The following is a 57,671-nucleotide window of genomic DNA, read 5'->3' as shown; positions in this document are numbered from 1 at the left end:
TGGGGCGGTCCGTTGGTAAAATATCCCAATATCGCCAGGTATGGCGCGAAAAATTGAGAAATTTGGCGCTTTCCGCAGGCGTATCATCGCCCCACCTGATTTCCGGGAGCATTGCCATGCCCGTCGATACCGCCCGCCTCGACACATTGACCGCGCTCAGCCGCAAGGCGCTGTGGCTGTCGTCCTGGACCATTCACCACGCCAACCACATCCGCCCCAACGCGGATGGCCTCAAGGTCGGCGGCCACCAGGCCTCCTCCGCCTCGCTCGCGACCATCATGTCGGCGCTGTATTTCCACGTGCTGCGGCCCGAGGATCGCGTTGCGGTGAAGCCGCACGCGAGCCCGGTGTTTCACGCCATCCAGTATCTGTTCGGCCGCCAAAGCCGTGAGAAGCTGGAGAATTTTCGCGGCTTCAAGGGAGCGCAGTCCTATCCTTCGCGCACCAAGGACGTCGACGACGTCGATTTCTCCACCGGCTCGGTCGGCCTCGGCGTCGCGCAGACGCTGTTCTCATCGCTGGTGCAGGATTACGTCAAGGCGCATGGCTGGGCTGGGGATCGCCGCGAGGGCCGGATGATCGCGCTCGTCGGCGATGCCGAGATGGACGAAGGCAACATCTGGGAGGCGCTCGCCGAAGGCTGGAAGCACGGCCTGCGCAACACCTGGTGGGTGGTCGACTATAACCGCCAGTCGCTCGACGCCGTCGTACGCGAAGGTCTGTGGGAAAAATTCGAGACCATGTTCCGCAATTTCGGCTGGGACGTCGTCATCGTGAAATACGGCCGCCTGATGCGCGAAGCCTTCGCAGAACCCGGCGGTGAGGCGTTGAAGCGCTGGATCGACAATTGCCCGAACGCGCTCTACGCCGCGCTGTGCTTCCAGGGCGGTGCGGCCTTCAGGAAGCACCTGCACGACGAGATTGGCGATCAGGGGCCAATCACTGAACTGATCGACAAGCGCAGCGACGAGGAGCTGCTGGCGCTGATGTCGAACCTCGGCGGCCACGACATGGCGAGCATGCTGGAAGCCTTCGAATCCATCGATCACGATCGCCCGGTCTGCTTCATCGCCTACACCATCAAAGGCGTCGGCCTGCCGTTCCAGGGCCACAAGGACAACCACGCCGGCCTGATGACGGTCGCGCAGATGGAGAAATATCGCGACAGCCAGAACATCCGTCCCGGTCACGAATGGGACAAGTATGAGGGGCTCGCGCAATCCGCCGCCGAGCTCGACGCCTTCCTGGCGCGCGTTCCGTTCAACAAGGACGGCCGCCGGCTGACCGCGCCCGTCGTCGCGGTGCCCGCGCAGCTTGCCTTCAAGCCGTCGCCGCAGATGTCGACCCAGCAGGGCTTTGGCCTCGTGCTGAACGAGATCGCGCGCGGCGACAGCGAGCTGGCAAAGCGCATCGTCACGACCTCGCCCGATGTCACCGTCTCGACCAATCTCGGTCCCTGGGTGAACCGTCGCGGCCTGTTCGCGCGTGCCGAGAAGGTGGATTTATTCCGCAGCGAGAAAATTCCGTCCACCTTCAACTGGGATTTTTCGCCGGAGGGACAGCACCTCGAGCTCGGCATCGCCGAGATGAACCTGTTCATCATGCTCTCGGCACTCGGCCTGTCGCACCAGATCAACGGCGAGCGGCTGCTGCCGGTCGGCACGCTCTACGATCCCTTCATCGAGCGCGGCCTCGATGCGTTGAACTACGCCTGCTACCAGGATGCGCGCTTCATGGTGGCGGCAACACCCTCGGGCATCACGCTCGCGCCCGAAGGCGGCGCGCACCAGTCCATCGCGACGCCCCTGATCGGCATGGCGCAGGACGGGCTCGCCTCGTTCGAGCCGGCCTTCGTCGACGAACTCGCCGTGATCATGGGCTGGGGCTTTGAGCACATGCAGCGCGATCCGGGCGAGGGCGGCTCGGTCTATTTGCGCCTCTCCACGCGCAGCATCGAGCAGGCGCAGCGGATCATGACACCTGAGCTGCAGCAGGGCATCACCGACGGCGCCTACTGGCTGCGCAAGCCGGGGCCGAATGCCGAACTCGTGATCGCCTATACCGGCGCGGTCGCACCGGAAGCGATCGAGGCCACCGGCTTCATCGGCGAGAGCCGCCGCGACATCGGCCTGCTCGCGATCACCTCTGCGGATCGCCTTCATGCAGGCTGGACTGCCGCGCGAAAATTGCGGCGTGATCGTCGCGGTGTGCAGCATCTCAGCCATATCGAAAAGCTGCTCGCGCCGCTGCCGCGCGACTGCGGCATCGTGACGGTGATCGACGGTCATCCGTCCGCGCTCGGCTGGCTCGGCAGCGTCCGCGGCCACCGCGTCGAGGCGCTCGGCGTCGAGCAGTTCGGCCAGACCGGCAGCATCGCCGATCTTTACCGCCACTACGGCATCGACGCCAATGCGATCATCGATGCGGCGGAAGGTCTCACCGCCGGCGCGCCGGTGCTGCATCGGAAGATGGCGGTGTAGTCGGGGTAACTACGTCGTCATTCCGGGCTCGCAGCTTTGCCGCGCCCCGGAATGACGGAGGCCACCTTGCCACGTTCCCGCCATCGGCTCATATAAACTCCGTCCGCCGCAACGCTGGCCCCGCATATGGCGGGTTCAATTGCCGGCGCTTTCGTGCAAGGATGCCTGCCGAAACGCCCCCACCATGCCCCCAAAAAGAGGTTAACGATGGTCAATCGCATGCAATTCTACATCGACGGCGCCTGGGTCGATCCCGCCGTCAAGAAGTCCACCGCCGTGGTCAATCCCGCGACGGAAGAGGCGATGTACGAGGTTGCGCTGGGCTCCAAGGCCGACGTGGACAAGGCGGTTGCCGCCGCCAAGCGCGCCTTCGCCACCTTCTCCCAGACCAGCCGCGAGGAGCGCGTCGCGCTGCTCACCAAGGTCATCGAGGTCTACAAGGGCCGCCTCAAGGAGATCGGCGCCGCCGTCTCCGACGAGATGGGTGCACCGCTGCCGATGGCGGAGAAGCTGCAGGCCGGCGCCGGTCTCGGCCATCTCATGACCACGCTCGACGTGCTCAAGAACTATCATTTCGAGGAGCCGGTCGGCACCGCCATGGTGCTGCGCGAGCCGATCGGCGTGGTCGGCATGATCACGCCCTGGAACTGGCCGCTCAACCAGATCGCCTGCAAGGTCGCGCCCGCGCTCGCCGCCGGCTGCACCATGATCCTGAAGCCCAGCGAGTTCACCCCGACCTCGGCGCTGATCTTCGCGGAGATCCTCCATGAAGCCGGCGTGCCGAAGGGCGTGTTCAACCTCGTCAACGGCCTTGGCCCCGAGGTCGGCGCCGCCATGAGCGAGCATCCCGACATCGACATGATCTCCTTCACCGGCTCGACCCGCGCCGGCATCGATGTCGCCAAGCGCGCGGCACCGACCGTGAAGCGCGTCAGCCAGGAGCTCGGCGGCAAGTCGCCGAACGTCATCCTCGAAGGCGCCGACCTCACCAAGGCGGTGACCGGCGGCGTGATGCACATGTTCAACAACTCCGGCCAGTCCTGTAACGCGCCCTCGCGCATGATCGTGCCGGCCTCGAAGATGAAGGAAGTCGCCGCGATCGCGAAGGCCGTCGCCGACAAGACCAAGGCGGGCGATCCGCGCGCTGAAGGCACCACCATCGGTCCCGTGGTCAATCGCGGCCAGTGGGACAAGATCCAGGGCCTGATCAAGAAGGGCATCGACGAGGGCGCAACGCTCGTCGCCGGCGGCCCGGGCCTGCCCGAGGGCGTCAACAAGGGCTTCTATGTCCGTCCCACCATCTTCGCCGACGTCACGCCCGACATGACGATCGCCCGCGAAGAAATCTTCGGACCGGTGCTGACCATCATCGGCGCCAAGGACGAGTCTGAGGCCGTGCAGATCGCTAACGACACGCCCTACGGTCTTGCGGGCTACGTCACGGGCCCAACGGTCGAGGACGCCAAGCGCGTCGGCCGCCAGATCCGCGCCGGCAACGTCAACCTGCAGGGCGTGCCCAACGATCGCACCGCGCCGTTCGGCGGCTACAAGCAGTCGGGCAACGGCCGCGAGTGGGGCAAGTACGGCCTGGAGGATTTCCTCGAGGTGAAGGCGGTTGCCGGCTTCAACGCGGCGTAAGTTTTAGCGCCTAAACAGAATGACGCCGGAACGGGAAACCGCTCCGGCGTTTTTGTTTGGTTGAAGTGCGTCGGCAATGAGAGGTGCCGTAGGGTGGGCAAAGGAGCGAAGCGACGTGCCCACGATTTCTCGCGACGACTAAGATTGGTGGGCACGCTTCGCTTTGCCCACCCTACGGGACGGTCGCTTGTGGCGCGACTATCCCCCCAACGCGCCTTGCGTGTTCACATACAGCGCGTAGATCGACTGGCTCGCCGCCATGAACAGGCGGTTGCGCTTGACGCCGCCGAAGCAGAGATTGGCGCAGCGCTCGGGCAGCGCGATGCGGCCGATCATGACGCCATCGGGCGCGAACACCACGACGCCGTCGAGCTCGGGATCGCCCATGCCCCAGCCGCACCAGAGATTGCCGTCGATGTCGACGCGGAAACCGTCCGGCGTGCCGGGGCCGGCATCGACGAAGACGCGCTTGTTCGAAAGCTTGTCACCGGAAGGCGAGACGTCATAGGCGAGAATCTTGCGGGTCGGCACGCCGCGGGATTCGATGAGGTAGAGGATCTTCTCGTCCGGCGAGAAGGCGAGCCCGTTCGGCCCGAGCACACCCTCGGCGACGACGGTGGCTTTGCGGGTCTCCGGGTCGAGCCTGTAGACGTTCATGTCGATCTCGGGCTCGGCCTTGTAGCCCTCGTAATTGCCGAGCAGGCCGAAGGTCGGATCGGTGAACCAGATCGAGCCGTCCGATTTGACGACGACATCGTTCGGCGAGTTCAACCGCTTGCCGTTGAATTGATCCATCAGCACGGTGATGCTGCCGTCATATTCGGTGCGCACCACGCGCCGTCCGCCATGCTCGCAGGTGACGAGCCGGCCCTGCCGGTCGCGCGTGTTGCCGTTGGCGAAATTCGATGGCTTGCGGAACACGGAAACCGCGCCGGTCTCCTCCTCCCATTTGATGATGCGCTGGTTCGGGATGTCGCTGCAGAGCAGATAGCGCCCGTCGCCGAACCACACCGGTCCCTCCGCCCAGCGCAGGCCGGTCGCGAGCCGCTCCACCGCCGACAGTTTCAGCCAGTATTTTTCGAAGCGGGGGTCGAGCGCCTTGATCGCCGGGTCGGGATAATAGCTCGCCGGCCGCCAGCCTGACCGCTCCTGGGTGTGGGACGATGCCTCATTCATGTCGGTTCTCTCGTTTCGTTCCCTCTGGACAATGCTGCTATCATTAGAGACACGTGACGGCAAATCGGTCACCAACGGCGAGGGACACATGCCGCGTATTTTGATGACGGGAGCTTCGGGCGGAATCGGCACGAGCCTGCGAAAACTGCTGCCGCCGATCTATCCGGATCTCCTGCTCTCCGACATCAAGCCGCCCGCGGATCTCGGCGCGAACGAGAAATTCAAGGCGGCGGACCTCGCCGATCTCGCGCAGTGTGAGGCGATCTGCGAGGGCGTCGACGGCATCATCCATTTCGGCGGCTATTCGGTCGAGGGCACCTGGGACCAGATCCTGCAGGCCAACATCATCGGCGGCTACAATCTGTTCGAGGCGGCCTATCGCAAGGGGGTCAAGCGCGTGGTGTTCGCTTCCTCGAACCACGCCGTCGGCTTCTATCCGCGCCACCACAAGATCGGCACCGACGTGACCCCGCGCCCCGACGGGCGCTACGGCGTCAGCAAGGTGTTCGGCGAGGCGGTCGGCGCGCTCTACGCCGACAAGCACGGGCTGAAGGTGACGTGCCTGCGCATCGGCAACTTCGGCGACATGCCGCTCGACCAGCGCCGGCTCTCGATCTGGCTCAAGCCCGATGACCTCGTACAGCTCTGCCGCATCGGGCTCGAGCATCCCGACATCCATTTCGAAGTCTTCTACGGCGCCTCCCTCAACGAGCGTGCCTGGTGGGACAACCACCGCGCCTACGAATTCGGCTATCGCCCCACGGGCCGTGCCGAAGATTTCCGCGAGCACGCGATGGCCGAGCAGGCCAAGCTGAAGCCGGATCCGGTCGGCGATTATTTCCAGGGCGGCACGTTCTGCAGCATGGAATTCGATGCCGATCCGGGCCGCATCATCGATTGGAAGAAGCGGTAGGCCCTAGGCTCCACCCGCAAATCCCACGAATGTCGTCGCCTCATCGACCGACTTGCGCTCGGAGACGACGGCGTTGGCCGGAAAACTGTCGTCCGGCCAGCCTAACGCGATGCTCTTCATGATCACCTGATCATCCGCTATTGCGGCATGCTCGCGCACGACGGGGGATTGCATGATGCCCTGGCTGTTGATCACGGCGCCAAGCCCCCGCGACCAGGCCGCGTTGACGAGCGCGGTCGCCACGGCGCCGCAGTCGAAGGCCGTGTCGTCACTCGAAGCCAACGCACGATCATACGTAATGATCACGCATACGGGCGCGTCGAACTGACGAAAGCCGCGCAGGACCCAATCCTGCCGCTTCTGCTTGTCGTCTCGCGCAATTCCCATTGCGCTGAACAACTGCTTGGCGACGCCAATCTGCCGTTCGCGATGGACGCCTTCGAATGCCTGCCCGGTTCGAAATTCGCGCGAGTGCGGCACGCCCGCCAGATTGCGCTCGGTATTGCCCTGACGGATACGATCCAGCGGCGCGCCGGTGATGACGTAGAAATTCCACGGCTGGGTATTCATCGACGACGGCGCGCGCATGGCCAGCGCCAGGATTTCCTTGATCAATTCCTGCGGGACGGGGTCGGGCTTGTAGCCGCGAATGCTCCGCCGGCCGAGAATGACATCATCAAATTCCATTTTACGGCATCCTGAAATTGGCTCGATGCCGCGTTCTCCCTCACGGTTTTGATCATGTCCATAGCCTTTTGAAGTGCGGGCGGCCTGCCGGCCTTTGGCGGCAGCGCGTAGGATGGGGAGAGCGAAGCGAGACCGCGAGCTTTGGCCACGCAGTTGGACCGAACGAAAAGCAGCAGGGCGATGGGGTTCGCAAGAGCGCTCCCCATCCTACGGGCTGTCTCCGCCGGTCATTGCGAGCGTAGCGAAGCAATCCAGAATCCATCTGCGGAACGACTCTGCATTGCTTCGCTGCGCTTGCAATGACGTGCTGATGCAGCTTCCTACCTCGTAGAGGGGCGACTCGCGCTATTCCGTTGATCCAGGTCAACACTGCCCCGGACATCGTCTGTCTCTCGACATTTGCGATCGCAATTCGGGAGCCACGACAATGAGAATCAAATTGTCAGTCGTCGCGATGCTCGCGACGTTCGTATCAGGGCCCGCGCATGCCGCAGCGCTGACCGATGCCGAGGCGACGTTCCTCGACCAGCTCGTCGTCGCGTCCGTGGTGCTGGAGCAGCGATGCGACGGCTACGAGGTCGATGGCAGCGGCGGCGTTCAGCTCGGCGCCCGGCTTCTCGGCAGCCCCGAGGCGGCGATGGCCATGATCGACGCCTATGCCGCCGCCATCAACGCCCGCGATGGCGAAAGCTACGATCCCCGCAAATTCCGCCTGGAGGTCTCGGACGCGGCCGGCAGGACATTCAGGCGCGTTCGCACGGACTTGATCAGAAACCCGAAAAGGGCCTGCGCCGATTATGGCGAGGCGAGCGTGGATGCCGGGCTGTTGCGGCGGTACTGAACGGATCTTTGACGTCGTTCTAACGACAGCTCGATCCGTCTACGCGTTGGTACCACCAATCCTTCCCAGATAATCCTTCTTGCTGAACTGCATGTGGTCGACGCACAGCTGCGCCAGCGCCCAGCTGTCGCGGCCCTTCAAAAGCTCGATCATCATCTCGTGCTGGCGCCGTGACTGCGCGAGGCCCTCGCGGTCGGCGAGGTTTTTTGCGCGCATCGGCAGGGTGAGGTTCATGTAGTCCTGGAGCGAGCCCACCAGATAGGGATTGCCGCAGGCGGAGAACAGCGCGAGGTGGAAGGCGTCGTTGGCTTCGTGGATGCCGCGCAGATCGCGGATGTCGGCCTTCGCGCAATATTGCCGTTGCAACGCGGAGAGTTCGTCGATCAGGGCTTGCGGCGCCGGCAAGGGGATCATCAGCGCCGCCTGCCGGGTCAGCATCTCCCGGACTTCATAGATCTGCCGGACCTCTTCGGCGGAGTAGAACCGCACCGTGGCGCCGACGTTCTTCTCGCGGCGGACGATGCCGCGGCGCTCCGCATCCACCAGCGCCTGGCGCACGAAATGGCGGGAGGTGCCGTAGCGCGACATCAGCGCGTCCTCGGTGAGGCGTGCGCCCGGCGCGAGGCGGCCGAAGATGATGTCTTCCTCCAGCCGCGCGACGATGTCGGCCGGATCGTCGTCCCGGACCGGCATGCTGTCTGCGGTGCGAATGTCGGACATTCCCTCGGCCTCCCGGCGTCTGGCCTTGTGGAGCAGGGAAGGGACGGATTGTCAATAATTTGCGCGGGAAGGGAGCGGTTTGGCTGGAAAATGCGACAATATGGACCAATCTTATTGACAATCAGGGGGCGGGCTGTACCACAATGGCAACTGAAGGAGTGGCATGATGACGAGTGGTTTGCGCAAGGGTCTGACGAGCTATGGCGATGCCGGCTTCTCGCTGTTCCTGCGCAAGGCGTTCATCAAGGCCATGGGCTATTCCGACGATGCGCTTGAGCGCCCGATCGTCGGCATCACCAACACCTATAGCGATTACAATCCCTGCCACGGCAACGTCCCGCAGATCATCGAGGCCGCCAAGCGCGGCGTGATGCTGTCGGGCGCGATGCCGTTCGTGTTCCCGACCATCTCGATCGCCGAGAGCTTTGCGCACCCGACCTCGATGTATCTGCGCAACCTGATGGCGATGGACACCGAGGAGATGATCCGGGCCCAGCCGATGGATTCGGTCATCGTGATCGGCGGCTGCGACAAGACTCTTCCGGCTCAGGTGATGGCCGCGATCAGTGCCGATCTGCCGACCGTGGTCATACCCGTCGGTCCCATGGTGGTCGGCCATCACAAGGGCGAGGTGCTGGGCGCCTGCACCGATTGCCGCCGGCTCTGGGGCAAGTACCGCGCCGGCGAGATGGACGATGCCGAGATCGAGGCGGTGAACGGCCGTCTGGCGCCATCCGTCGGCACCTGCATGGTCATGGGCACGGCCTCGACCATGGCCTGCATGATCGAAGCCATGGGCCTGTCGCTGCCGATGAGTGCGACGATCCCGGCGCCGCATGCCGAGCGTTTCCGGCTTGCGGAGGCCAGCGGCAAGGTCGCCGCCGAGATGGCCAAGACCAAGGGCCCGAGGCCGAGCGAGCTGCTGACGCCGGCGTCCTTCAAGAACGCGCAAGTGGTGTTGCAGGCGATCGGCGGCTCGACCAACGGCCTGATCCACCTGACCGCGATGGCGCATCGCTCGCCGCACCGGCTCGATCTCGAAAAGTTCGACCAGATCGGCCGTGAGGTGCCGGTGCTGGTCGATCTCAAGCCGTCCGGCGAGCATTACATGGAGCATTTCCATCACGCCGGCGGCGTGCCGAAGCTGCTGGCGCAGCTCGGAGATCTCGTCGATCTCGACGCAAGGACGATCTCAGGCCAGACGCTGCGCGACGTCGTCGCCAATGCGGAGGACGTGCCTGGCCAGGACGCGATCCGTTCGCGCGACAATCCCATCAAGAAGGAAGGCGGCCTTGCCGTCCTGCACGGCAATCTGGCGCCGCGCGGCGCCGTCATCAAGCAGTCGGCCGCGAGCCCGAAGCTGCTGAAGCACACGGGGCGCGCGGTGGTGTTCGAGTCCGTCGAGGACATGACCCTGCGGGTCGATGATCCCGATCTCGACGTCTCCGCCGACGACGTGCTGGTGCTGCGCAATGCCGGCCCGAAGGGTGCACCCGGCATGCCGGAGGCAGGCTATCTGCCGATCCCCAAGAAGCTCGCGCGCGGCGGTACCAAGGACATGGTGCGCATTTCGGACGCGCGCATGAGCGGCACCGCGTTCGGCACCATCGTTTTGCACATCACGCCGGAATCCGCCGTCGGCGGGCCGCTGTCACTGGTGAAGAATGGCGACATGATCAGCCTGGACGTGGCCAAGCGCAGCATCGAGCTTTTGGTCGATGCGGCCGAGCTGGAGCGCCGCCGCGCCGCGTTGAAGCCGGCCGCGGCGCCCGAGGAAGCACGGCGCGGCTATGCCTGGCTGTTCAACGAGACCATCATGCAGGCCGACGAGGGCTGCGATTTCGATTTCATGCAGAGGACTGGGAAGAAGACCGAGTGAGGCTGATTTAACGACAAGCGCCCAGACCGCTTAAACGGCGGGCGACAAAACAGGGGGAAACGATGATTGCGCGATCCATGTGTGGGTTGGCGGCGGTGGCCGCTATGCTTTTCGTGACCGGAGCCGGGGCGCAGGAGGTGAAGCATTATCGCTTCGCCTATGACCAGCCGCGCAACACCGGCTATTCCATCGCGGGTGACCTGTTTGCCGAGAAGCTCAAGGAATTGAGCAAGGGCACCATGATCATCGACCAGTATCCCGGCGCACAGCTCGGGCAGGAGCCGCAGGTGCTCCAGCTCGTGAAGGCCGGCGACGTCGAGTTCTCGATCATCTCCTCCGCCAACACGGCGACGATCTCGCCGCAGGCCGGTGTGATGTCGTTGCATTATCTGTTCCGCGACGAGAGCCACGTGGTGAAGGGGCTGGCCGATCCCCGCGTGTTCGAGGCGCTCAAGACCATGATCGACGAGACCACGCAGGGCCTGCACGTGATCGCGACGGGCTCGCAGGGCGTGCGCCACATGTATGCGAAGCGGGAAATCCACAACGTCGGCGACATCAAGGGCGCGAAGGTCCGCGTGCAGGCGACCGCGACCGAGGACACCATGTTCCCGGCCTACGGTGCCCAGACCGTGCACATGCCGTTCGGCAGCGTCTACACTTCCTTGCAGACCGGCGTCGTCGACGTCGCCGAGAACAGCATCAACGTCTATCTCGTCAACAAGCACTACGAGGTGGCGCCGGTCCTCAACATCACCGAGCACGAAGCCAACAACGCGCTGGTGTTCATCTCGGACAAGCTCTGGCAGAGCCTCTCCGCCGAGCAGAAGGGATGGGTGCAGACCGCCGCCAACGAGATCAGCACCAAGGAGCCGCAGAAGGCCTTCGATCTCGAGCGCACGGCCGCCGAGAAGCTGAAGAAGATGGGGGTGAAGATCGTCGACAACGTCGACAAGAAGAGTTTCACGGCGGTCGCCGATCCCTATCTCGACAAGCTCGCCAAGGAGCTCGGCCCGCACGCCGAGAAGATCAAGGATTTGATCCGGTCGATCAATTAGGGCGCTTGCGGCCACCCTTCGAGACGCCCGCCTTGCGGCGGGCACTCAGGATGAGGCCTCGTTTCACAGCGCGATTTTAGACCCTCATGGTGAGGAGCCCGCCAAGGCGGGCGTCTCGAACCATGCACGCCGAGCACGATCGGCAGCTTCCCAGCTGTCACATCCGATAGCTCCGGGACGACGAGGACGTAAATGGCCATCGCCGACAAACTGCTGGTGCAACGACAACGCCATCTCAAATGGCGCTGGCTCGACTGGCTCGAGCTTGCGCTCATGATCCTGTGCGGCGTGCTGTGCTTCGGCTTCTCGCTGTCGGTCACCGCCGACATCGTCACCCGCACCATCGGCCATCCCTGGCTGTGGCTTCAGGAAGTGACCTCGACGCTCTTCATCTACGCGATCTTCGTCGGTACGGCGGCTGCGACGCGGCGCAACGATCACCTCTATCTCACTGCGATCTCCGAGGCGATGCACGGCACCTCGCGGATGGTCGTCGAAGTCATCATCCGCATCGTCGTGCTCGGCGTCGCCTTCTGCCTGATCTGGTACGGCTACCAGAATTATCTGCGCGGCTTCGGCAGCTTCCGCCTTCCGTCGGGCACGCCGATTGCCTCGCTCTACGCAATCATTCCCTTGTCGGGCGCGCTGATCGGCTTGTTCACCATCGAGCAGCTCGTCAACGGTCTGCGCAACGGCTTTGACCATCCCGAGCCTCCCGAGGAAGATGGCGCGCCCGTCGTTTCCGACGCACAGATGAGGGCGCAGCCGTGAGCGCACCCATTGTCCTGGCGTTGATGACGATCTGCTTCCTGTCGTTCGGCTATCTTGGCGTACCCGTGCCGTTTTCGCTGATGGCCGGCGTCTTCATTGGTGCGCTGCTGTCGGACGTCTCGCTTGCCGCGATCATCCAGAAGATCTTCGACGGCGTCGATTCCGAGGCGCTGCTGGCGATCCCGTTCTTCCTGCTGGTCGGCGAGCTCATGAGCTCGGCCAATGTGGTGGTGCGAATAGCCAATCTCTCGGTGTCGCTGGTCGGGCATATCAGGGGCGGGCTGTCGCAGGTCGTCGTCGTCTTCAGCATGTTCTTCTCGGAAATGTCGGGCTCCACCACCGCCGACGTTGCCGTGATGAGCCGGGCGCTCGGCGGCCCGATGAAGCGCGAGGGCTACGAACCCGCCTTCATCGCCGCCATCATCGCCTCGGCCTCGACCATCGCCGCGCTGGTGCCGCCGAGCATCACCGCCGTGGTCTATGGCGCCGTCGGCAACGTCTCGATCGCCGGCCTGTTCATGGCAGGCGTGGTGCCGGGCCTGATGATCGGTTTCGGCCTGATGATCTATTGCTATTTCTTCGGCCCCTCAGGCCTGCGCAAGCCGCGGGCGCCGCTGCGGCAGGTGGTGTTCGCGGCTGGCGATGCCGCCTTGCCGCTGATGATCCCCGTCATCCTGCTCGGGGGCATCCTCACCGGCTGGTTCACGCCGACGGAAGCCGGCGTCGTCGCCGTGGTCTGGATCGTCCTCGTCGTGATCCCCGCGCTCAATCGCGGGCATATCAGGAAGATCCCTTACGATTTCTGCCTCGCCGGACTGATCTTCTCGCTGCCGCTGATCACGATCGGCGCGGCCAACGCATTCGGCTGGATGCTGGCTTATCTGCGCGGCGCCAGCTACATCGCCGAAGTGATCACCTCGATCGCGGGTCATGATCCGCACCTGATCATGCTGCTGATGGTGCTGCTGTTCACAGTGGTCGGTGACTTCATCGAGCCGGTGCCGACCATCATCATCTTTATGCCGCTGGTGAACACGCTCACCGAGGCCGGGGACATCAACGCGGTGCACATGGGCGTCGTATTGATCGCAACGCTCGCCTTCGGCTTGATCACGCCGCCCTACGGGCTTGTGCTGCTGATGGCGTCGAAATTCGTCGGCATCAGCTTTGCCAAGGCGCTGCGCGCAGCATTGCCGATCTATCTCGTCTTCCTAGGCACCATCGCGTTTGCGATCTATTTCCCGAGCGTGGTGCTGTGGCTGCCGCGGCACGTGCTGCCGGAATCGGTCGGATGCTTCAAGTCGCCGGCGGGGACTGGCTATATCTGTCCGCAGTAGCGACCTGCTCGATCCGCCATCGCGCCTGCTCGTGCACGTAGCGGAACGGGGTGGCGTGGCTGTTCTTGAAATAGCTGCCGGACAGCGCGTTCGCCATCGCCTGCATCACCGCGTCGTGGCAGACGAACAACAGGTCGTCGTCGGGATGACGCTCGAGCCACGCCGCGACGCAAGCCAGCGACCGTCCGGCCATGGCATCCCAGCTTTCGCCGTCGCCCGTCAGGATCGACACGAGGCCCGTCGCGGACGTGACGCCGTGCTTGATCATGACGTCACGGACAGGGAGGCCCTCGAGGCTGCCGAAATCGAATTCGATGATGCGGTCGTCGATCTCCAGCGGTGCCGAGATCGCCGCCGCGATGATCTCGGCGGTTCGGGCCGCGCGCACGAGGGGGCTTGCCACGATGCGGCTGATGCCGGTGCCGCGGAGCATGTCCGCCGCCTCGTGCGCTTGCCTCAGGCCGTCCTCGTTCAACGGATTGTCGGTTCGGCCCTGAAAAAGCCCCTCGCGATTCCAGTCCGTGGCGCCGTGACGAAGGCCGAAGAAGCTGCGCGCGGGAATCACTTCGACTTGCTCGTGAATTTCTTAACGGCGGTGCGGAATTCCTCCGTGTTCATCGCCATGATGATCTTGTGCTCCTCGGCATCGAGCTGCTGCTTCACCGGCGTGGTGGCGGCCTGGTAGACCAGCGATTTGGTGCCTGATATCGCCGCAGGCGGATTCTGCGACAGCCGCTCGGCGAGCTGCCGCGTCGCCGCCTTCAGCTCGGTGGCAGGAACGGTCTTGGCGACAAGGCCCCATTCACAGGCCTGCTGCGCGGTAAAATTGTCCTCGGCGAGAAAAATCTGCAGCGCGCGGCGCGATCCGACGGTGCCGACCGTCGAGCCGCCGTCCGGCGATACCCCGATCTTGGCATAGGCCGGCGTGAACTTGGCATCGTCGGCGGCGATGCAGAGATCGGTGACGAAGGCGAGACCCATGCCGGCGCCGGCGGCCGAGCCGTGCACGCTCGACAGCGAGATTTTGGGCATGCGCCTGACGATCTCGATGAAGGCATGATAGTGCTTCAACAGCTCTCCGACGACAGGCGTCACCGTGCCGGCCTCGGCGGCCGCCCCGATCGTCTGCAGATCACCGCCGGCCGAGAAGGCGCGTCCTTCGCCCTCGATCACCAGGACCTTGATGGCGTCGTCGCCTTCGATATACGCCGCGAGCTGCTCGAGCTTTTGCGCGATCGCAAGGTTGATCGAGTTGAAGGCGGCGGGGCGGTTGAGCGTGATGGTCGCGATCGGGCCGTCGATCCGGAGCAGGGCGGGATCGTCGGGCTGGGAGGCGGGTGCTGGCATCCTGGATATCCCCGGCATGAGGTGGTTAGTCGCGACTAAATCGCAGAAGGCGGGGGGAGACAATCCCCGCGGTGCACCCTTGCACTGGACGGAACGATAGGCTCAAATAGGCGTGCCTTTTCCAAGGGACGGACACGAGCGCCGGCTCCTCCTAAGGCCCGCAAACCAAAATCAGCGAGAGAGGAGACGACATGGGTCACGCTCGTGTCTTCCGGAAATGGGCTGTCCGATGACCGGCCCGGTGATCATCGTCGGTGCCGGCCATGGCGGCTATCAGGTCGCGGCCTCGCTGCGTCAGGCCGGCTTTGCCGGCCGCGTCTGCCTGATCAATGACGAGGCGCATCTGCCCTATCAGCGGCCGCCGCTGTCCAAGGCTTACATCAAGGGCTCGGCCGGGCCCGAGAGCCTGATGTTCCGCCCGGAAAAATTCTACCAGGACCAGAAGATCGAGCTGATCGCGGGCCGCGCGGTGTCGATCGCCCGCTCGGAGCGCAAGCTGCACCTTGCCTCGGGCGAGACGCTCGATTACGGCCATCTCGTGCTGGCCACCGGCGCGCGCAACCGGCTGCTCGATCTGCCCAATGCCAATCTGGCGGACGTGAAATATCTGCGCATTCTCGACGAGAGCGAGGCGCTGCGTGCGATCATGCCGTCCAAAACGCGGGCGGTGATCATCGGCGCCGGCTTCATCGGCCTCGAGTTCGCCGCCACCGCGCGGATCAAGGGCCTCGACGTCGACGTGCTCGAGCTTGCCCCGCGCGTGATGGCGCGCGCGGTGACCGCGGAGGTTTCGGAGTATTTCCAGGCCCGGCATCGCGAGGCCGGCATCCGCATCCACCTCGGTGTGCAGGCCACCTCGATCGAGGCCGAAGGCGGCAAGGTCACCGGCGTTTCCTTGAGCGACGGACGGCATCTGCCCGCCGACCTCGTCGTGGTCGGCGTCGGCGTGCTGCCGAACATCGAGCTCGCGGCCGAGGCGGGGCTGCCGGTTGCCGCCGGCATCATCGTCGACGAATATCTCGCGACGGCTGACCCCAACATCTCGGCCATCGGCGATTGCGCGCTGTTTGCGAGCCCGCGCTTCGGCGGATCGCTGCGGCTGGAATCGGTGCAGAACGCCACCGACCACGCCCGCTGCCTCGCGGCGCGGCTGACTGGCGACAAGAAGCCTTATGACGGCCATCCCTGGTTCTGGAGCGATCAGGGCGACGACAAGCTCCAGATCGCGGGGCTGACCACCGGCTACGACCGCGTCGTGCTGCGCGGTGATCCCGCCAGGAAGGCGTTTTCGGCGTTCTGCTACAAGGGCGACCAACTGCTCGGCATCGAATCGATCAACCGTGCGGGGGACCACATGTTCGGCCGTCGCTTGCAGGGCATGAACCGCTCGATCACGCCGGAGCAGGCCGCCGACGAAAGCTTCGACCTGAAGAGCGCCCTGGCGTGATCAACTGGCGCCGAGAACAGCCGCGACCTCCGTGGCCGTCGGCATCGACGGTCCGGCGCCCATCCGCTGTACGCTGATCGAGGCCGCCGCATTGGCGAAGGTGAGGGCGGTGCGTAGAGCCGCGCCGCTGGCGAGCTGCGCTGCCAGCGCGCCGACGAAGCAGTCGCCGGCGCCTGTGGTGTCAACGGCCTTCACCGCGCGGCCCGGCACGGCAAATTCCTCGTGTCCCGCCAGCGCGAGCACGCCGCGCTTGCCGAGTGTCACGCAGATGGTCTGGCTCGTGTGCGCCTGAAGTTTTCGTGCGACGTCGATGATTCTTGCGGCCTCGTCGCTGTCCGAAAGCTCGGTATCGGCGAAGAAGCCGAGCTCGGTCTCGTTCAGCACGAGGATGTCGACCAGCGCCAGCAACTCGCTCGACATCGTCCGTGCAGGCGCCGGGTTGAGCACCGTCGTGGCGCCAGCATCACGCGCCCGCGCAAAGAACGCGGCAATGGTCGGCAGCGGGATTTCGAACTGGCTGACGGCGACGTCGCCCCTCGTCAGCGGCACATCCGCGACATCGTCCGCGCTGACCTGCGCATTGCTGCCGGGAACGACGACGATGGTGTTGTCGGAGGCGGCGACCGTGATGATCGCCGTGCCGGTGTGGGTGTCGGCGTCGCGGACGGAGCCGAGATCGATGCCTTGCGCGCCCAGGAACGTGCGCAGCTCCGCGCCGAACGCATCCTTGCCCAGCCGCCCGACCAGCGTGGTCTGCGCGCCGAGCCGTGACGCCGCCACCGCCTGGTTCGCCCCCTTGCCGCCCGGGAAATACAGCACCTGCCGGCCGGCGACGGTCTCGCCGACCTTCGGATGGCGATCGGCGGTCGCCACCACATCCATGTTGATGCTGCCAGCGATGAAGACGCGCCCCATGATGTGACCTTGCGAAATCCTAGACCCTGACCTCGAACTCGTGCCTGACTTTGGCGATGTCCACAAGGGTCGGCAGGCCGGCCTCGTTGCCGAGGCGCTGGATCTTGAAGGTCGAGGCGGCGCGCGCGAAATCGAAATGCTCGCGCCAGCTTTTGCCGGGATGGGCGAGATAGGAATAGACATAGGCGCCGTGGAATACGTCGCCGGCACCATTGGTGTCGATCACGCGCTCGCGCGGGATCGGCATCGCCGGCATCACCTGCACCGTCCCGGTCTCGTCGTACCAGAGCAATCCCTTCTCGCCCATGGTGACGCCGCCGATCTTGCAGCCGCGGCTCTTGAGATAGTCGAGCATCTTCTCCGGCGTCAGGTCCATCTGCTCGCACAGCCGCTCGGCGACGATGGCGACGTCGATGAATTCCAGGAGCTCATGCGTGTTGGTGCGCAGTCCGCCGCCGTCGAGCGAGGTCAAAATGCCGGCCTCGCGGCAGACCTTGGCGTAGTGGATCGCGGCGTCCGGTTGATGGCCGTCGACATGCAGCGCGCGGCAGCCGCCGAGATTGAGCATCGGGAATGGATGAATGTGTTCGTCGTCGCGGCAGCGGACGATGGCGCGCTTGCCGTCCTTGGGCATGATGAAGGAGAGTGAGGACTGGTTCACCTTCCGCCCGTGCAGCGAGATCGCGTATTTCGCGCACATGTCCTGGAACATGCGCCCCAGCCAGTCATTGGCCGCGGTCGCGATCAGATCGGGCACGATGCCGAGCTTGGCGCAGCAGAATGCCGCCGTCACCGCGTTGCCGCCGAAGGAGACCGCGTAGTCCGAGGCCACGTGCTTCTCGTCGCCGGTCGGCATGTGGTCGGTGATGAAGACGACGTCGATATAGGTCTGTCCGATGAAGAGAGCCTGCATTGCTTGTCCGTCATGCGCTTTGTTGTCCCGGCCGACGCGCGTACTTTAGCACCGGTTCCGCCGAGGGATCGCTGAAATTATTCGCAAAACTGCCGCCCGAAGCGCTTGAGGTCAGCATGCGGCCGGAATACGACCATCACCGGGCGATGCCAAGCCCGGACAAACGCCGTGTTTCGGCTGACAGGGTTCCAGGCCGATCAAAAGGGGGAGAGATGATCACGGGCCTCGATCACGTCGTCGTCCTGGTCAGGGACATCGATGCGGCCAAGGCGGCCTATCAGACGCTGCTTGCCCGCGCGCCAGCCTGGCAGAATTCCGGCGAGGGCGCCGATCGCGTGCTGTTCACGCTGGACAACATGACGATCGAGCTGATGGCGCCGAGCGGCTTCACCGCGACGGCGGACCGGATGCGTGCGCTGCTCGATGACCAGGAGGGCATGCTCGCCAGCCTGTGCTTTCGCGTCGCAGACATGAGCAGGATGCACCGGCGGCTGGAGCGGGTGGCCTTGAAGCCTGACCCCGTCACCGAGGTGGAAAGCAGCGACGCCGAAGCGGGAGCCGTGCTGCACTGGAAACGCACGCGCGCCGCCACGGAACTCACACGCGGCGTGCGCATGTTCTTCCTCGAGCTTGCCGACGAGCGCCCCAAATCGGTGGCGACTGACATGGCGCCGATCGACGGCCTCGACCATGTCGTGATCACCACCGAGGATTCGGAACGTGCCGCCGCGCTCTACGGCGCGCGGCTCGGCCTCGACCTGGCGCTCGATCGCTCGCATCAGGATTGGGGCCAGCTGATGTTCTTCCGTTGCGGCGACCTCATCGTCGAGGTGGTGCGTCGGCCCGTCGCCGGCGGTGATCCCCAACATGACCGGCTCTGGGGCCTGAGCTGGCGCGTCGGTGACATCGACGCCACCCGCGTCCGCCTGATCGCGGCCGGCCTCGACGTCACCGATGTCCGCAACGGCCGCAAGCCGGGCACGCGGATCATGACGGTGCGGAGCGGCGCCTGCGGGATTCAGACGGTGCTCTTGGAGCGCTCGCCGAAGCCGGTAAAGTAGGGGCGGTCGCTGCGCTCGAAGACTCCCGTAGGGTGGGCAAAGCGAAGCGTGCCCACGTCTTTGCCCAATGGATGCGAAGACGTGGGCACGGCGCAAGTGCGCCTTTGCCCACCCTACGAGACTGGCTTTTCGGCGCCGCCCTCTTAACCCCGTCATTGCGAGCGCAGCGAAGCAATCCAGAATCCCGCCGCGGCGGCAGTCTGGATTGCTTCGTCGCTTCGCTCCTCGCAATGACGGAAGCGGCATGCTACACGCCATACCTTGACCACCGCAGCGAGCATCCGGTTTGGCGAAGGCAAAGCGAACTCTGAAATGGCAGCGTGATCCCGAGGGGATGCGGCTGCGCATTCTGGAAGCCGCCAAGCAGGAGTTTTCCGCCCATGGCCTTGCCGGTGCGCGTGTCGACCGCATCGCGGCCAAGGCCGGCGCCAACAAGCGCATGCTGTACTACCATGTCGGCAACAAGGACGAGCTCTATCTGGCGGTGCTGGAAGGCGCCTACGACAAGATCCGCAGCGAGGAGCGTGGGCTCGATCTCGAGCATCTCGATCCGCCCGAGGCGATCCGTCGCCTGATCGAGTTCACCTGGAATTATTTCCTGCGCAATCCGGAATTCCTGTCGCTGCTGCAGACCGAGAATCTCGCGCGCGCAAAGCACCTGAAGAAGTCGACCAGGGTCAAGTCGATGCACTCGCCCTTCGTCGAGATGATCGGCACCGTGGTGCGGCGCGGCGTCGACAGCGGCGATTTCCAGGTCGCGGTCGATCCGGTGCAGCTCTACATCTCGATCGCAGGGCTCTGCTTCTTCTACCTCTCGAACTCGGCCACGCTGAGCGTGATCTTCGGTCGCGACCTGCTGGACAAGAAAGCCAAGGACGAACGGCTCGCCCACATGGTCGGCCTCGTGCTGGCCGCGCTGACGGGCAAGTCCGTCGCGCTGTTCGAGATCGCGAAGGCGCCAAAGTCGCGCGCCGCGGTGGTGCAGACGGTTTAGCCGCGCGTCGGTGGACGGATCGTCCGCCGTTTCCTCCAATCTCCGCCGTCATTGCCCGCGAAGGCGGGCAATCCAGTATTCCAGAGACGCTGGTGGGGACGGAAAGGCAGCGGCGTACTGGATTCCCGGCCTTCGCGGGGAATGACACCTACAGTGGGGCGCGACCTTCCTCCCCATCGTCGTCGTCCTGGCATAGGCTAGGACGACGCCGATTGTTGGGAACCACCGCCGCAAAACGTCACAGGGAAAGCTCTGGACAGTATTTATCCAACGGGTTAATTTCTCACCACAACGAAGAAGACTGTCGGGAGTGAAATTTGGCCGAGCCGAAGCCGCAACACGCTGTCTCCAGGATGCTGAATGCGGCCTGGGTTCGGCCGTTCTTGTTCCTGGTCTTCATCGTCGTCGCCTGGGATTTGTCGATCCGGTTGTTCAGGATTCCCGCCTATCAGATCCCGTCGCCGGGCGATGTTCTCGCCGTGCTGCGCACCGAATGGCCGGAGCTGCTGCGCCAGTCCTGGCCGACCACCTATGCGACCGTGTGCGGCTTCCTGCTGTCGGCGCTGTTCGGCATTCCCGTCGCGATGCTGATCGCGGGTTCCAGGACGGTGGAGAGCTACGTCTATCCGCTGCTTGTATTCTCTCAGTCCGTGCCGAAGATCGCGATCGCGCCGCTGTTCGTGGTGTGGTTCGGCTTCGGCATCATTCCGAAAGTGATCTCGGCCTTCCTGCTCGGGTTTTTCCCGGTCGTGGTCTCGGCGGTGCAGGGCTTCAAGTCCGTCGATCCTGACATGGTCGATCTCGCCCGCGCCATGCAGGGCAGCCGCTTCCAGGTGTTCCGCGCGGTGAACCTGCCGCATGCGCTGCCGGCGATCTTCTCCGGCCTCAAAGTGTCCGTGACGCTCGCCGTGGTCGGCGCCGTCGTCGGCGAATTCGTCGGCTCCAATTCCGGCATTGGGTATGTGATGCAGCGTTCGATCGGCACCTTCGACCTGCCGACGATGTTCGCAGCGCTCGTGATCCTGGCGTTGCTCGGCGTGGTGCTGTTCTGGATCGTGGACCGGATCGAGAAGCTGGTCATTCCCTGGCACGTCAGCCAGCGCGAGGACGTGATTTTCGCTTCGTAACAACAATCACGGCAACGATTGGCCACCAACGGCCGACGCAACAAGGGCAAGGGAGAGTGACGATGAAGAGGTTGATTGGGGCTGTCTCGGCGGCGCTGATGCTGTTCGCGGCGATGCCGGCGCAGGCCGCCGACAAGGTCGTGCTGATGCTCAACTGGTACGTCTATGGCGAGCACGCGCCGTTCTATTACGGCAAGGCCAAGGGCATCTATGCCGCCGAGGGCATCGAGCTCGAGATCCAGGAAGGTCGCGGCTCGGCTGCGACCACGCAGGCCGTCGCCGCCAAGACCGCCGACTTCGGCTATGTCGACGTTCCCACCATGATGCGCGCCGCCATCAAGGGCGCGCCCGTGGTTGCGACCGGCGTGCTGCTGCAGACGTCGCCGATGTCCGCCATGGGCTTCGTCGACAAGAACATCAGGAAGCCCGAGGACATCAAGGGCAAGACGGTCGCGATCACGCCGGCTGATTCCATGACCCAGATCTGGCCGCTGTTCCTGAAGAAGACCGGCCTGAAGGAAAGCGATTTCCAGACCGTCGCAGGTGACGGCCAGACCAAGCTCAACGCCGTCATCAACGGCCAGGCCGACCTGTTGCTCGGCTACGTCATGGACCAGTCCATGAAGATCAAGGACGCCACCGGGAAGGACGTTTATCCGATCAAGTTCGCCGACTACGGCATCAACATGGTCTCCTCCGGCATCATCGCCAATGCCGACTATGTGAAGGCCAATGCCGACCTCGTCCGCCGCTTCATGTCGGCGACGACCAAGGCGGTGGAAGCTGCCGAGAAGGAGCCGAAGGCCGCCGCGCAATCGATCCTCGATGCCAATCCCAAGGGCGGCAAGATCGACACGCTGACGCAGGGCTTTGAGCTGACCATCCCGCTCTACCGGACCGCAGAGACCAAGACAAAGCGGCCGTTCCAGGTCACCGACCAGAACATGGCCGAGACGGTCAATCTACTGGTCGAATATGGCGGGCTCGACGCCAAGGCCAAGGAGAACCCGAAGGCGTTCTACACCAACGACTATCTGCCGAAGAGCGGCTCGTGAGCGATCATTCTCCGCTGTCGTCCCTGCGAACGCAGGGACCCATAGCCACCGGCCTCGATGGTTACGGAAGGTCTCCACCCGCGTGCCCGGACGCGCCCGCACGGCGTATGGGTCCCTGCGTTCGCAGGGACGACGGGTGGAGAGAATTGCGATGAACTCAGCGACCAAACCCGTCGATGTGCAGCCGGCCGCGCATCTGAGACTGGTGAGCGACCGGGCTGCCGGCGATGCGTCGGGCATCAAGCTATCGGGCGTGTCGAAGACCTACCGGACGCGCGACGGCGATGTGCCGTCGCTGCGGCCGCTCGACTTTCACATCAACGACGGCGAGTTCTTCGTCGTGGTCGGGCCTTCCGGCTGCGGCAAGTCCACGCTGCTCAAGCTGATTTCGGGGCTGTTGCCGCCGACCACTGGCGAAATCCTGGTCGAAGGCGAGAAGGTGACGACGCCGCACGGCAATGTCGGCATCGTCTTCCAGAACGCGTTGCTGCTGCCTTGGCGCAACATCATCAGCAACGTGATGCTGCCGATCGACATGAAGAAATTGCCGCGGCAGCAATATCTCGATCGCGCCAAATCGTTGCTGAAGATGGTCGGCCTCGAAGGATTCGAGAAAAAGCTGCCCTGGCAGCTTTCCGGGGGCATGCAGCAGCGGGCTTCGATCTGCCGCGCGCTGGTGCATGACCCAAAGATCATGCTGATGGACGAGCCGTTCGGCGCGCTCGACGCACTGACGCGCGAGCGGATGAACGTCGAATTGATGCGGATCCAGCGCGAGACCAAAAAGACGGTGCTGCTGATCACGCACTCCATTCCGGAAGCGGTGTTCCTGGCGGATCGCGTGCTCGTCATGACCGAGCGTCCCGGCGCGGTCGCCGCGATCTACGACGTACTGTTGCCGCGCCCGCGCTCGCTCGACGTGATGGCCGACCCCGTGTTCACGGAGCTCGTGCAGCGCATCCGCAAGCATTTCTTTTCGCAAGGCGCGCTGGACTAGGACGATGGAGTTCTTTGAGCGAACCACACGAACGGTGCGCTCCCTCCCCCGCCTGTGGGGGAGGGTTGGGGAGAGGGTGTCTCCGCTGGCAAGACTCCCCCAGAGGAAGAAGCCCTCACCCGCCGCGCTTCGCGCGACGACCTCTCCCGCAAGCGGGAGAGGTGACCCTCCGTACTGCCCGATTTGTGGGGCAAGCTGACCATGCCTGTGCGCCTGAAGCTGCGAGACATCGCCTTCTTCGAACGTCCCGTGCAATTCGCACGGCCGTTCCGCTTTGGCGCGATCACCATCAACGCGACGCCGCAGCTGTTCGTGCGGGTCGACATCGAGGTCGAGGGCAGGGGAAGCGCGGTCGGCGCCAGCGCCGAGCTGCTGGTGCCGAAATGGTTCGACAAGCGGCCGGAGCTGTCGCCGGCGCAGACGGTTGACGGCCTGCGCCGCTCGCTTGAGATCGCGCGCGGACTTTATCTGGCGCGTACCGGCTATCAGACCGCGTTCGATCTGCATGCCTCCTGCATCGGCGCCCAGATCGCGACTTGCGCGAAGAAGAACATTCCGGCGTTGGCCGCCGCTTATGGTCCGGCGGAGATCGACAAGGCGATCCTCGATGCGCTGCTCCGCGGTGTCGAGACGAACTTCTTTGATGGCATGGCCGGCAACATCGCCGGCATCGACGCACGGCTCACGCCCGACCTGAATGACGGTGATGTCGCGCGATGTCTCGCTCTTGCCATTCAGTATCGGTCTGAACGCGTTGCCGTTCGCCACACTGTCGGCCTCGACGACAAGGTCGAAGGCTATGGCGGCGTAGCCGATCCGAAGGAAAATTCCGGCGCGCGCTATTTCAAGCTGAAGCTCGGCGGCGATCCCGAGGCGGATGCCGCCCGGCTGACCCGTATCGGCCGGGAGCTGGTGGCGCTGCCTTACGGCTACAAGGTCACGCTCGACGGCAATGAACAATATGCGGACGTGACGGCGCTTGAGTCGCTGGTCAATCGGCTGGAGCGCGACAGCGCCCTGGAGCCAATCTTCGGCAAGCTGCTCTATATCGAGCAGCCGATGCCGCGCGATGTCACGCGTCAATCGCCGCTCAGCGAAGCCTTGCGTTGGCGCGACTTCATCATCGACGAGGCGGATGATTCATATGACGCCTGGCCGACCGCCTACAAACTCGGTTACCGCGGCGTCTCGTCGAAGTCCTGCAAAGGCATCTACAAGTCGATCGTCAACTTCACCCGCATCGCCAAGCTGAACGACGAGGGCGCGGAATGTTTCGTGGCGGGCGAAGACCTGACCTGTCAGCCCGGGCTTGCTCTTCAACAGGATCTGGCGCTCGGCGCGCTGCTTTGCCTCGACCACGCCGAGCGCAACGGCCATCACTATGTCGACGGCTTCGGCGACACGCCGGCCGCGGAAGCTGCGGCCTTTGCCGCCGCGCATCCTGATCTCTACGCCGATGCCGGACAGGGCATCCGGCTCTCCATTCACAACGGCGATCTCCTGACGGGATCGCTCAACACCGTGGGTTTTGCGACGTCGGTCCATCCGGACTGGTCGGCGCTTTGCCCGCTCGAACAGACAAGATCACTTCAGGAGTAATTGGCATGACCACCCAACGCCTCGGCCTCATCATGAACGGCGTCACCGGCCGCATGGGGCTCAACCAGCATCTGATCCGCTCGATCGTCGCGATCCGCGACCAGGGCGGCGTGCGCCTGAAGAACGGCGACCGCATCATGCCCGATCCGATCCTGGTCGGCCGCAGCGCCGAGAAGGTCGAGGCGCTCGCCAAGCGGTACAATATCACGCGCTGGACCACCGATCTCGACGCGGCGCTCGCCGACAAGAACGACACCATGTTCTTCGACGCCGCGACCACGCAGGCGCGGCCGGGTCTGCTGACCCAGGCGATCAATGCCGGCAAGCATGTCTATTGCGAGAAGCCGATCGCGACCAATTTCGAGGAAGCGCTCGAGGTCGTGAAGCTCGCCAACTCCAAGGGCGTCAAGCACGGCACGGTGCAGGACAAGCTGTTCCTGCCCGGCCTGAAGAAGATCGCCTTCCTGCGCGATTCCGGTTTCTTCGGCCGCATCCTCTCGGTGCGCGGCGAGTTCGGTTATTGGGTGTTCGAAGGCGGCTGGCAGGAGGCGCAGCGGCCGTCCTGGAACTACCGCGACGAGGACGGCGGCGGCATCATTCTCGACATGGTCTGCCACTGGCGCTACGTGCTCGACAACCTCTTCGGCAACGTTAGAAGCGTGGTCTGCATCGGCAACACCGACATTCCCGAGCGCTTCGACGAGCAGGGCAAGAAGTACAAGGCGACCGCGGACGATTCCGCCTACGCCACCTTCCAGCTCGAGGGCGGCGTCATCGCCCACATCAACATGTCCTGGGTCACGCGTGTCTACCGCGACGATCTCGTCACCTTCCAGGTCGACGGCACGCTCGGTTCGGCTGTTGCAGGCCTCACCGACTGCATGATCCAGGCCCGGCAGGCGACCCCGCGGCCGGTGTGGAATCCCGACGAGAAGCGGCTGCACGATTTCTACGGCGACTGGCAGAAGCTGCCCGACAACGTCAGCTACGACAACGGCTTCAAGGAGCAGTGGGAGATGTTCATCCGCCACGTCTACGAGGATGCGCCCTACAAGTTCACCCTGCTCGAAGGCGCCAAGGGCGTGCAGCTCGCCGAATGCGCCCTGAAGAGCTGGAAGGAGCGGCGCTGGATCGACGTCGCGCCGATCAAGGTGTGAGTTGATTGGATAAGTCTCGATGTCTATTGAGCCGTCATTGCGAGCGAAGCGAAGCAATCCAGATTGCCTCCGCGGCAGCAGCCTGGATTGCTTCGTCGCTTCGCTCCTCGCAATGACGGGGAGAGGTCTGAAATCATGAACAAGCCGGTCCCGCCGATGTCATCCCTGTCGCTCAAGCTGCCGAAGGCCGATCGCTCGATCGAAACCTATCGCCTCGCGGCCTCGCGCACGTTCCCCGCAAAGCTCGAGGGGCCGCTGAACCGCATCGCTTTCTCGGCCGTGCATACGGTGGCCGATCCCTTCGCCGACAATGACCCCTGGCTTTCAGTGGCCGTCGACTGGGACAAGACCATCGCCTTTCGCGAGCATGTCTGGGACCTCGGCCTCGGCGTTGCCGAAGCCATGGACACCGCACAGCGTGGCATGGGGCTGGACTGGCCGACCTCGCTGGAGCTGATCACGCGCTCTGTCGGCGCCGCCAAGCGGCGCAATGCGCTGGTGTTCTCCGGTGCGGGCACCGATCATCTGGCGGTCGAGGACGCCAGGACCGTCGACGATGTCATCCGTGCCTATGAGGAGCAGATCTCGGCAGTCGAGAAGGTCGGCGGCCGCATCATCCTGATGGCGTCGCGCGCCCTGGCCAAGCTCGGCCGTAACGCCGACGATTACGCCAGGGTCTATGACCGCGTGCTGTCGCAGGTTCGCGAGCCCGTGATCATCCATTGGCTCGGCGACATGTTCGATCCCGCGCTATCGGGCTATTGGGGTACCAAGGACCTCGACAAGGCCATGGACACGGCCGTCGCCATCATCAACGGCAACGCCGCCAAGGTGGACGGCGTCAAGGTCTCGCTGCTCGACAAGCAGCGCGAGATCGACATGCGCCGCCGCTTGGACAAGCGCATCAAGATGTACACCGGCGACGACTTCAACTATGCGGAGCTGATCGCCGGCGACGAACAGGGCTTTTCGCACGCGCTGCTCGGCATTTTTGACGCGATCGCGCCGGCAGCGTCCTACGCGCTGTCGCGGCTGGCGGCTGGCGACGAAGCCGGCTTCCACGACGTGCTGGGGCCGACGGTGCCGCTGTCGCGCCACATCTTCAAGGCGCCGACGCGCTTCTACAAGACCGGCGTCGTGTTCATGGCCTATCTCAACGGCCATCAGGATCATTTCACCATGGTCGGCGGACAGGAGAGCACGCGCTCCACGCTGCATCTTGCCGAGCTGTTCCGTCTCGCCGACAAGGCTGGCCTGCTCGCCAACCCCGAACTCGCGACGCGGCGGATGAAGACCGTGCTGGCCTCGCATGGGATCGAATCCTGATGCGCGATTTCTCGTCCGACCACCGCTGGCTCTCGCTGAACACGGCGACCGTCCGCAAGCAGGGCAACCTCGTCGAGATCATCGAGGCCTGTGCGAGGCACGGGATCCGCGCCATCGATCCCTGGCGTGACCAGGTCGCCGCCGTCGGTCTCGACCGCGCCGCGCGCGCGGCGCGCGAGGCCGGCCTCGAACTCTCGGGCTATTGCCGCGGCGGCATGTTCACCTCCGACGGTGCGCGTCGGGGCGAGGTGCGCGATGACAATCGCCGTTGCGTCGACGAGGCCAAGGCACTGGGCGCGCCCTGCATCGTTCTGGTCGTCGGCGGTCTGCCGCAATATTCGCGGCCGGGCAGCGAGGCCTCGAAGGATCTCGTGGCGGCGCGCGGGCAGGTCGAAGAAGCGCTGGCCGAGATGCTCGACTACGCCAAACAGGCGAACCTGCCGCTGGCGATCGAGCCTTTGCATCCGGCCTATGCAGCCGACCGGGCCTGCGTGAACACGACGAAGCAGGCGCTCGATATCTGTGACCGGCTCGACCCCGGCCGCACTGGCATGCTTGGCGTCGCGCTCGACGTCTATCACATCTGGTGGGACCCGGAGCTGATGGGCCAGATTGTCCGCGCCGGCAAGGATCGCCTGCTCGCGTTTCATGTCTGCGACTGGCTGGTGCCGACCAAGGATATTCTCAACGACCGCGGCATGATGGGCGATGGCGTCATCGACATCAAATCAGTGCGTCAGGCCGTCGAAGCGCAGGGCTTTGCCGGCTATTCCGAGATCGAGATCTTCTCCAACGAGTGGTGGGGCCAGCCGATGGATGAAGTGCTGCGCACCTGCATCGCGCGACACAAAGCGGTGGTTTAGGTATTTGAATACCGTGTGCCAGCGCTGGTGATTACCGAGATGCATCAATGCGTTGGCTACTGTGCATGGGGTTGTTTTCGCAGTTTTTGATGTCGCGCCTCAGCCGATGGCGCAGGGCACGCTCAAGAACCCGCGGAATCGCACCCGTCCGCCCCGCACCGGCTTTCCGCTCACGGCGTAATTCGGGAAGCGCGCCAGGAAGCGCGAGATCGCAATCGCGCCTTCCAGCCGCGCCAGCGCCATGCCGGCGCATTGATGCGCGCCGGTGGCAAACGCGAGATGCCGGTTCGGCGTACGCGCGATGTCGAAGCTTTCAGGGTCGGGGAACTGCGCGGGATCGCGATTGGCAGCGCCAATGCAAAGCGTCACCGACGTGCCGGCCTTGAGCATGACGCCGCCGAGCTCGACCTTCTCGGTGGTCATGCGGTTGCCGAGCTGGTTCGAGCTCTCGTAGCGCAGCATCTCCTCGACAGCGGTCTTGATCATGTCGGGGTTGTCGATCAGCCGCTGCTTCTGGTCGGGATGGCGGTCGAGCGCCACGAGGCCATTGCCGATCAGATTCGTTGTGGTCTCATGGCCGGCATTGAGCAGGAAGATGCAATTGTGCAGCAGCTCCTTCTCGGTCAGTCGCTCGCCGTTCTCCTCGCCCTGGATCAGGCGCGTCAGCACGTCGCGCTCGGGATTGCCGGGCTTGCCGCGCCGGCGCGCCACCAGGGTTTCAAGATAGGTCAGGAAGCCTTGCACCGCCTTGTTGCCGCGGGCAGCCGCCTCGGGCGACACCACGGGTTCGAGCGCGCCAAGGATCGCCAGCGACCAGTCGCGCAGCGGTCCGCGTTCGTCATGGGGCACGTCGAGCAGGTTGCCGATCACCTCGATGGGGATGGACGCTGCGAAATCCTCGATCAGCTCGCAATGGCCCTTGGCTGCGATGGCGTCGAGCAGGCCGTCGACCAGCTTGACGATGTTGCCCTCCATGCCTGCGATCGCCCGCGGCGACAGCGCGCCCATGATCAGGCGGCGGACGCGGGTGTGCGACGGCGGATCGTTGAAGACGAGGCTGGTGGTGTGGTGCTCGTAGAGCGGCGTATCGCCGTATTTCGGCGCGAACTCGCGCTTCTTGTCGGAGCTGAACGATTTCGTGTTCTTGTAGGTGGTGACGAGGTCGTCATAGCGGGTCAGGAACACGGTGCCGCTGCGCAGGCGCTTGACCGGCTCGTTCTCCCGCAGTGCACGATAGGTCGGATAGGGGTCGTTGTAGAATTCCGGCGTCAGCTTCTCGAGGTCGAAGCTTGCCGCCAGCTCCTTCGCGTTTGCGCTCATCCCGTTATACTCGCCGGTTAAAGCCGTTATGCCGTTTTTGTTGTTCTGATCGGCGCATGCCTGCGTCTACAGTCTGGCGATCTAGAATCTTGGCACCTTGCTAGCCGACTGGACAGGAAAATGCACGCCCACGCTGAGGCTGCCGACACGGTGCCGAATTGGCCCGACGATATTTTCGCGACCTTGCAACGCTTCGACGTCCGGCAGGTGCCTTACGTGCCCGATGCGGGGCATTCGAAGCTGATCCAGCGCGTGCTGGCATCGTCCACGATGCGCGGCATTCCGCTGACGACGGAGGAGGAGGGCGTGGCGCTTCTCGCCGGCGCCTGGGCGGGAGGACAGCGCGGCGCGCTGCTGATGCAGTCGAGCGGCGTCGGCAATTGCATCAACATGCTGTCGCTGATTCCGATCCTGCGCTTTCCGTTCCTGACGCTGGTGACCATGCGCGGCGAGTGGGGCGAGTTCAATCCGTGGCAGGTGCCGATGGGATCGACCACGCAGGGCGTGTTCGAGCTGTCGGGTGTCCAGGTGCTGCGCGCCTCGAACGCGGCCGAGGTGCCGGCCGTGCTCGAAGCTGCCGCGTCGCAGGCCTACAATGCGCTCACCCCCACCGCCGTTCTGCTGTCGCAGCGCCTGATCGGCGCCAAGGTCTTCACCAAATGAGCAAAGCCAATCTCCTCGACCGCCGCCAGGTGGTCTCCACGCTGCTGGCGAACCGCAAGGACGTCGTCGCGATCGGCGGCCTCGGCGCCTCCACCAACGACATGTGCGCAGCCGGCGACCACGCCCGCAACTTCTATCTCTGGGGCGGCATGGGCGGCGCCGCGATGATCGGGCTCGGCCTCGCACTGGCGCAGCCGAAAACTCCGGTGCTGGTTATCACCGGCGACGGCGAAATGCTGATGGGCCTGGGCAGCCTTGCCACCATCGGCCTGCAGAAGCCGGCCAACCTCTCGATCGCGGTGCTCGACAACGAGGCCTATGGCGAGACCGGCGGCCAGACCAGCCACACTTCCGCGGCCGCCGACCTCGTCGGCGTCGCCAGGGCCTGCGGCATCAAGGATGCCTGCGCGATCTCGACCATGGCCGAGGTCGAGGCCTTCGCCAAAGCCGTCCATGACGTCTCGGCCGGGCCGCGCTTTGCCAATGTGAAGATCGACAGCGCCAGCCTGGAGCGGATTCTGCCGACCCGGGACGGGACCTACATCCTCAACCGAATCCGGGGCGACCTCGGCTTTCAGCCGATCTAGCGGCGGGCGAGTCCGTCCCTGTGGCGCTCAGGTCCTGCACGCGGCCCGCGCAAGCGGGGCCAATTTTCCCCTGAATTTGCAACGCACTTAGGTTGCGTTGCAACATATTGCTTGACTTTTACGTGGGTGAGTGCTTACTCACTAGCATGAGCTCATTGCGTATGACGAGCGACCTGAGGCGTCAATTGATCCTCGGTGCCGCGAAGCGTTGCTTTGCCCGACATGGCTATACCGGCACCACGACAAAGAGCGTGGCGGCTGCGGCTGCCATTTCCGAGGCGCTGCTGTTCAAGCATTTCCCGTCCAAGGCGGCGCTCTACGCCGAAATCCTCAGCGACGAATGCGAGGCGGATCCGGCACTGACCGAACTGCTCGAACGCGAGCCGTCGACGGCCACCCTGGTCGAAATCATTCGCGGCATGGTCGAGCATTTTCTCGAGATGGCCGACGGTCCCGATCAGGAAGAGGCGCAGCGGCTGCGGCTGATGGCCACCAGCCATTTGGATGATGGCGAATTCGCTCGTTTGCTGTATGCCAAGATCGAGACGCTGATCGGCGCGATCTTCGTCGCCTCGCTCGAACGTGCCGTTGCCAGCGGTGACGCGCGGCCCTGCAGCGGCGAGCCGCTCAACCTGTTCTGGTTTGCGCATCACACGGTGATGACCGCAGCGCTGACCAGGCTGCCGTCTACACCTTGCCTCGTCTACGGCAAGGCTGAAGACCTCGAGCGGCAGCTGTGTGAGTTTCTCCTGAGGGGTATCGGACTTAACGACGCCGCAATTGCTTCGCATCTGGGCCACAATCAGGCCGCGGATGCCGGCATGACGGCGATTGCAGAGAGTGCATGACATGAACATCGTAACCGAACACAAGATTTCGGGCGAACCTATCGACAACAAGGCTCCCAAGCGTCCGGTCCGGCCGGTGCTCTGGTTCATCATCGTCGGCACGCTGCTGGCCCTGCTCGTCGGCGGCCTCGTCTGGTTCAATTACTTCCGCGGCCAGATGATCAAGCAGTTCTTCGCCAACAACAAGCCGCCGCCGACCGCCGTCAGCGCCGCGGAGGCGAAGTCCGAGGTGGTGCCGAACCTGCTGACCGCGGTCGGCGGCCTCGTCGCCGTGCATCAGGTCGACGTCAGCGCCGACGTCAACGGCCGCGTCACCGAGATCAAGTTCGAGCCGGGCACGCGTGTCGAGGCCGGAACGCCGCTGGTGCAGCTGTTCGACGCGCCGGAGCAGGGCGACCTTGCCAACTACAAGGCCCAGGCCACCGTCGCGCAGCTGTCGCTCGATCGCGCCAAGCAGCTGGCCTCGCGCCAGTTCGGTCCGCAGGCGACCGTCGATACCGCGCAGGCCGCCTACGACCAGGCGCAGGCCGGCATCGCCAAGACCGAGGCTCTGATCTCGCAGAAGCTGGTGCGCGCACCGTTCTCCGGCGATCTCGGCGTCCGCAAGGTCGAGGTCGGCCAATATCTGACGGCAGGGACGGCGATCGTGTCGCTGACCGACCTGTCGGAGCTGTGGGCCAACTTCACCGTGACCGAAAAGGATTCCGGCAACCTCAAGGTCGGCCAGACCGTTCGGCTGAAGGTCGACGCCTATCCAGGCCGCACCTTCGAGGGCAAGATCACCACGATCGAGCCGCAGATCGCAACCGACACCCGTAACATCCGGGTGCAGGCGACGATCGCCAACCCGGAGAAGATCCTCAAGCCCGGCATGTTCGTGACCACCACGGTGGTCCTGCCGGACAAGCCGGCCGTGATCACCGTTCCGGAGACGGCGGTCGACTACACGCTGTACGGCGACTCCGTGTTCGTGATCACCGAGAAGAAGGGTGACGACGGCAAGACCAGCCTCTCCGCGGTGCGCACCTTCGTGCAGACCGGCAGCCGTGTCGAAGGCCGTGTCGAGATCGTCAAGGGTCTCAAGGCGGGCGACAAGGTCGTCGCCGTCGGTCAGCTCAAGCTGCAATCGGGTGCGGCGGTGTCGATCTCGACCGACCCCGCTCCGCAGATCCCGGCGCAGCCGCCGCGTTACTGATCCAATACATCCAAGTGATCCGGCCCGGCCGGATCACTTTACTTGAGACAAAGAAATCGAGATCGCCGCGATGCGCTTTACCGATATTTTCATCAAACGCCCGGTCCTGTCGGTCGTGGTCAGCCTGCTGATCCTGCTGATCGGCCTGCGCGCGGCGATGGTGCTGCCGATCCGGCAATATCCGAAGCTGTCGAACACGGTCATCAACATCACGACCGTCTATCCCGGCGCGTCCGCCGACCTGATCCAGGGCTTCATCACCACGCCGATCGAGCAGGCGGTCGCTTCTGCCGAAGGCGTCGACTACATGACCTCGTCCTCGGTGCTGGGCACCTCGACGATCCAGGTCTACATCAAGCTGAACTTCGATCCGAACCAGGCGCTCACCGAGGTGCTGGCCAAGACGAACTCGGTCAAATACCTGATCCCGAAGGAATCGAACGACCCGATCGTCACCAAGACCACGGGCCAGACCACGGCCGTGATGTATCTCGGATTCTCCTCCGAGGAACTGTCGGGCTCGGCGATCTCGGACTATCTGACGCGCGTGGTGCAGCCGGTGCTGTCGACCGTCGACGGCGTTGCCTCGGCCGATATCCTCGGTGGCCAGACCTTTGCGATGCGGCTGTGGCTCGATCCCCTGAAGATGGCCGGCCGCAACGTGTCGCCGGCCGATGTCGCGGCCGCGATCACGGCCAACAACTTCCAGTCCGCGGCGGGCCAGACCAAGGGCTATCTGATCGTTTCCAACATCTCGACCAACACCAGCCTCACCGACGTCAACCAGTTCAGGAAGATGATCGTGAAGGCCAAGGACGGCGGCTTCGTCCGGATGGAGGACATCGCCACCGTCGAGCTTGCCGCGCAGAGCACCGATGCGAGCGTCGCTTTTAACGGCGAGCGTGCGATCTTCATCGGCGTGAACGCGACGCCGCAAGGCAATCCGCTGACGCTGGTCAAGGGCGTGCGCGCGCTGTTCCCCGAGCTCGAGCGCAACCTGCCGCCCTCGATGAAGATGAAGGTCGCCTACGATTCGACCAAGTTCATCCAGTCCTCGATCGACGAGGTGGAGAAGACGCTGGGCGAAGCCGTGATCATCGTGATCGTGGTGATCTTCCTGTTCCTGGCCTCGCTGCGCTCGGTCATCATCCCGGTCGTCACCATCCCGCTGTCGATGATCGGCGTCTGCACGCTGATGCTGGCGCTGGGGTTCAGCTTCAACCTGCTGACCCTGCTCGCGATGGTGCTCGCGATCGGCCTAGTGGTCGACGACGCCATCGTGGTGGTGGAGAACATCCACCGCCATCTGGAGGAAGGGAAAACGCCGGTCCAGGCGTCGCTGGAAGGCGCGCGTGAAATCGTCGGCCCCGTCGTGTCGATGACCATCACGCTCGCGGCGGTGTACGCTCCGATCGGTTTCCTCGGGGGCCTCACCGGCTCGCTGTTCCGCGAGTTCGCCTTCACGCTCGCGGGCTCGGTGATCGTGTCGGGCGTAATCGCGCTGACGCTGTCGCCGATGATGTGCTCGGTACTCCTCAAGAACACCGAGGAGGGCCGTTTCGCCAAGCTCGTGAACCGGGTGTTCGGCGCGCTGACGCGCTGGTATGGCCGCAGGCTCGACCGCTCGCTCGACTACAAGGCGATCACCGGCCTGTTCGCGATCACGATCCTCGGCCTTGTCGGCTTCCTCTACATGCACACGTCGAAGGAGCTGGCGCCCGAGGAAGACCAGGGCATCGTGTTTGCGGTGACCAAGGCGCCGAAATACGCCAACATCGACTATGTCGATTTCTACGGCGACAAGCTCGACAAGGAATTCCAGAAATTCCCCGAGACCGATTTCCGCTTCGTGCTGAACGGCATCAACGGCCCGCAGGGCGGCATCGCGGGTTTGCTGCTCAAGCCTTGGGAGGAACGCAAGCGCTCGTCGATCGCCTTGAAGCCGCTGGTGCAGGCCGAGCTCTCGAAGATCGAAGGCGTGCAGGCCTTTGCGTTCAACCTGCCGCCGCTGCCGGGCGGTCCGGGCGGTCTGCCGGTGCAGATGGTCATCAACTCGACCGCGGGCTACCAGACCGTCTATGAGCAGATGGAGAAGCTGAAGGATGCTGCGCGGAAGAGCGGCATGTTCATCGTCTCCGACAGCGACCTCGCCTACAACCAGCCGAACGTTCAGGTTACGATCGACCGTAGCAAGGCGCAGGATCTCGGCGTCAACATGCAGAACCTCGGCTCTACGCTCGCGGTGCTGCTCGGCGGCAACTACATCAACCGCTTCAATCTCGAAGGCCGGTCCTATCAGGTGATCCCGCAGGTGCCGCGCGGCCAGCGGCTCTCGCCGGAATCGCTCGGCGGCTATTATGTGACGACCAACACCGGCCAGCAGCTCCCGCTGTCGACCGTGGTTTCGATCAAGACCAAGACCGATCCGAACTCGCTCACCCACTATAATCAGCTCAATTCGGCCACGTTCTCGGCCGTGCCGATGCCGGGTGTGACAGTGGGCGCAGCGGTCGACTTCCTCGAAGGTGAAGCCAAGAAACTGCCCGCGGGTTTCAGCCACGATTACCTGGCCGACTCCCGGCAATATGTGCAGGAAGGCAACCAGCTTGCGATCACCTTCGGCTTCGCGCTGATCATCATCTTCCTGGTGCTGGCGGCACAGTTCGAGAGCCTGCGTGACCCGTTCGTGATCATGATCTCGGTGCCGATGGCGATCGTCGGCGCGCTGATCCCGCTGTTCTTCGGCGCGGCGACCATGAACATCTACACCCAGGTCGGTCTGCTCACCCTGGTCGGCCTGATCACCAAGCACGGCATCCTGATGGTGGAGTTCGCCAACGAGCTCCAGGTCAAGGAGCGGCTCGACCGCCGTTCGGCCATCGAGATGTCGGCCCGCATCCGCCTGCGGCCGATCCTGATGACCACGGCCGCGATGGTGACCGGCCTGATCCCGCTGTTGACCGCGACCGGCGCAGGCGCGGCCAGCCGGTTCTCGATCGGCCTCGTGGTCGTGGCCGGCATGTCGATCGGCACGCTGTTCACGCTGTTCGTGCTGCCGGCCGTCTACGTGGTGCTGGCGACCGATCACCGCGCGGCCGCCGATTCCGAGCGGAACAAGCAGGTCAACGAACTCGATCTCGGCGCCAAGGCCCTGCGGCCGACCTGAGCCGGCGCGCAAGCGAACCAGAGGGGCGGCAGCGGTGGGTCCGTTGTCGCCCCTTTTTCGTTGTGCCGCCGCACGGCAAATCTCCGCCGCGCCCAACGGAGGGCGTCCCGCGCTGGCGAGAGACAAGGCCGGGTCTTCTTGCTAGGTTCCGCGGGATGAGCCTTTCCCTCCATCCCGACACCCCGCAAGCGAGCACGCTGCCGAGCCCGGCTCCGGCCGGCGCGCCCGCCGCTTCGGCGGCGGGACGGGGGATCAGGGTCCGGCTCTTCACCAAATATGTTGCGCTGTTCGTCGCCGTCGTTGCTGTTGCGCTACTCGCCAATGGCCTGTTCGAGGTCTTTTTCTATTATCGCGAGCACAAGGCGTCGTTGATCCGGGTTCAGCACGAACAGGCCGAGGCGGCTGCGGCCAAGATCGGCCAGTTCGTCAAGGAGATCGAGAGCCAACTCGGCTGGACCACCCAACTGCCGTGGTCGGCAGGCTCGATCGAGCAGCGCCGGTTCGATGCGCTGCGGCTGCTCCGCCAGGTGCCTGCCATCACCGAGCTTGCCCAGGTGGATTCCACCGGCAAGGAGCGGTTGCGGGTCTCGCGGCTCGCCATGGACGCTCTCGAGAGCGGGATCGATCTGTCCAGCGATCCGAAGTTTACCGAAGCCGTCGCGCGCAAGGTCTATTACGGCCCGGTGTATTTCCGCCGGGAGTCCGAGCCCTACATGACGCTGGCGCTCGCCGGCGCGCGCAAGGATGCCGGTGTCAGCATCGCCGAGGTCAATCTCAAGCTGATCTGGGATGTGGTTTCACAGATCAAGGTCGGCCAGCACGGGCATGCCTATGTGGTCGGCCCGGAGGGGCGGCTGATCGCGCATCCCGACATCAGCCTCGTGCTGCGCAACACGGACATGTCCGGCCTCGCCCAGGTGCGCGCCGCGCAGGCTGCCGGCGGCACGATGCCGGATGCCCTTGAGGAAGCGCGCAACATCCAGGGCCAGAAGGTCCTGACCGCATCGGCACCGATCGAGCCGCTGCACTGGACCATGTTCGTCGAGTTGCCGGTCGAGGAGGCCTATGCATCGCTCTACGCTTCGCTGCAGCGGCTCGCGATCGTGCTGCTGGCGGCGTCGATCTTCGCGGTGCTCGCGGGGATATTCCTGGCGCGCCGCATGGTCGGGCCGATCCAGGCGCTGCGCAGCGGCGCCGAAAGGATCGGCGGTGGCGATTTCTCGCAGCGCATCTCGATCCGGACTGGCGACGAGCTCGAAGGGCTGGCCGACCAGTTCAACGAGATGGGCGCGCGACTGCAGGAATCCTATACGGACTTGGAGCAGAAGGTTGAGCGGCGGACAACAGAACTGCGCGAGTCTCTCGAACAGCAAACTGCGACCGCGGAAGTATTGAGCGTCATCAGCAGTTCGCCAGGTGACCTGGCTCCCGTGTTCGACGCGATGCTGGACAAAGCCATGCAGCTTTGTGATGCGGATTTTGGTGTACTTAATACCTTTGACGGGCATTTCCATACTGCGGCCACCCGAGGGCTCTCTCCCGCTTACGAACAGTATCGGCGATCGCAACCGCTGCGTTATGGGCCGGCCACGGCGCCGGCGCGGCTGTTGGAAGGCGCCGACTTTGTAGAGATCACCGATCTTCTCCACTCCGAACCCTACCGCAACGGCGAACCAAATCGGCGCGCATTGGTCGACCTTGGCGGCGCTCGATGCCTGCTCGCTGTCCCATTGAAGAAGGATGACCGCGTCGTCGGAAACGTCATGATCTTTCGACAGGAGGATCGATCATTTTCGCAGAAGCAGGTGAAGCTGCTTCAGCAGTTTGCATCACAAGCCGTGATTGCCATTGAGAATGCGCGGTTGTTGGCCGAATTGCGCAAACGCACTGAAGAATTGTCACACTCTCTCGAAGAGCTGCGCACCGCGCAGGACCGCCTGGTGCAGACCGAAAAGCTCGCTTCTCTCGGCCAGCTCACCGCCGGCATCGCTCACGAGATCAAAAATCCGCTCAATTTCATCAACAATTTCTCCGCTCTCTCGACCGAGCTGATTGACGAGCTCAACGAGGTGCTCGAAGCGGCAAAGCTCGAGGGCAAGACCCGGGAAGAAGTCGACGAGCTGACCGGCATGCTCAGGGGCAACCTCGAAAAGGTCGTGCAGCACGGCAAGCGCGCCGATTCCATCGTCCGGAACATGCTGCTGCATTCGCGCCAGGGCTCCGGCGAGCATCGGGCCGCTGAGATCAATGCGGTTGTGGAGGAAAGTCTCAATCTGGCCTATCACGGCGCGCGCGCCGAACGGCCGTCCTTCAACGTCACCCTCGAACGCGCGCTCGATCCTGCCGCCGGCATGGTCGACATCTATCCGCAGGAAATCACGCGCGTCTTGCTCAACCTGATCTCGAACGGTCTTTACGCTACCGCCAAGCGCAAGGAGGGTGCAGGCGAGGCCTTCGAGCCTACCATGCACGTGACCACCAAAGACCGCGGGACCATGGTCGAGATCCGGATCCGCGACAACGGCACCGGAATTCCGCCGGAAGTGAAAGAGAAGATGTTCAATCCCTTCTTCACCACCAAGCCGGCCGGCGAAGGCACAGGTCTCGGCCTGTCCATGAGCCATGATATCGTCGTGAAGCAGCACGGCGGCACCATCGACGTCGACACCGAGCCCGGTGTATTCACCGAATTCATCATCACCCTGCCGCGCACGATGTCGGCAGCGGGCACTTCCGGAGGCAAGTCGTGAACGTTTACATCCTGGTCGTCGACGACGAACCCGACGTCGAGGCGCTGTTCCGGCAGCAGTTCCGGCGCGAGCTGCGCGCCGGCCGCTTCCAGATGGAGTTCGCTGCGTCCGCGCCCGATGCGCTCAAGCGCGCCGCGGAGGTTCGCGATCCCTCGCTGATCCTGATCTTGTCCGACATCAACATGCCCGGCATGAGCGGGCTGGACATGCTGCCGAAGGTCCGCGCCGCGCATCCGGACGTTCCCGTCATCATGATCACGGCCTATGGCGACGCCGAGACGCGGCGGAAGGCGATCGAGCGCGGCGCCGTCGGTCTCCTCACCAAGCCGATCGACTTCGCCTTGCTGCGGCAGGAGATCGACACGAGGCTCGAGCAAGCCGCATGACTGCGACCATCCTCTTCGTCGACGACGAGCCGGATCTCGAGGCGCTAGTCCTGCAGAAATTCCGCAGGCAGATCCGCGAAGGGCAGCTCGCGCTCGTGTTTGCGCGCGACGGTCTCGAGGCGCTGGAGTCGCTCGAGCAGAACCCGCAGGTCGACATGGTGGTCTCAGACATCAACATGCCCCGGATGGACGGCCTCTCGCTGCTGGCGAAGCTCCAGGAGGCCGAAGACAAGAAATCGACCATCATCGTCTCCGCCTACGGCGACATGAGCAACATCCGAACCGCCATGAATCGCGGCGCGTTCGACTTCCTGACCAAGCCGATCGACTTCGCCGATCTGGAAGCCACGATCGGCAAGACCATCCGCCACATCGAGATGCTGCGCGATGTGCGGCGGCGCCAGGCGGAAGCCGAGCGCGCCCATGCTGCGCTCTCGCGTCATTTTTCCCCTGAACTCGCCAGGCGCCTGGCCGCCAGCGGTGAGGGCGAGGGAATCGAAGTGCAGTGGCGCGATGTCGCCACCATCTTCACCGACATCACGGGCTTCACCTCGTTGGTCGAGACCGCGCCGCCCGAAACATTGGGCAAGCTGCTCAACGAGTATGTCGGCGGCATGACCGAGGTCGTGTTCGCTCATGAGGGAACGGTCGCCAAGATCATTGGCGATGCGATCCAGGTGCTCTTCAACGCGCCGGGGGACCAGCCGGACTATGCGACGCGTGCAGTCGCCTGCGCACACGAGCTCGATGCCTGGGCAGAGGACTTTCGCGCGCGCCAGAGTGCCATGGGTGTGGCCTTCGGCGCCACCCGCATCGGCATCCATGCCGGGCCGGCGCTGGTCGGCAATTTCGGCGGCAACCGCTTCTTCGACTACACCGCGTATGGAGATTCCATCAATATCGCGGCGCGGCTGGAGGCCGCCAACAAGCATCTGGGCACCCGCATCTGCGTAAGCGCCAGCGTCGCCGAGGCTGCAGAGAATTTTCGAGGCCGCCCCGTGGGCGAGCTGACGCTGCGTGGGCGCAGCGAGCCGTTGCGCGCGTTCGAGCCGCTGCCACCGGCCAGGTACGAAGCCCCGGAAACGGCGCTGTATTCGGAGGCGTTCGCCAAAATGGCGGCGGGCGATGCCGCGGCCATGCCGGCCTTCGCCGCGCTGGTCGGCATGCACGCCGATGATTCCCTGGCCGGCTTTCACCTGAAGCGCCTGCTCAACGGCGCCAAGGGCATCCGCATGCAGCTTGAATAGGAGTTCGTCATGATCCGTGAGTTCTCTGCCGGCAATTACCGTTTCATTCCGTCCGTGTTCCAATACTCGGCGGGGGCCGCCGCGGATGACGGCTACGAGATCGAACGGGTCCGTTTCGACCGTCTGGTGCCGCTTGCGGAAGGGTTTGCGCTGGCTGCAAAGTTCATCCAGGAGGCAGGGCGTCCGCTGACCGCGTTCTGTGCCTGCGAGCTGCGTTCGCCGGCGGCCTTCAGCGAGGAGGGATTTCGCGCGTTCAACCTGCACTATGTGAAGACGCTGTCCGAATGGGGCATCTTCGACGGCACCACCAACCCCGTGGCGCGCAGCAATGTCTGTCCCGAGATCGATCCGCCGTCCGAGCCGTCGTTCTATGCGTTCTCGTTCACCCGCCCGACGCGATCCAAGGCACCGAGCTTCGTCATCGCAGGCGGCGCCGAGGCGCGCGAGGGCAGCGGCACCTATGTCGAGCGCACCGTGCGCTACCGCGACCTCAGCCCGGACGGACTGCGCGAGAAGGTGCGCTTCACCACGACGTCGCAGATGGAAAACCGGATGGCGGCCTTCGGCTTCGGCTGGAAGCACACGACCGGCGTGCAGGCCTATTCCGTGCACGATTTCCACCACGCGCTGGTTGATGAGCTGGTTCGCCGCGGCGCGTTGCGCTCCGGCCTGACCTGGCATTTTGCCCGGCCGCCGGTGGTGGACCTCGAATATGAGATGGATTGCCGCCGGGTTTTGCGCGAGGTGGTGATTTAACGCTGTCTCGGATCGAGCGCGTCGCGCAGGCCGTCGCCGAGCAGGTTTAGCGACAGCACCACGAGGAAGATCGCAAGGCCCGGCCAGATCGCCATCCAGGGCGCCTGCGTCAGGAAGCGCTGCGCGGCGTTGAGCATGCTGCCCCAGGACGGTGACGGCGGCTGCTGGCCGAGGCCGAGGAACGACAGCGCGGCTTCGGCGATGATGGCGGCTGCGATCGACAGCGTCGCCTGCACCAGCAGTGCCGGCAGGATGTTGGGCAGGATATGCGACAGCGCGATCCGCCACGGCGGATTGCCGAGCGCGCGCGCGGCCTCGACATAATCCTCGGCCTTGACGACGAGCACCTGGCCTCGGGTCAGGCGGATGAAGATCGGCGTTGCCGAGATGCCGATCGCAATCATGGCATTGCCGAGGCTCGGCCCGAGGAACGCCGCCAGCGCAATCGCCAGGATCAGGAACGGGCAGGCCAGCATCGCATCCGTGATCCGGCTGATCAGCGCATCGACGAAACCGCCGCGATAGCCGGCGAGGAGGCCGAGGGGAACGCCGATGCCGAGCGCAATCGCAACCGAGATCAAACCCGCCATCAGTGAGGCCCGCGCGCCATAGACGACACGGCTCAATATGTCGCGGCCAAGCTCGTCGGTCCCGAACCAGTGCGCCGCGGTCGGTGGCTTGCGCACCAGGCTCCAGCTCGTCGCGATGGGATCGTAGGGCACGACGAGCGGTGCAAACGCGGCGAGGAGGATGAACGCCGTGATCACGACGAGCCCGAACACGGCGGCCTTGCGCTTGAACAGCCGCCGCCGTGCCCGGCGCGCCGGGCTGTCCAGCTCGTTCACTTGGATGGCAGGGCTGGTTGGCAGCGCAGCGTCGGTCATCGCCTAGCCCCTGAGCCTGGGATTGACGAGGATATAGGCGACATCGGCGACGAGGTTCAGCGTGATGTAGACCGTGGCCGTGACCAGCACGACGCCCTGCACCACGGCGTAGTCGCGGTTGAACACGGCATCCACGATCAGCTTGCCGAAACCGGGAATGGAGAAGATCTGCTCGGTCAGCACCGCGCCCGACAGCAGCGTGCCGAGCTCGAGAGCGCCGAGCGTAATGATCGGCGTCAGCGCGTTGCGCATGGCATGCTTGAGGATCACCGAGCGCTCGGAGAGGCCCTTCGCGCGTGCGGTGCGGACATAGTCGCTCTCCAGCACCTGAAGCATGGCGCTGCGGGTATGCCGCATCAGGACCGCGGAGATTGCATTTCCGAGTACGAAGGCCGGCATGATGGTGGCGGCAAGGCTCGCGCGCCAGTTCTCGGTGAGCGGGACATAGCCCGATGCCGGCAACCAGCCGAGCTTGATCGAGAACAGGAAGATCAGCATGATCCCGAGCCAGAAATTCGGCGTCGAGATGCCCCACAGCGCGAACAGGTTGGCGCCATAGTCCCAGGCCGTGCCTTTCTTCACCGCGGAGATGATGCCGGCGGGGATGCCTATGCAGAACGCGATCACAATCGCCATCGAGCCGAGCTGAAGCGTGACCGGCAGCTTCTGCGCGATCAGCTCGCGCACCGGCATCTTGTTACGCAGCGACTCGCCGAAGTTTCCGGTCAGGACGCCCTTGAGCCAGTAGACGTACTGAACGGGGATCGGCTGATCGAGCTTGTACTGCTGGCGGATCTGCTCGATCACGGCGGGGTCGCGCTCCTCGCCGGCCATCACCAGGGCGGGATCACCCGGCAGCAATTGCTGGAGCGAGAAGATCAGCACCGACACGAAGAACAGTGTCGGCACGATCTGCGCAATCCGGCGGGCGAGGAAGTTCAGCATGACCAGGCTCGTGTCCCGGGCGCAGCGCAACATGCAATGTTGCGCTGCTGAACCGGGACCCATTGGCGGGAACACGTTGCGGTCGTGGGTCCCGGCTCTGCGGGGCAGCGCTCGCGCGCTGCGCCGCGTCCGGGACAGGTGCTCATCGTCAGAACGATCACTTGAACTTCAACCCGACCACACGCACGAGCCCGTCGGGCATCTGCTTGTAACCCTGCAGCTTGGTGGTATGCGCGATCAGGAGCGTGCGGTGGTAGATGTAGATGATCGGCAGATCGTCGAGCAGGATCTTGGTCAGCTTTTCGTAGATCGCCTTGCGCTCGGCGACGTTGGCCGTCATGCGTCCATCTTCCATCAGCTTGTCCGCATCCGGATTCGAATAGCCGCCGTCGTTCTGCGGCGCCTTGCTGCGCATGAAGATGTAGGAATTGCCGTCGGGATCGATGCGGCCGCTCCAGTTGATCTGGAAGATCTGGAACTCGCCCGCCTGGGCCTGCTTGAACGTCGTAGCGAATTCGACCGCGCGGATCTTGATGTCGAAGCCCGCTTCGGCGGCCATCGACTGGACGACCTGGGCCACGGCTTCGTTCTCCGCGCCCTTGGGGATCATGTAGTCGACGGTCACCGGCGTGGTGACGCCGGCTTCTTTCAACAGCGCCTTTGCCTTGGCGATATCGCGGCCGCGGACCGGGAAGGCCTTCTGATAATAGGGATGCGTCGGGCTGACCCACTGGTTGCCGGGCGTGAATTCGCCGTTGAAGACGACCTGGTTGAGGGCTTCGCGATCGATCGACAGGTCGAGCGCCTGGCGCACCTTCGCCGACTGGCTCAGCGGGCCTTTGCTCTTGTCGTTGCCGATATTGACGGTCAGGCCGAGATAGCCGAGCTCCGGCGCGGTCGACAGCACGAGGCGGGAATCGGCGCGGACGTCCTTGATGTCGGTGGCGAGCACGCGCTCGATCAGATCGAGCCCGCCGGACTTCAGATTCGCAAGGCGGACGGTGGCGTCGACGATCGGCAGGAACACGACGCGGTCGATATGGATGTTGTCCTTGTTCCAGTAGTCGGCGAACTTTTCGAACACCATGCGGTCCTGCTGCACGCGCTCGACGAATTTGTAGGGCCCGGCGCAGACCGGATGCAGGCCGAATTTGTCGCCGGCCTCCTTGGCGGCCTTCGGCGAGACCATCATGCCGGAGCGGTCGGTGAGCTGGGCGATCAGCGGCGAGTAGGGGGTTTTCAGCACCAGCTTGATGGTGAGGGGATCGACCACCTCGACATGGTCGACGCTGGCGAGCTCCGACTTGCGGAACGAGGTCGGCAGCGTCATGTGACGCTCGATCGAGAATTTTGCGGCTTCCGCGTCGAGCGGCTCGCCGTCGTGGAATTTGACGCCCGGCCGGAGCTTGATCGTCATCTCCTTGCCGTCGGCCGAGGTCTCGTGCGACAGCGCGAGTTGCGGCACGATGTTGAGCTTCTCGTCGATGTCGAACAGCTTGTCGCAGAAGGCGGAGAACACGATGCGGCCGACATAGGTGCGGCCGATACTGGGATCGAGGATATCAGGGTCCTCGGCGATGCCGATGCGAAGGGTTGTCTGGGCTTGGACTGCACCCACGAGCGACGTCAGCACGGCCGACGCCAGGATTGCCAAACGCATGAAACTCATCGCTCTCAACCTCTGTTTTGCGGTCAGGCCGGGTCCGTTCCCAATGAACTAAACCCCGCCGCCGCGGACTGCTTCCGGGCCGCTGCTGAAGGCGGCGACCAATTTTTCGAGAACCGGCGAAAAGCCGCCGTCGGACGGGACGATCGCCGCGGAGGACGGCAGTTCCGACGTTCTGTGACAGGCCGTTGCATGTCCGATGCCATCCGGCACGAGCTGAGGCATTTCGCTGCGGCAGCGGTCAATCACGTAGGGGCAGCGGGTGTGGAAGCGGCACCCGGGCGGCGGATTGAGCGCGCTGGGGATCTCTCCCTGCAGCACAATCCGGCTGCGCTTTGCCTGCGGTTTAGGCACGGGGATCGCGGACAAAAGCGCCCGGCTATAGGGATGGCCTGGCGCTGCGAACAGCGCATCAGCCTCTGCGGTCTCGACGATCTGGCCGAGATTCATCACCGCGACGTGGTCGGCGATGTGCTTGACCACGGCGAGGTCATGCGAGACGAAGATGTAGGCGAGGCCGAGCCGGTCCTGCAGCTCGCGCAGCAGGTTGAGGATCTGCGACCGGATCGAGACGTCGAGCGCCGAGACCGGCTCGTCGCAGATGATCAGCTTCGGCTCGACCGCGAGGGCGCGGGCAATGGCGATGCGCTGGCGCTGGCCGCCGGAGAATTCGTGCGGGTAGCGCCGTGCCAGCCGCGGCTCCAGCCCGACCAGTCGCAGGATTTCCGCGACGCGCGCGCGTCGCTGAGCCGGCGGCACCAGATCGTGCAAGGCTAGCGGCTCGGTCAGGATCTGGCCGACCGTCATGCGCGGATTGAGCGAGGCGTAGGGGTCCTGAAAGATGATCTGCGCCTCGCGGCGGAATTTGCGCAAGCCGCCGGCGTCCAGCGCAAGCAGATCACGCCCGGCGAACCGCACCGTGCCGGCATCCGGCTCGATCAGCCGCAGCACGAGGCGGCTCACGGTGGACTTGCCGCAGCCGGACTCGCCGACCAGCGCCAGCGTCTTTCCGGCCTCGAGCGAGAAGGAGACGCCATCGACCGCCTTCACATGCGCCACCGGTCGGCCGAACAGCGAGCGCTCGGCGACGAAATGCTTGACCAGGCCGTTGACCTCGAGCAGAGCGGTCATCGCATCTGTTCTCCGCAAGCGCCGGTTTCGTGTCCCGGGCGCGGCGCAAGACGACGTGTCGCGCTGCTGAACCGGGACCCAGCTCGCTGCCACATGGGCCCCGGTTCAGCAGCGCACCACCGCGCTTCGCTTGTGCAGCGCTGCGCCCGGGGCACGAGAGAGAAAGGGCTCGGCATCACGACACCAGCCGTTCGAGCGGCGCGCGGATGCAGCGCGAGAGGTGACCGGCGCTGACCTCGACGAGCGGCGGCGGCGCCGCGGTGCAGGCCTCCAGCACGAAGGGGCAGCGCGCGGCGAAGCGGCAGCCGGCCGGCGGCTGCGCCATGTTCGGCACCATGCCCTCGATCGTCGCAAGCTGCTCGGCGCGATGGTCGAGCCGGGGGATCGAGCCGAGCAGGCCGACAGTGTAGGGATGCTGCGGGGCGGAGAACAGCTCGTCCACCGGCGCACGCTCGACGATCTCGCCGGCATACATCACCGCGACCTCGTCGCAGACCTCGGCGACGACGCCGAGATCGTGGGTGATCAGGATGATGGCGGCGCCGCTCGCGGCCTTCAGCTCGCGCATCAATTCCAGGATCTGCGCCTGCAGGGTGACGTCGAGCGCCGTGGTCGGTTCGTCCGCGATCAACAGGCGCGGGTCGCAGGCCAGCGCCATCGCGATCATCACGCGCTGGCGCATGCCGCCGGAAAGCTTGTGCGGATATTCGTCAATGCGCCGCTCGGGCGAGGGGATGTGAACGCGGCGCAATAGCTCGACCGCGCGCTCGCGCGCGCTTTTGCGCGAGCCGCCGCGATGGCGCAGGATGGTCTCGATGATCTGGTCGCCGATCGTGAAGCTCGGATTGAGCGAGGTCATCGGCTCCTGGAAGATCATGGCGAGCCGGTTGCCGCGCAAATCGCGCAGGGTCTGGTCCGGCGTCTGCAGGAGATCGAGGCCGTCGAAGCGGATTGCGCCCGATATCTCCGCGCTTTGCTTCGGCAACAGGCCCATGATGGCCAGCGATGTCACGCTCTTGCCGCAGCCGGATTCGCCGACGAGGCCGAGCGTCGCGCCATTGGCGACGCTGAGATCGACGCTGTCGACCGCATGCGTGATGCGGCCGTCATCGCCGTGGAAGCGGATGCGCAGGTCCCTGATCTCGATGAGAGGGCTCGCGCTCATGACCGTCTTGCGCGCGCGGCTTGGATGCTGGCGTCGATGACGGCGCGATCGGTGTTGCCGGCCGGATTCCGCCGCGTCGGCATGGAGGGCCGGAAGTGGACCCAGAGCTCGTGGCTGACGCGTTCGAGCCGTTCGAGCTCATTGAGCGGATCGGGATGATCGTCGGCGCGGATGTCCAACGCCGGCCATTCCTCCTCGCCATGGATCAACAGCGCCGCGGACTGCTTGCCGCGCTTGTCGCCGCCGGCGGCTTCGCCTGCGCGCATCGCCGCGAGCAGGCGGCGCGGGAAGGGCAGGCTGTCATTGGCGAGATAGGTCTTTGCCGTCTCGGCGAGCACGTCGGCGCCCGCGAGCATGTTGCCTGCGATCGAATAGCCACTGCCGGCGACGTGCCCGCACCAGTCGACGCAGTCGCGCCCGGTATGCGCCGCGATCTCGCCGCTGGCGTCCATGATGTGGACCTGCCGGCTCTCGCGCCCATCGTCGGTCGCGAGCAATGTCGCGAGTACGTCGTGTGCGTTGAGGCCCTCGCGCAGCAGCTTGACCCCGTCGATGCCATAATAGGGATTGACGAAGGCCTGCGTCGCAATCGCGCCGAGACCGGCCGCGATATAAGGCACGCGCGCACCGACGGCGAAGAACCGGGTCGCGACCGCGATGCCGAAATGGCCGGTGGCAGGATCTCGTGCGATGATCGACCAGGTCATGTGCTGCCTTCAGCGTCCCGCCGCGTAACCCTGCATGCCGCGCGGATTGGCGGCGGCGCGCCGGCGCACGCCGACACGCGAAGCCGCGGTGAGGCGGCCTTCCGACCAGTCGGGGCCGACCTCGACGATATGCCCGCGCTCGCGCAGATTCTCGATCGTCGCTTTCGGCACGCGGTTCTCGACCACGAGCACGCCGGGGCGCGCGGTGCGCGGCCAGAACGAGATCGGGAAATGTTCGGAATGCCAGGCCGGCGCGTCGATGGCTTCCTGAAGATTGAGATTGCAGTGGACGTGACGCAGGAAGAACTGCGTGATCCACTGGTCCTGCTGATCGCCGCCGGGCGAGCCCCAGGCGAGGTAGGGTTCGCCGTCGCGCAGCGCCATGGTCGGCGACAGCGTCGTGCGCGGCCGCTTGCCCGGGGCGAGCGAGCTTGGTTGGTTCTCCTCCAGGTCGAACATTTGCGCACGGCTGCCGAGGCAAAAACCCAGCTCTGGAATGACAGGCGAGGATTGCAGCCAACCCCCCGAAGGCGTCGAGGACACCATGTTGCCGGCCTTGTCGATGATGTCGAAATGCACGGTGTCGCCGCGCACCTCGCCGAAGCGCCCCACGGTCGGCTCACCGGCGCCGAGCGCGCCAACGGCTTCGCGTTGGCCTTCCGCGCGGCGCAACTTGACCACGCCGCCGCGGCCCTCGACCGTGCCGGGGCGGAGCTCGAGCGAGGCCTTGTCGGAGACGAGCTTGCGCCGCTCGTCGTTATAGGCATCCGACAGCAGCGTCGCGATCGGGATCTCGCTGAACTCAGGGTCGCCGTAGAATTTCTCGCGGTCGGCGAAGGCGAGTTTGGCGCATTCGATCTGGAGATGGATGAACTCCGGCCCGGTCGGATCGAGGCCGTCGAGCGCGAAGCCCTTCAGCAGCGCGAGCTGCTGCAGCGTCACCGGGCCCTGGCTCCAGACTCCGGCCTTGCAGACGGTGTAGCGGCCGTAGTCGTAGGTGAGAGGCGCCTCGATGGTCGGCTGCCAGCGCGCCATGTCGTCGGCGGAGAGCACGCCGCGATGCGGCGAGCCGCTGACGTCCATCACTTCCTGGGTTCGGCAGAACTTGTCGATGGCTTCGGCGACGAAGCCATGCGACCAGGCCTTTCGCGCACGCGCGATCTCGGCATCGCGGCCCCCGCCGCCGCTCTCTGCCTCGCCGAGAATGCGGGTGTAGGTCGCGGCCAGCGTCTTGTTTGTGAACAACGTGCCGGGCTTCGGCACCGCGCCGTTCGGAAGATAGACGGCGGCCGAGGTCGGCCAGTGCTTGCGGAACAATTGTTCGACGGTCTGGATCGTGGCGCAGGCGCGCTCGACCAGCGGATAGCCGTCGCGCGCATAGGAGATCGCGGGTTCCAGCACGTCGCGCACGCGCATCGTGCCGTAGTCGCGCAGCAGCATCATCCAGGATTCGAAGGTGCCGGGAACGCAGGCCGCCAGCAGGCCGGTGCCGGGCACCATGTCGAGGCCTTCGCTCTTGTAATGCGCGATGGTGGCGCGCGCCGGGGCCGGGCCCTGGCCGCAGATCACTTCGGTGCGACCGCGCTTGACGTCATGCACGATCACAGGCACGTCGCCGCCGGGGCCGTTCAGATGCGGCTCGACCACCTGGAGCGTGAAGGCGGTGGCGACGCCGGCGTCGAATGCGTTGCCGCCCTTTTCCAGGATGGCCATGCCGACCGCGGTCGCGATCCAGTGCGTGGTGGCGACGACCCCGAACGTGCCCTCGATTTCGGGGCGCGTCGTGAACGGATCGGGATTGACGTTGCTGGCCATGGGCTACCTCATTTGCGGCGCGCGCAATTGATCACAGCCGATGCTGGGATGCCAAATGCGCAGGCCGCATGGCACGCGCGCGTCACGCTGGGACCGGCGCGGTGTTAACTGCGTGGCAGGCGACACCGTCGATCAGTTCCGGAGTTTCCTTGCGGCAGAGATCGAACGCCAGCGGGCAGCGCGGGTTGAAGGCACAGCCGGGGGGCGGGTTGATCGGGTTCGGGATCTCGCCCTTCACCGGAATACGCTGGCGGCCGCTCATGGCAAGATCGGGCACGGCGCCGAGCAGCATCTTGGTGTAGGGCATGCGCGGATTGGCGAACAGCTCGCGTCCCTCCGCAATCTCGACGATGCGGCCGAGATACATCACGCCGACGCGGCTCGCCATGTGGCGGACCACGGCGAGGTTGTGGCTGATGAACATGTATGTCAGGCCGAACTTGTCCTGGAGGTCGCGCATCAGGTTGAGGATCTGCGCCTGCACGGAGACGTCGAGCGCCGAGGTCGGCTCGTCGCAGACGATGAATTCGGCGTCGGAGGCGAGCGCCCTTGCGATCGCGATGCGCTGGCGCTGGCCGCCGGAGAATTCGTGTGGGAATTTCAGCCGGTCGTCGGGATGCAGGCCGACCAGGCTGAGCAGTTCGCCGACGCGGGCCTGGATGTCGCGTTCGCCCTGGATCAGGTCGAACGCGCGGATCGGCTCGGAGATGATGGCATCGACGCGAAAGCGCGGGTTCAGGCTCGCATAGGGATCCTGGAAGATCATCTGGATGCGGCGGCGCAGCTTGCGGCGCGCCGGCGCCTGCCGCGGATCGGTCATCGAGACGCCGTCGATCAGGACGTCGCCGGAGCTTGGCGGCAGGAGGCCGACGACCATCCGAGCGACTGTGGTCTTGCCGGACCCGGACTCGCCGACCAGCGCAAACGTCTCGCCCTTCCTGATGTCGAAGGTGACGTGGTCGACGGCCTTGAGATATTCGAGATGCCCGCCCTCGAGCATACGGTTGAGCCAGGGTTTCGAGACGTCGAACACGCGACGCAGATTTGTCGCCTGGACGAAGGGCGTGCTCATGCCGCGCTCTCCGCCGTCACGTTGTCATAGAGATGGCAGGCGACCGATTGTGCGCCCCGCGGCAGCGGCTCGGGCCGATCGACCCGGCAGCGGTCGAACGCAAAGGCGCAGCGCGGATTGAACGAACATCCGCGCGGGATCGCCGAGAGCCGCGGCATCGAACCGGGGATCTGCTGGAGGCGCTTGTCCTCGCCGGCCAGCGTCGGGATCGCGCCCATCAAGCCCTTGGCGTAAGGGTGCAGGGGATTTCTGACGACCTCCTGCACGGGGCCGATCTCGGCAACACGGCCGGCATACATCACCGCGACGCGGTCCGAGGTTTCCGCGATCACGCCCATGTCGTGGGTCACCAGCATCACGGCGGTGCCGTGGTCGCGGCCGAGCCGCTTGATCAGCGAGATGATCTGCGCCTGCACGGAGACGTCGAGCGCGGTGGTCGGCTCGTCCGCGATGATCAGCTCGGGCTCGGCGCAGATCGCGAGCGCGATCACGACGCGCTGGCGCATGCCGCCGGAGAATTCGTGGGGATAGCCGTCGATGCGCTTTTCCGGCGCGGGAATGCCGACCTCGGCGAGCAGGTCGATGGCGCGGCGGCGAGCCGCCGTCTCGGACAGGTTCAGGTGGGTCCTGATCGTCTCGACGATCTGGTCGCCGACCCGGTAGAGCGGATTGAGCGAAGTGAGGGGATCCTGGAAGATCATGCCGATCCGCTTTCCACGGATGCGGCGCATCTGCTCCGGCGGCAGATTGTCGATGCGCTGGCCGGCGAGACGGATCTCGCCGCCGGCGATGCGGCCGGGCGGGTCGATCAGGCCGATCACGGCAAGGCCGGTGACGGATTTGCCGGCGCCGGATTCGCCGACCACGCCCAGCACCTCTCCCCTGGCGATGTCGAAGGAGACGCCGTCGATGGCGCGGAGCGTGCCGCGGCGGGAGGCGAACTCCACCTGAAGGTTGCGCACGGAGAGGATGGGTTCGGTCATGAGCGAGGCGTACTCGTCGAAATGTTGCTTATCGGAGTTTCGGGTTGAGCGCGTCGCGCAGCCAGTCGCCGAGCAAATTGATCGACAGGATCAATCCGGCGAGCGCCAGGCCGGGGAAGGCGACGATCCACCATTCGCCGGCGAACAGATAATTGTTGCCGATGCGGATCAGCGTGCCCAGCGAGGGCATGGTATCGGGCAGGCCGACGCCGAGGAACGAGAGCGTTGCCTCGGTGATGATGGCGAGAGCCAGGTTGATGGTGGCGATGACCAGGATCGGACCCATCGTGTTGGGCAGCACGTGCCGCAGCATGATCTTCGGCGCGGGCAGGCCGATCAGCTGCGCAGCGGCCACGTAGTCCTTGTTCTTCTCGACCATCACGGAGCCGCGCACCGTCCGGGCATAGCCCACCCAGAAACTCAGGCCGATCGAGATCACCAGCACCACCAGCATGCTGGTGGCATCCAGCCGGTTGCCGAAGATCGACTTGGCGATGCCGTTGACCAGCAGCGCGATCAGAATGGCGGGGAAGGTGAGCTGCACGTCGGCGATCCGCATGATCACGCCATCCACCGCGCCGCCGAAATAGCCGGCGATCAGGCCGAGCGCGATGCCGAGCGCACCGGCGAAGATCACGCCGGCAACGCCGACGGCGAGCGAGATGCGCATGCCGTAGAGAATGGCGGAGAACACGTCGCGGCCCTGCTCGTCGGTGCCGAGCAGGAACGGGCTCTGGCCGTCGGCGGTCCACAGCGGCGAGATGCGCGAGTTCATCAACTGGAGCTGCGCCGGATCGAACGGGTTCTGCACCGCGAGCGCGGACGCAAAGATCGCGAGCAGGAAGAACAGCACGGTGATGGCCGCCGCCACCATGGTCAGCTTGGAGCGGCGGAACGAATAGAAGACGTCGCTGTCGAGCGCGCGGCTCAGCCAGCTGCGGCCGGCCTGCGCCGGCGGTGCGCTCGGCTTGTCGGGATTGGAGGCGACTGCGTCGGACATGCAGGGCTTCCTTATGTGGCGCGGCCGACGGTCGCGCGCAGGCGCGGGTCGACCACGGTGTAGAGGATGTCGACCACCAGGTTGATGGTGACGAAGATCAGCGAAACCATCAGCAGATAGGCGGCCATGATCGGGATATCGACGTTTTGCACGGCCTGCACGAACAGAAGACCCATGCCCGGCCATTGGAACACGGTTTCGGTGATGATCGAAAATGCAATAACCGAGCCAAACTGGAGCCCGGCCACCGTGATCACGGGAATCAGCGTGTTCTTCAGCGCGTGGCCGAAATGGATGGCGCGCGTGGTGAGTCCGCGGGCACGGGCAAAGCGGATGTAGTCGGTTCGCAGCACTTCCAGCATCTCCGCGCGCACCAGCCGCATGATCAAGGTCATCTGGAACAGGCCGAGCGTGATCGAGGGCATGATCAGCGCCTTCAGCCCCGACAGCGTGAGCAGGCCCGTGCTCCACCAGCCGAGCTTGACCACCTCGCCACGGCCGAACGAGGGCAACCAGCCCAGCGTCACGGCGAACAGATAGATCAGCAGGATGCCGATCAGGAACGTCGGCAGCGAGATGCCGATCAGCGAAATCGCCTGGAGTAACTTGGCCAGCATGGTGTCGCGCCTGAGCGCCGAATAGACGCCCATCAGGATGCCGAACACCATCGCAAACACGGTGGCGCAGATCGCCAGTTCCAGCGTGGCGGGCATGCGCTCCATCAGCAGCGTCGAGACCGGCTGGCGGAACTGGTAGGAAACGCCGAACTTGAATTGCGCCGCGTCGGCGAAATAGCGAACGAACTGCACCGGCACGGGGTCGTCGAGGCCGAGCGACTTGCGCACGATCTCGCGTTCGGCCGCCGATGTGTCGATCGAGACGATCTGGTTGACGGGATCGCCGGCGAAACGGAACATCGAGAACGCGATGATGCCGACGGCGAACATGACGCCGATAGCCTGAACGGCGCGGCGAAGAGTGAAAGCGAGCATGCCTTCCACTGTCCTTGGGTGTGCGTGCAGCCGACGGCTTTGTCAGCCGGAAAAGGAAAGGTCCCGGGAGCCTCACGCTGCCGGGACCTCGTGTTCAACCAACGCTATTCTTTCTTGGTCGCCCAGTGGAACATGACCAGATTGTCCGCGCGCTGCGGCAGGTTGACCTTCTTCGAGACGCCCCAGGCCAGCGCCTGCTGATGCAGCGGAATGTAGGCCCAGTCCTTGATGCTGATGTCGTAAGCCTGCTTGATCAGCTGGTTGCGCTTGGCGGTGTCGGTCTCGACCAGCACCTTGTCGGTGATGGCGTCGAATTCCTTGTTGCAATAGCCGCCGAGATTGGCCTCGCCACGGGAGGATTTCGCATCGTCGCGGCAGCCCATGATGTCGTAGAGCACGTTGTGCGAGTCCATCGTGCTCGGCGTCCAGCCCAGCAGATAGAACGAGGTCTGGTAGCCGCCCTGCTTGAGCACCTTGGCGAAGTACTGCGCCTTCGGCTGCGCCAGGAGATTGATCTTGACACCGATGCGGGCAAGCATGCCGACGACGGCCTGGCAGATCGCGGCGTCGTTGACATAGCGATCGTTCGGGCAATCCATCGTGACTTCGAAGCCGTCGGGGTAGCCCGCCTCGGTCAGGAGCTTCTTGGCACCGTCAGGGTCGAATTTCGGCCGCGTGAACTCCTTGGACAGCGCGAACAGTTCCGGCGCGATCATCAGGGCCGAGGGCGTCGACAGCCCGCGCATCACGCGCGTCTTGATCAGCTCGATGTCGATCGCCTTGTAGAAGGCTTCGCGGACGCGGGCGTCCTTGAAGGGATTCTTGCCCTTGATGTTGGAGTAGAGCAGCTCGTCACGGGTCTGGTCGAAGCCGATGAAGATGGTGCGCAGCTCGGGCCCCTTCAGCACCTGGGCATTCGGGCTGGAATCGACGCGGGAGATATCCTGGATCGGCACCGGCTCGATGACGTCCACTTCACCCGAAAGCAGCGCAGCGACGCGGGTCGCATCGGAGGAAATCGGGGTGAAGATGATCTCCTTCAGATTGCCTTCCATCTTGCCCCAGTAATTGGGGTTGGCCTTGAACACCGTCTTCACGCCGGGCTGATGGCTCTCGATGATGAAGGGGCCCGTGCCGTTCTCGTGCAGCGAGGCGTAGCTCGGCGTGGTCGCCGCAACCGGCGTCGGATCGACGACGTTGTTCTCCTCGGCCCATTTCTTGTCCATGATGTACCAGACATCCCACGAATTGTGCAGGATGGGATTGGGCGAGGGCAGGACGAAGTCGACCGTGTAGTCGTCGACCTTCACGACCTTGACGTCCGGCGCAAGGCGGGTCTGCATATTGGACCCCTTCTTGCGGACGCGATCGGCGGAGAACACGACGTCGTCGGCGGTGAAAGGATCGCCGTTGTGGAATTTCACGCCCTTGCGCAAATGGAAGCGCCAGCGGGTCGGCTCCGGCGTTTCCCAGCTTTCCGCCAGCGCCGGAATGATCTTGAGGTCCTTGTCGCGCGCGGTGAGGCCTTGATAGACGTGACCGAGATGGGCGTGGGTGGTGCTCTCGTTGAGCGTGTAGGGGTCGAGGGATTTCAGGTCACCCTGGTTGGCATAACGCAGCGTCTGGCTCGACGCCGGCGTGACCGTCAACGCAAGCGTACCGGCGAGCGTCGCCGCAAACAGAGTTCGACCGACTAACATTCTTGACCCTCTCCACACTGCCCAGCCGATGATTTTTGATTGTTCGGCGGCCTGATTGATCCATGTTGCCCAGAGTTCTCGACCGGTGCAAGCGCCATTCCAGCAAGGAACGCGCCAAGTTGCACCGCTGTGCAGCAATGCTGACCATGCTGCCAGGCATGGGGTTCGCCCCCTTCGACTTTGGTTGACCATATCGGCCGATTGCAGGATAGGCGCGCGGCGCCCCTGCATCAGGTCGCTTGCGTCGCACCACAACTCGCGGCGATACTCGGTCAGGCCGCTCGAATCTCTTCTGGAGGGGACATGAAAGTTAACATCGAAATCGACTGCACCCCCCTCGAGGCCCGCCAGTTCTTCGGTCTGCCCGACGTGGCGCCGATGCAAACGGCGGTGATGGACAAGCTGCAGCAGCAGGTGCTCAGCAACATCGAGAAGGTCTCGCCGGAATCGCTGATCCAGAGCTGGTTCACCTTCGATCCGAAGATCGCCGAGCGCTTCCAGGACATGTTCGTCACCATGGCCGGCCTCGGCGGCACGCGCAGCAGCGACAAGAAGAAATAGCAATGTCGCCCGGGCCGGAGGGGGCGCAGGAGGCAGGCCGGCTTCGTCCGCCGAGCCTCGGCCTGCTGCTGGCAGAAGCCCGCGGCCTGTTCGAGCTCAATGCGAGCCTGCTGCTGTCGCCGATCCTGATGCGGGCGCCGCGGGGCGACGGCCATCCGGTGTTGGCGCTGCCGGGCTTCCTCGCCAGCGATCTCTCGATGGTGCCGATGCGGCGCTATCTCAGTGAGCTCGGCTACGAGGCGCAGGCCTGGCGGATGGGCCGCAATCTCGGCGGCCTCGGCCGGATGCGGGACGCCTTGCGCGCCCGTCTTGCCGAGATCCATCGTGCGAGCGGACGCAAGGTCAGCCTCGTCGGCTGGAGCCTCGGCGGCGTCTATGCCCGCGATCTCGCGCTTTGGGCACCCGACATGGTTCGCTATGTCATCACGCTCGGCAGCCCGTTTGCCAACGATGTGCGGGCAACCAACGCCACGCGGCTCTACGAGGCGCTGTCGGGGGAACGGGTCGAGGATCTTGCTGAGGCGCGCGAGGCGATCGCCGGTGATCTGCCGGTGCCGGCGACGTCGATCTATTCGCGCGCCGACGGCGTAGTGAACTGGCGGACCTGCCTGCTCCGTCCCTCCGATCGGGCCGAGAACATCGAGGTGCTCCTGGCGAGCCATATCGGGCTCGGGGTGAACCCCGCGGCGCTATGGGCCGTGGCGGACCGGCTGGCGCAACCGGAAGGGGAGTTCTCGCCATTTGACCGGGCAGGGCCGTTTGCCATTGCATATGCCCCGCCGGAGCAGGCAATATCGGCCTGACGAGAAGCGCCAGAAGGCGCCCGTCAATCGTTGCGGGAGGGAACTATGGCTGACGGTAAGAAGCTGTCGTCGCTGGACGCGTCGTTTCTCTATCTGGAAACGCCGGAGATGCCGATGCATGTCGGGAGCATGGCGATCTTTCGCCTGCCCGACGACTACAAGGGCGACTTCTTCGAAGACTTCAAGGCGATGATCGTCTCGCGCCTGCATATCGCGCCGATCCTCAAGGCGCGGCTGGAGAAGGCGCCGCTCGACATCGATCATCCCTCCTGGGTCGAGGACGACCAGTTCGACATCGACCGCCACATTTTCCGCGCCAGCCTGCCGCAGCCGCGCGACCGCGCCACGCTGGAGCGCATCGTCGGCTGGATGCACGCCAAGCTGCTCAACCGCGCCCGCCCGCTCTGGGAGTTCTACGTGTTCGAGGGCATGAAGGACAACGAGGTCGGGCTCTATTCCAAGATGCACCATGCCGCGATCGACGGCGGTGCCGGTGCGGCGCTGACCAACATGATCTACGATATCTCGCCGATCCCGCGGCAGGTCGATCCGCCGGCGGCCGGAGCCAAGCCCGGGCAGGAGCCGCGCGACATCGCGGCGAACCTCCTGGATTCCTACCAGCAGCTGTTCAACCAGCCGCTCGATGCCGGCAAGGCCGCCCAAAACCTGCAATTGCCGCGCACCGGCAAGAGCGACATCGGTTCGATCCTGTTCGACAACGCGATGTACCAGATCGAGAGCGCGGTGCGCTTCGCTGGCAACATCCCGACCATGGTCAAGAGCGTGTCCGAGGTGCTCGGCAAGGTCTCAGATCCCAAGTCGCGCGAGAGCCTCGCCAGCATGGTGTCGCCGCCGACGATGCTGAACAAGACCATCTCGTCGGAGCGAAGCTTTGCCGGCGTGTCGATCTCGCTGTCGCGCGCGAAGGCGCTGGCGAAGCTCGCCGGCGGCAAGCTCAACGACGTCGTGCTGGCGCTCGCCTCCGGCGTGGTCCGCCGCTACCTTCAGCAATATGGCACGCTGCCGGC

The 57,671-nt window shown here is 64.7% G+C and carries 50 protein-coding genes (1 of these 50 only partly in view); 30 read left to right on the top strand and 20 right to left on the bottom strand.

Features of this window, described 5'->3' with window-relative positions; genetic code table 11:
* The first annotated feature begins 116 nt into the window (after positions 1–116).
* Complete coding sequence (locus CO669_RS09285; RefSeq protein WP_097659510.1) at positions 117–2,480, top strand: thiamine pyrophosphate-binding protein; 2,364 nt, start codon at positions 117–119, stop codon at positions 2,478–2,480.
* Between the two features lie 207 nt (positions 2,481–2,687).
* Complete coding sequence (locus CO669_RS09280) at positions 2,688–4,118, top strand: aldehyde dehydrogenase family protein (RefSeq protein ID WP_097659509.1); 1,431 nt, start codon at positions 2,688–2,690, stop codon at positions 4,116–4,118.
* A gap of 198 nt (positions 4,119–4,316) precedes the next feature.
* Here the strand turns inward: CO669_RS09280 and CO669_RS09275 are convergent, their stop codons facing one another.
* Positions 4,317–5,294 carry an SMP-30/gluconolactonase/LRE family protein gene (locus CO669_RS09275; protein WP_097659508.1) on the bottom strand — a complete coding sequence of 326 codons (978 nt, stop codon included), beginning with the start codon at positions 5,292–5,294 and terminating at the stop codon, positions 4,317–4,319.
* Between the two features lie 88 nt (positions 5,295–5,382).
* On the opposite strand from CO669_RS09275, the gene CO669_RS09270 reads away from it, so the two are divergent.
* On the top strand, positions 5,383–6,207 hold the full coding sequence (locus tag CO669_RS09270) for an NAD-dependent epimerase/dehydratase family protein (RefSeq protein WP_097659507.1): 825 nt from the start codon (positions 5,383–5,385) through the stop codon (positions 6,205–6,207).
* Between the two features lie 3 nt (positions 6,208–6,210).
* On the opposite strand, the gene CO669_RS09265 is transcribed toward CO669_RS09270, so the two are convergent.
* Complete coding sequence (locus CO669_RS09265; RefSeq protein WP_097659506.1) at positions 6,211–6,894, bottom strand: nitroreductase; 684 nt, start codon at positions 6,892–6,894, stop codon at positions 6,211–6,213.
* A gap of 427 nt (positions 6,895–7,321) precedes the next feature.
* Here CO669_RS09265 and CO669_RS09260 point away from each other — a divergent pair, with 427 nt between their 5' ends.
* The gene (locus CO669_RS09260; RefSeq protein ID WP_097659505.1) at positions 7,322–7,735 is read left to right on the top strand and encodes a hypothetical protein; all 414 of its coding nucleotides are present in this window, start codon (positions 7,322–7,324) and stop codon (positions 7,733–7,735) included.
* 39 nt (positions 7,736–7,774) lie between these two features.
* Here CO669_RS09260 and CO669_RS09255 read toward each other — a convergent pair whose 3' ends face one another.
* Entirely contained in the window at positions 7,775–8,455 is a 681-nt protein-coding gene (locus CO669_RS09255) for a GntR family transcriptional regulator (RefSeq protein WP_097659504.1), read from the bottom strand.
* Positions 8,456–8,621: 166 nt separating this feature from the next.
* On the opposite strand from CO669_RS09255, the gene CO669_RS09250 reads away from it, so the two are divergent.
* From CO669_RS09250 to CO669_RS09235, 4 genes are all read left to right on the top strand, one after another.
* Positions 8,622–10,334 carry an IlvD/Edd family dehydratase gene (locus CO669_RS09250; RefSeq protein ID WP_198963922.1) on the top strand — a complete coding sequence of 571 codons (1,713 nt, stop codon included), beginning with the start codon at positions 8,622–8,624 and terminating at the stop codon, positions 10,332–10,334.
* 62 nt (positions 10,335–10,396) lie between these two features.
* Positions 10,397–11,392 (top strand): TRAP transporter substrate-binding protein, encoded by a 996-nt coding sequence (locus CO669_RS09245; RefSeq protein WP_097659502.1) that lies wholly within the window; start codon positions 10,397–10,399, stop codon positions 11,390–11,392.
* 192 nt (positions 11,393–11,584) lie between these two features.
* Positions 11,585–12,163, top strand: a complete 579-nt coding sequence (locus CO669_RS09240) for a TRAP transporter small permease (protein ID WP_097659501.1) — start codon at positions 11,585–11,587, stop codon at positions 12,161–12,163.
* Positions 12,160–13,500 (top strand): TRAP transporter large permease, encoded by a 1,341-nt coding sequence (locus CO669_RS09235; protein ID WP_097659500.1) that lies wholly within the window; start codon positions 12,160–12,162, stop codon positions 13,498–13,500. Before CO669_RS09240 ends, CO669_RS09235 begins: the two co-directional genes overlap by 4 nt.
* Here the strand turns inward: CO669_RS09235 and CO669_RS09230 are convergent.
* Positions 13,460–14,065 (bottom strand): histidine phosphatase family protein, encoded by a 606-nt coding sequence (locus CO669_RS09230; RefSeq protein WP_097659499.1) that lies wholly within the window; start codon positions 14,063–14,065, stop codon positions 13,460–13,462. The two genes, CO669_RS09235 and CO669_RS09230, sit on opposite strands and share 41 nt — an antisense overlap.
* Positions 14,062–14,847, bottom strand: a complete 786-nt coding sequence (locus CO669_RS09225; protein ID WP_097659498.1) for an enoyl-CoA hydratase/isomerase family protein — start codon at positions 14,845–14,847, stop codon at positions 14,062–14,064. Before CO669_RS09225 ends, CO669_RS09230 begins: the two co-directional genes overlap by 4 nt.
* A gap of 229 nt (positions 14,848–15,076) precedes the next feature.
* Here CO669_RS09225 and CO669_RS09220 point away from each other — a divergent pair, with 229 nt between their 5' ends.
* Positions 15,077–16,294, top strand: a complete 1,218-nt coding sequence (locus CO669_RS09220) for an NAD(P)/FAD-dependent oxidoreductase (protein WP_097659767.1) — start codon at positions 15,077–15,079, stop codon at positions 16,292–16,294.
* Here the strand turns inward: CO669_RS09220 and CO669_RS09215 are convergent, their stop codons facing one another.
* Together CO669_RS09215 and CO669_RS09210 are read right to left on the bottom strand one after the other, a co-directional pair.
* Positions 16,295–17,209: a ribokinase gene (locus tag CO669_RS09215; protein WP_097659497.1), complete on the bottom strand. Its 915-nt coding sequence runs from the start codon at positions 17,207–17,209 to the stop codon at positions 16,295–16,297.
* Positions 17,210–17,228: 19 nt separating this feature from the next.
* Complete coding sequence (locus CO669_RS09210; RefSeq protein WP_092295859.1) at positions 17,229–18,122, bottom strand: sugar kinase; 894 nt, start codon at positions 18,120–18,122, stop codon at positions 17,229–17,231.
* Positions 18,123–18,334: 212 nt separating this feature from the next.
* Here CO669_RS09210 and CO669_RS09205 point away from each other — a divergent pair, with 212 nt between their 5' ends.
* The 9 genes from CO669_RS09205 to CO669_RS09160 all read left to right on the top strand — a co-directional run bounded on the left by CO669_RS09205 (position 18,335) and on the right by CO669_RS09160 (position 28,301).
* On the top strand, positions 18,335–19,183 hold the full coding sequence (locus CO669_RS09205; protein ID WP_097659496.1) for a VOC family protein: 849 nt from the start codon (positions 18,335–18,337) through the stop codon (positions 19,181–19,183).
* A gap of 286 nt (positions 19,184–19,469) precedes the next feature.
* Positions 19,470–20,177 (top strand): TetR/AcrR family transcriptional regulator, encoded by a 708-nt coding sequence (locus CO669_RS09200; RefSeq protein ID WP_198963921.1) that lies wholly within the window; start codon positions 19,470–19,472, stop codon positions 20,175–20,177.
* 317 nt (positions 20,178–20,494) lie between these two features.
* On the top strand, positions 20,495–21,304 hold the full coding sequence (locus tag CO669_RS09195; protein ID WP_097659494.1) for an ABC transporter permease: 810 nt from the start codon (positions 20,495–20,497) through the stop codon (positions 21,302–21,304).
* A 62-nt stretch (positions 21,305–21,366) separates the two neighbouring features.
* On the top strand, positions 21,367–22,359 hold the full coding sequence (locus CO669_RS09190; RefSeq protein ID WP_198963920.1) for an ABC transporter substrate-binding protein: 993 nt from the start codon (positions 21,367–21,369) through the stop codon (positions 22,357–22,359).
* Positions 22,360–22,510: 151 nt separating this feature from the next.
* Entirely contained in the window at positions 22,511–23,356 is an 846-nt protein-coding gene (locus CO669_RS09185) for an ABC transporter ATP-binding protein (protein ID WP_097659492.1), read from the top strand.
* A 201-nt stretch (positions 23,357–23,557) separates the two neighbouring features.
* Entirely contained in the window at positions 23,558–24,955 is a 1,398-nt protein-coding gene (locus CO669_RS09175) for an enolase-like domain-containing protein (RefSeq protein WP_097659491.1), read from the top strand.
* Between the two features lie 5 nt (positions 24,956–24,960).
* On the top strand, positions 24,961–26,112 hold the full coding sequence (locus tag CO669_RS09170) for a Gfo/Idh/MocA family protein (RefSeq protein ID WP_097659490.1): 1,152 nt from the start codon (positions 24,961–24,963) through the stop codon (positions 26,110–26,112).
* Positions 26,113–26,247: 135 nt separating this feature from the next.
* Positions 26,248–27,438 carry a dihydrodipicolinate synthase family protein gene (locus CO669_RS09165; RefSeq protein WP_097659489.1) on the top strand — a complete coding sequence of 397 codons (1,191 nt, stop codon included), beginning with the start codon at positions 26,248–26,250 and terminating at the stop codon, positions 27,436–27,438.
* Positions 27,438–28,301 (top strand): sugar phosphate isomerase/epimerase family protein, encoded by an 864-nt coding sequence (locus tag CO669_RS09160; protein ID WP_097659488.1) that lies wholly within the window; start codon positions 27,438–27,440, stop codon positions 28,299–28,301. Before CO669_RS09165 ends, CO669_RS09160 begins: the two co-directional genes overlap by 1 nt.
* A gap of 99 nt (positions 28,302–28,400) precedes the next feature.
* Here CO669_RS09160 and CO669_RS09155 read toward each other — a convergent pair whose 3' ends face one another.
* Positions 28,401–29,621: a cytochrome P450 gene (locus CO669_RS09155; RefSeq protein WP_097659487.1), complete on the bottom strand. Its 1,221-nt coding sequence runs from the start codon at positions 29,619–29,621 to the stop codon at positions 28,401–28,403.
* 120 nt (positions 29,622–29,741) lie between these two features.
* On the opposite strand from CO669_RS09155, the gene CO669_RS09150 reads away from it, so the two are divergent.
* From CO669_RS09150 to cnbZ, 9 genes are all read left to right on the top strand, one after another.
* Complete coding sequence (locus CO669_RS09150; protein ID WP_097659486.1) at positions 29,742–30,284, top strand: phosphonopyruvate decarboxylase; 543 nt, start codon at positions 29,742–29,744, stop codon at positions 30,282–30,284.
* Positions 30,281–30,871, top strand: coding sequence for a thiamine pyrophosphate-dependent enzyme (locus tag CO669_RS09145; RefSeq protein WP_097659485.1), 591 nt, complete (start codon positions 30,281–30,283; stop codon positions 30,869–30,871). The genes CO669_RS09150 and CO669_RS09145 overlap by 4 nt, the downstream gene beginning before the upstream one ends.
* 161 nt (positions 30,872–31,032) lie before the next feature.
* Complete coding sequence (locus tag CO669_RS09140) at positions 31,033–31,719, top strand: TetR/AcrR family transcriptional regulator (RefSeq protein WP_198963919.1); 687 nt, start codon at positions 31,033–31,035, stop codon at positions 31,717–31,719.
* 1 nt (position 31,720) lies between these two features.
* Positions 31,721–32,914 carry an efflux RND transporter periplasmic adaptor subunit gene (locus CO669_RS09135; RefSeq protein WP_097659483.1) on the top strand — a complete coding sequence of 398 codons (1,194 nt, stop codon included), beginning with the start codon at positions 31,721–31,723 and terminating at the stop codon, positions 32,912–32,914.
* 70 nt (positions 32,915–32,984) lie between these two features.
* On the top strand, positions 32,985–36,080 hold the full coding sequence (locus CO669_RS09130; RefSeq protein ID WP_097659482.1) for a MexW/MexI family multidrug efflux RND transporter permease subunit: 3,096 nt from the start codon (positions 32,985–32,987) through the stop codon (positions 36,078–36,080).
* Positions 36,081–36,235: 155 nt separating this feature from the next.
* Positions 36,236–38,830, top strand: a complete 2,595-nt coding sequence (locus CO669_RS09125; RefSeq protein WP_097659481.1) for an ATP-binding protein — start codon at positions 36,236–36,238, stop codon at positions 38,828–38,830.
* A complete protein-coding gene (locus CO669_RS09120) occupies positions 38,827–39,216 on the top strand; it encodes a response regulator (RefSeq protein WP_097659480.1) in 390 nt (129 codons plus the stop codon). The genes CO669_RS09125 and CO669_RS09120 overlap by 4 nt, the downstream gene beginning before the upstream one ends.
* Complete coding sequence (locus CO669_RS09115; RefSeq protein WP_097659479.1) at positions 39,213–40,463, top strand: adenylate/guanylate cyclase domain-containing protein; 1,251 nt, start codon at positions 39,213–39,215, stop codon at positions 40,461–40,463. The genes CO669_RS09120 and CO669_RS09115 overlap by 4 nt, the downstream gene beginning before the upstream one ends.
* A 9-nt stretch (positions 40,464–40,472) precedes the next feature.
* The gene (gene cnbZ, locus CO669_RS09110) at positions 40,473–41,219 is read left to right on the top strand and encodes a 2-amino-5-chloromuconate deaminase CnbZ (RefSeq protein WP_097659478.1); all 747 of its coding nucleotides are present in this window, start codon (positions 40,473–40,475) and stop codon (positions 41,217–41,219) included.
* Here the strand turns inward: cnbZ and CO669_RS09105 are convergent.
* The 12 genes from CO669_RS09105 to CO669_RS09050 form a co-directional block, all read right to left on the bottom strand.
* Positions 41,216–42,103 (bottom strand): ABC transporter permease, encoded by an 888-nt coding sequence (locus CO669_RS09105; protein ID WP_097659477.1) that lies wholly within the window; start codon positions 42,101–42,103, stop codon positions 41,216–41,218. The genes cnbZ and CO669_RS09105 overlap by 4 nt on opposite strands.
* Positions 42,104–42,106: 3 nt before the next feature.
* Entirely contained in the window at positions 42,107–43,048 is a 942-nt protein-coding gene (locus CO669_RS09100) for an ABC transporter permease (RefSeq protein WP_097659476.1), read from the bottom strand.
* Positions 43,049–43,205: 157 nt separating this feature from the next.
* Complete coding sequence (locus CO669_RS09095) at positions 43,206–44,717, bottom strand: ABC transporter substrate-binding protein (protein WP_097659475.1); 1,512 nt, start codon at positions 44,715–44,717, stop codon at positions 43,206–43,208.
* Between the two features lie 48 nt (positions 44,718–44,765).
* Complete coding sequence (locus CO669_RS09090) at positions 44,766–45,845, bottom strand: ABC transporter ATP-binding protein (protein ID WP_097659474.1); 1,080 nt, start codon at positions 45,843–45,845, stop codon at positions 44,766–44,768.
* A 175-nt stretch (positions 45,846–46,020) separates the two neighbouring features.
* The gene (locus CO669_RS09085) at positions 46,021–47,010 is read right to left on the bottom strand and encodes an ABC transporter ATP-binding protein (RefSeq protein ID WP_097659473.1); all 990 of its coding nucleotides are present in this window, start codon (positions 47,008–47,010) and stop codon (positions 46,021–46,023) included.
* Positions 47,007–47,717 (bottom strand): DUF1028 domain-containing protein, encoded by a 711-nt coding sequence (locus CO669_RS09080; protein ID WP_097659472.1) that lies wholly within the window; start codon positions 47,715–47,717, stop codon positions 47,007–47,009. The genes CO669_RS09085 and CO669_RS09080 overlap by 4 nt, the downstream gene beginning before the upstream one ends.
* A gap of 9 nt (positions 47,718–47,726) precedes the next feature.
* Positions 47,727–49,532 carry a gamma-glutamyltransferase family protein gene (locus CO669_RS09075; RefSeq protein ID WP_097659471.1) on the bottom strand — a complete coding sequence of 602 codons (1,806 nt, stop codon included), beginning with the start codon at positions 49,530–49,532 and terminating at the stop codon, positions 47,727–47,729.
* An 82-nt stretch (positions 49,533–49,614) separates the two neighbouring features.
* The gene (locus tag CO669_RS09070) at positions 49,615–50,604 is read right to left on the bottom strand and encodes an ABC transporter ATP-binding protein (protein WP_097659470.1); all 990 of its coding nucleotides are present in this window, start codon (positions 50,602–50,604) and stop codon (positions 49,615–49,617) included.
* Positions 50,601–51,587: an ABC transporter ATP-binding protein gene (locus tag CO669_RS09065; protein WP_097659469.1), complete on the bottom strand. Its 987-nt coding sequence runs from the start codon at positions 51,585–51,587 to the stop codon at positions 50,601–50,603. The genes CO669_RS09070 and CO669_RS09065 overlap by 4 nt, the downstream gene beginning before the upstream one ends.
* A gap of 28 nt (positions 51,588–51,615) precedes the next feature.
* Entirely contained in the window at positions 51,616–52,587 is a 972-nt protein-coding gene (locus CO669_RS09060) for an ABC transporter permease (RefSeq protein ID WP_097659468.1), read from the bottom strand.
* Positions 52,588–52,598: 11 nt separating this feature from the next.
* Positions 52,599–53,579, bottom strand: coding sequence for an ABC transporter permease (locus CO669_RS09055; RefSeq protein WP_097659467.1), 981 nt, complete (start codon positions 53,577–53,579; stop codon positions 52,599–52,601).
* 104 nt (positions 53,580–53,683) lie between these two features.
* Positions 53,684–55,279 carry an ABC transporter substrate-binding protein gene (locus CO669_RS09050; RefSeq protein WP_097659466.1) on the bottom strand — a complete coding sequence of 532 codons (1,596 nt, stop codon included), beginning with the start codon at positions 55,277–55,279 and terminating at the stop codon, positions 53,684–53,686.
* A 303-nt stretch (positions 55,280–55,582) separates the two neighbouring features.
* On the opposite strand from CO669_RS09050, the gene CO669_RS09045 reads away from it, so the two are divergent.
* The 3 genes in view from CO669_RS09045 to CO669_RS09035 are tightly spaced (at most 45 nt apart) and all read left to right on the top strand, a layout consistent with a single transcriptional unit that may run on beyond the window.
* Positions 55,583–55,840 carry a DUF6489 family protein gene (locus tag CO669_RS09045; protein ID WP_097659465.1) on the top strand — a complete coding sequence of 86 codons (258 nt, stop codon included), beginning with the start codon at positions 55,583–55,585 and terminating at the stop codon, positions 55,838–55,840.
* Between the two features lie 2 nt (positions 55,841–55,842).
* Complete coding sequence (locus CO669_RS09040; protein WP_097659464.1) at positions 55,843–56,643, top strand: esterase/lipase family protein; 801 nt, start codon at positions 55,843–55,845, stop codon at positions 56,641–56,643.
* A gap of 45 nt (positions 56,644–56,688) precedes the next feature.
* A protein-coding gene (locus CO669_RS09035; RefSeq protein WP_097659463.1) for a WS/DGAT/MGAT family O-acyltransferase crosses the window boundary here: on the top strand, positions 56,689–57,671 show its 5' portion. The gene runs 568 nt beyond the window's last position; only the first 983 of its 1,551 coding nucleotides appear in the window; the start codon lies at positions 56,689–56,691; the stop codon falls past the right edge of the window.

The organism is Bradyrhizobium sp. Y36, assembly GCF_002531575.1.
GTDB lineage: Bacteria > Pseudomonadota > Alphaproteobacteria > Rhizobiales > Xanthobacteraceae > Bradyrhizobium.
Note: the sequence above shows the minus strand (reverse complement) of the source record. Positions and strands in the feature narration are given on the sequence as shown.

Bases quoted from the DNA above. Each gene is read 5' to 3' on its own strand.
- CO669_RS09175 (WP_097659491.1), top strand. From the start codon at position 23,558: ATGCCTGTGCGCCTGAAGCTGCGAGACATCGCCTTCTTCGAACGTCCC.
- CO669_RS09145 (WP_097659485.1), top strand. From the start codon at position 30,281: ATGAGCAAAGCCAATCTCCTCGACCGCCGCCAGGTGGTCTCCACGCTG.
- CO669_RS09255 (WP_097659504.1), bottom strand. From the start codon at position 8,455: ATGTCCGACATTCGCACCGCAGACAGCATGCCGGTCCGGGACGACGAT.
- CO669_RS09055 (WP_097659467.1), bottom strand. From the start codon at position 53,579: ATGCTCGCTTTCACTCTTCGCCGCGCCGTTCAGGCTATCGGCGTCATG.
- CO669_RS09080 (WP_097659472.1), bottom strand. From the start codon at position 47,717: ATGACCTGGTCGATCATCGCACGAGATCCTGCCACCGGCCATTTCGGC.
- CO669_RS09215 (WP_097659497.1), bottom strand. From the start codon at position 17,209: ATGGGGCGCGTCTTCATCGCTGGCAGCATCAACATGGATGTGGTGGCG.
- CO669_RS09275 (WP_097659508.1), bottom strand. From the start codon at position 5,294: ATGAATGAGGCATCGTCCCACACCCAGGAGCGGTCAGGCTGGCGGCCG.
- CO669_RS09070 (WP_097659470.1), bottom strand. From the start codon at position 50,604: ATGAGCACGCCCTTCGTCCAGGCGACAAATCTGCGTCGCGTGTTCGAC.
- CO669_RS09075 (WP_097659471.1), bottom strand. From the start codon at position 49,532: ATGGCCAGCAACGTCAATCCCGATCCGTTCACGACGCGCCCCGAAATC.
- CO669_RS09220 (WP_097659767.1), top strand. From the start codon at position 15,077: ATGACCGGCCCGGTGATCATCGTCGGTGCCGGCCATGGCGGCTATCAG.
- CO669_RS09165 (WP_097659489.1), top strand. From the start codon at position 26,248: ATGAACAAGCCGGTCCCGCCGATGTCATCCCTGTCGCTCAAGCTGCCG.
- CO669_RS09260 (WP_097659505.1), top strand. From the start codon at position 7,322: ATGAGAATCAAATTGTCAGTCGTCGCGATGCTCGCGACGTTCGTATCA.
- CO669_RS09130 (WP_097659482.1), top strand. From the start codon at position 32,985: ATGCGCTTTACCGATATTTTCATCAAACGCCCGGTCCTGTCGGTCGTG.
- CO669_RS09150 (WP_097659486.1), top strand. From the start codon at position 29,742: ATGCACGCCCACGCTGAGGCTGCCGACACGGTGCCGAATTGGCCCGAC.
- CO669_RS09160 (WP_097659488.1), top strand. From the start codon at position 27,438: ATGCGCGATTTCTCGTCCGACCACCGCTGGCTCTCGCTGAACACGGCG.
- CO669_RS09065 (WP_097659469.1), bottom strand. From the start codon at position 51,587: ATGACCGAACCCATCCTCTCCGTGCGCAACCTTCAGGTGGAGTTCGCC.
- CO669_RS09095 (WP_097659475.1), bottom strand. From the start codon at position 44,717: ATGAGTTTCATGCGTTTGGCAATCCTGGCGTCGGCCGTGCTGACGTCG.
- CO669_RS09060 (WP_097659468.1), bottom strand. From the start codon at position 52,587: ATGTCCGACGCAGTCGCCTCCAATCCCGACAAGCCGAGCGCACCGCCG.
- CO669_RS09270 (WP_097659507.1), top strand. From the start codon at position 5,383: ATGCCGCGTATTTTGATGACGGGAGCTTCGGGCGGAATCGGCACGAGC.
- CO669_RS09240 (WP_097659501.1), top strand. From the start codon at position 11,585: ATGGCCATCGCCGACAAACTGCTGGTGCAACGACAACGCCATCTCAAA.
- CO669_RS09185 (WP_097659492.1), top strand. From the start codon at position 22,511: ATGAACTCAGCGACCAAACCCGTCGATGTGCAGCCGGCCGCGCATCTG.
- CO669_RS09125 (WP_097659481.1), top strand. From the start codon at position 36,236: ATGAGCCTTTCCCTCCATCCCGACACCCCGCAAGCGAGCACGCTGCCG.
- CO669_RS09280 (WP_097659509.1), top strand. From the start codon at position 2,688: ATGGTCAATCGCATGCAATTCTACATCGACGGCGCCTGGGTCGATCCC.
- CO669_RS09190 (WP_198963920.1), top strand. From the start codon at position 21,367: ATGAAGAGGTTGATTGGGGCTGTCTCGGCGGCGCTGATGCTGTTCGCG.
- CO669_RS09045 (WP_097659465.1), top strand. From the start codon at position 55,583: ATGAAAGTTAACATCGAAATCGACTGCACCCCCCTCGAGGCCCGCCAG.
- cnbZ (WP_097659478.1), top strand. From the start codon at position 40,473: ATGATCCGTGAGTTCTCTGCCGGCAATTACCGTTTCATTCCGTCCGTG.
- CO669_RS09205 (WP_097659496.1), top strand. From the start codon at position 18,335: ATGATCACGGGCCTCGATCACGTCGTCGTCCTGGTCAGGGACATCGAT.
- CO669_RS09100 (WP_097659476.1), bottom strand. From the start codon at position 43,048: ATGCTGAACTTCCTCGCCCGCCGGATTGCGCAGATCGTGCCGACACTG.
- CO669_RS09170 (WP_097659490.1), top strand. From the start codon at position 24,961: ATGACCACCCAACGCCTCGGCCTCATCATGAACGGCGTCACCGGCCGC.
- CO669_RS09225 (WP_097659498.1), bottom strand. From the start codon at position 14,847: ATGCCAGCACCCGCCTCCCAGCCCGACGATCCCGCCCTGCTCCGGATC.
- CO669_RS09090 (WP_097659474.1), bottom strand. From the start codon at position 45,845: ATGACCGCTCTGCTCGAGGTCAACGGCCTGGTCAAGCATTTCGTCGCC.
- CO669_RS09140 (WP_198963919.1), top strand. From the start codon at position 31,033: ATGACGAGCGACCTGAGGCGTCAATTGATCCTCGGTGCCGCGAAGCGT.
- CO669_RS09040 (WP_097659464.1), top strand. From the start codon at position 55,843: ATGTCGCCCGGGCCGGAGGGGGCGCAGGAGGCAGGCCGGCTTCGTCCG.
- CO669_RS09250 (WP_198963922.1), top strand. From the start codon at position 8,622: ATGACGAGTGGTTTGCGCAAGGGTCTGACGAGCTATGGCGATGCCGGC.
- CO669_RS09135 (WP_097659483.1), top strand. From the start codon at position 31,721: ATGAACATCGTAACCGAACACAAGATTTCGGGCGAACCTATCGACAAC.
- CO669_RS09245 (WP_097659502.1), top strand. From the start codon at position 10,397: ATGATTGCGCGATCCATGTGTGGGTTGGCGGCGGTGGCCGCTATGCTT.
- CO669_RS09265 (WP_097659506.1), bottom strand. From the start codon at position 6,894: ATGGAATTTGATGATGTCATTCTCGGCCGGCGGAGCATTCGCGGCTAC.
- CO669_RS09210 (WP_092295859.1), bottom strand. From the start codon at position 18,122: ATGCAGGCTCTCTTCATCGGACAGACCTATATCGACGTCGTCTTCATC.
- CO669_RS09115 (WP_097659479.1), top strand. From the start codon at position 39,213: ATGACTGCGACCATCCTCTTCGTCGACGACGAGCCGGATCTCGAGGCG.
- CO669_RS09285 (WP_097659510.1), top strand. From the start codon at position 117: ATGCCCGTCGATACCGCCCGCCTCGACACATTGACCGCGCTCAGCCGC.
- CO669_RS09050 (WP_097659466.1), bottom strand. From the start codon at position 55,279: ATGTTAGTCGGTCGAACTCTGTTTGCGGCGACGCTCGCCGGTACGCTT.
- CO669_RS09105 (WP_097659477.1), bottom strand. From the start codon at position 42,103: ATGACCGACGCTGCGCTGCCAACCAGCCCTGCCATCCAAGTGAACGAG.
- CO669_RS09085 (WP_097659473.1), bottom strand. From the start codon at position 47,010: ATGAGCGCGAGCCCTCTCATCGAGATCAGGGACCTGCGCATCCGCTTC.
- CO669_RS09155 (WP_097659487.1), bottom strand. From the start codon at position 29,621: ATGAGCGCAAACGCGAAGGAGCTGGCGGCAAGCTTCGACCTCGAGAAG.